Here is a 44,382-nt window from a genome sequence, read left to right as displayed (position 1 = left end):
ACTACGTCGCTGCTAAGATCTCGTATGCCGGATACGACCCTGTTTTCCTGTCCATCGCCCGCTCGGTGATCGGCGGCCTGTGTGTTTTCGGCTGGTGCCGCTGGCGCGGCATTGCGCTGTTCACGCCCGACAAGACCCTCGTCGCCGGCATTGTGGCGGGCGCGCTTTTCGGTCTCGAGTTCCTGTTTCTCTATGTCGGGCTCGAGCACACCACAGTCGTGCGCAACACCTTGCTGGTCAACACCATGCCGTTCTGGATGCTGGTCGGCGGCCATTTCCTGCTTAGCGAAAGCATCACGGCACGCAAGCTTATTGGCCTGCTGCTCGCTTTCGCCGGACTGGTCGCGGTGTTTTCCGACAAACTGAGCGCCAATGGCGGCGCAACATTGAGCGGCGATTTGCTCAGTCTCGGCGCCGGCATTCTGTGGGCCGTGACCAATATCGTCATCAAGCGGTCGAAGCTGATGGAGGCCAGCGCCGAAAAGCTACTGCTCTATCAGCTGGCCGGGGCCGCTGTCGTCGGCATTTTGGTGATGCCTTTTGCCGGGCCGCCGGTCCGCAGCTTTACCGTTCTGCCGACCTTGGCGCTGCTATTCCAGGCCGTCTACGTTGTCGCCTTCACCTATGTGCTGTGGTTCTGGCTGCTGCGGCGCTACCCTGCATCTGGACTGTCGAGCTTCACCTTCCTGTCGCCGGTGTTTGGTGTGCTGTGCGGCGCCGTGTTCTTGAACGAGCCGCTGACCGTTCGTATCTTCCTGGCACTCGCCCTGATCGCCGCCGGACTCATCATCGTCAACCGGCCGGCCCGAAAACAAAGCCCCGGATGAGCATGCGCGATATATTGAACGACCTCGAAGCTGGAAAGCAGCTCTCTGATCTGGATCCGGTGCGTCGCGCCCAGATCCAGATGAAGACGCCGCTGCCGAAGCGTTTCTACGAGACCGTCGCGGTAGCACAGGTCGAGGACGGTTTTGCCGTCCGTCTCGATGGCAAGCCCGTCCGCACGCCGGCCAAGGCGCTGCTGGCGCTGCCGACCGAAAAAGCGGCTGCTCTCGTCGCCGAGGAATTCGCCGCACAGCAGGAGACCATCGACCCGGTGACGATGCCGGTGATGCGTCTGGTCAATACGGCAATCGATGGCGTCGCCAGTGATCCCCAGGCGGTGCTGGAGGACATCCTGCGCTTCGCCTCATCCGATCTGCTCTGCTACCGCGCCGATGCGCCCCAAGGGCTAGTCGACCGGCAGAACGAGCATTGGGATCCGGTCATCGACTGGGCGCGCAGCGCGCTCGGCGCCCGGTTCCATCTCGCCGAAGGCGTGATCCATGTCGAACAGCCGCGCGAGAGTATCGCGCTGCTTGGCCAGCATCTTGCCCAACGTGCCGATCCGCTGCGTCTTGCCGCCATCCACGTCATGACGTCGCTGACCGGATCGGCGCTGCTGGCGCTGGCCGTCGACTTCGGCGAGCTCGACGGCGAGGCGGCCTGGGCTGCCGGTCACGTCGACGAGGACTGGCAGGCCGAGCAATGGGGCCATGATGCCGAGGCCGTCGCGCGCCGGGCGGCCCGCAAGCGCGACATGATGGCGGCGGTCAAGCTGCTCGAAGCTCTCAAAGGCTGACCGCACCGTCGTTTCCATTTCGCACTGCACATTAGACCAAAGTCATAATCCCAAAGACGGTCTGCCTCTGGACGGCGCTTTCTGTCATTTTTTGCACCGGTGGCTGCACCGAGTCTGCGTTGCGAGGAAACGCGGACGATGACGCGCAGCATCGAGGGCTGACGGAATCACACGGGAGGAATACGCTCATGGCAATGGCATCGACCGCCGGCAAAACAAGCCGCGGCATGACGCGCGAGGAGAAGAAGGTCATCTTCGCTTCCTCGCTCGGCACCGTTTTCGAATGGTACGATTTTTATCTCTACGGCTCGCTGGCGGTGTTCATTGGTTCGACTTTTTTCAGTCCAACCATTCCGGAAGCCACGCGCAATATCTTCGCGCTGCTGGCGTTTGCCGCTGGCTTCCTCGTGCGCCCGTTCGGCGCATTGCTGTTCGGCCGCATCGGCGACCTTGTCGGCCGTAAATATACTTTCCTTGTCACCATGACGATCATGGGCCTGTCGACCTTCCTGGTCGGCTTGCTGCCTGGCTATGCGACTTTGGGCATCGCCGCTCCGGTGATCCTGATCATCTTGCGCATGTTGCAGGGCCTGGCGCTCGGCGGCGAGTATGGCGGTGCCGCGACCTATGTCGCCGAGCACGCACCCGACGATCGCCGAGGCTACTACACGTCGTGGATACAGACGACGGCAACGCTCGGCCTGTTCCTGTCGCTGATCGTCATCCTGATCGTCCAGGGGTCGATGACCAAGGAAACCTACGCCGCCTGGGGCTGGCGCATTCCGTTCATCGTTTCCTTCCTGCTCCTCGGCATTTCGATCTGGATCCGCCTGTCGCTTTCTGAATCGCCGACCTTCCAGCGCATGAAGGACGAAGGCAAAGGCTCCAAGGCGCCGCTGTCGGAAGCCTTCGGCCAGTGGAAGAACGCAAAGATCGCGCTGCTGGCACTGCTCGGCCTCACAGCCGGCCAGGCCGTGGTCTGGTACAATGGCCAGTTCTACGCGCTGTTCTTCTTGCAGAATGTGCTCAAGGTCGATCCGCAGTCGGTCAACATCATGATCGCGATTGCTCTGGCTGTTGGCTCTATCTTCTTCGTCGTGTTCGGCTGGCTCTCCGACAAGATCGGTCGCAAGCCGATTATCATGGCCGGCCTTGCACTGGCGATCGTCTGCACCTTCCCACTGTTCAAGGCGCTGACCTGGGCAGCCAACCCGGCGCTCGCCACCGCGCAGCAGAACACCCGTGCGACGGTGACCGCAGCACCGGGAGACTGCAAGTTCCAGTTCAACCCGGTGGGGACGGCGAAGTTCACCACGTCCTGCGATATTGCCACCTCCTTTTTGACCAAGAACTCGGTGCCTTATGACATCGTGTCGACGGCGGCGCCCGGCACTGCTGCGTCGGTCAAAATCGGCAACGAGACGGTCGAGTCGTATGATGCGACTGCAGCCGGCGATCAAGCCAAGGCCAAGGACGCCGTTTTCGTCAAGGCAGTGAACATGGCGCTTCGGGACGGCGGCTATCCGCTAAAGCGGGCAGCGGCCAAGGTGCCGGATCAGAAGCTCGAGGCGTTCATTGCGGCCAATCCCGAGCTGAAGCTCGATGCAACGGCCATTCGCGCCGGCGAGAAGGCGACGGTTCCGACCGAGCAGGCGATCAAGGACAAGCTGCTGAGTGCCGATGAGGCCGCGGGAGCTCCCGAAGTCACCGTCTACACCATACCGGGCGGCGGGCCTTTCGCCATGTTTGCCGACCCGGCGGCGGTTAACTGGCCGATGACGATTGCCATCCTGTTCATCCTCGTGGTCTTCGTGACGATGGTCTACGGGCCGATTGCCGCGATCCTGGTCGAGATGTTCCCGACCCGCATCCGCTACACCGGCATGTCGCTGCCCTATCACATCGGCAATGGCTGGTTCGGCGGGCTGCTGCCGGCGACGGTGTTCGCGCTCAGCGCCTACAAGGGCGATATCTACTACGGACTCTGGTACCCAGTGGTGATCGCGGCGATGTCGCTGATCATCGGCATGATCTTTGTCAGGGATACGCTCGGAACGGACCTGCACACCAAACAGTAGCCGGCCTGTCCCGGTTCAAAGCAAAGCCCGGCGCGAGTGATCGCGCCGGGCTTGTTCAATTTATCGAGTGCAGGGAGGGGAAGGGCTTAGCTCTTCCGATCCTGGTTCGCTTCCTCGATCGCTGCTTCATGATACCAGGCACTTCCGAAATCCGTTCGGTTGCGCAAAGAAGCAAGTTCTGCCGCGAACTTAGCCTTCCCGCTTAAATTTGAGGCAGACGCGCGCGCTGCCACCGGGAACATCAGGATTTTGGCCGACTGACGAGTGGAAGTGATTTCCATTGTCGGTTTCCTTTCTTCGACAGAACCTTGCCGATTCAACCTTTCCCCAACATAGGTTCAGCAACCGAATTAGGCAACATGATTACGAAAAGATCAGTACTTGCACATTAGTTGTGCAAAATTTGCTTGTGGATGATCCGAGCGCAGCATGACTCCGGACCAGCGATTTTGGGCGGATACAACTTCACTTTTGCCGCACCGTTCGCCAGCCAGAATGGCACACGAATTGCATTTTATTCATTCGGCAGGTCGGCTGCTGGATAGGCCGGCTCGCCCCGGCGCCATCCAGGGTTCGGTGATCAAGCAACGAGAGGCTAGAATGACGAAATACAAGCTCGAGTACATTTGGCTCGATGGATACACCCCGGTTCCCAATCTTCGCGGAAAGACGCAGGTCAAGGACTATGCCGAGTTTCCGACACTCGACCAGCTTCCGCTGTGGGGCTTCGACGGTTCTTCGACCATGCAGGCCGAGGGCCACAGCTCCGACTGCGTTTTGAAGCCGGTCGCCGTCTATCCGGATCCCGCCCGCACCAATGGCGCGCTCGTCATGTGTGAGGTCATGATGCCGGACGGCGTGACGCCGCATGCGTCCAACAAGCGCGCCACCATTCTCGACGACGAGGGCGCCTGGTTCGGCTTCGAGCAGGAATATTTCTTCTACAAGGACGGCCGTCCGCTCGGCTTCCCCGAGAGTGGCTATCCGGCGCCGCAAGGCCCGTACTACACCGGCGTCGGCTACAGCAATGTCGGCTCCGTCGCCCGGCAGATCGTCGAGGAGCATCTCGACCTTTGCCTTGCCGCCGGCATCAACCATGAAGGCATCAACGCTGAGGTGGCCAAAGGCCAGTGGGAATTCCAGATCTTCGGCAAGGGCTCCAAGAAAGCCGCCGACCAGATGTGGATGGCGCGCTATTTGTTGCAGCGCCTGACCGAGAAGTACGGCATCGACATCGAGTACCACTGCAAGCCGCTCGGTGACACCGATTGGAACGGCTCCGGCATGCATGCCAACTTCTCGACCGCCTATATGCGCGAAGTCGGCGGCAAGGGCTATTTCGAGGCGCTGATGGCTGCCTTCGACAAAAACCTGATGGATCACATCGCCGTCTATGGCCCGGACAACGACAAGCGTTTGACCGGCAAGCACGAGACAGCGCCCTGGAACAGGTTCAGCTACGGCATCGCCGACCGCGGCGCTTCGATCCGCGTGCCGCATTCCTTTATCAACAACGGCTACAAGGGCTATCTCGAGGATCGCCGCCCGAACTCGCAGGGTGACCCCTACCAGATCGCTTCGCAGATATTGAAGACGATCGCCTCCGTCCCGACCAGCGCCGAGGTTTCGGCCGCGGCTTGAGAATGCGTTCACGGCGCGGACCACGGGTGTCTGCGCCGTGACTTTCTCTCCGATCGCATCGCAATAAAAAACCCCGGCGTCTCCGCCGGAGTTTTTTTTTCTATGTGACTACGAGGTTCCGGATCAGACCGAATAGTACATATCGTATTCGACCGGATGCGGGGTCATTTCGAAGCGCATCACCTCGGCCATCTTGAGCTCGATATAGCTGTCGATCTGGTCGTCGTCGAAAACGCCGCCAGCCTTAAGGAAGCCGCGGTCCTTGTCGAGGCTCTGCAGGGCTTCGCGCAGCGAGCCGCAGACGGTCGGGATCTTCTTCAATTCCTTCGGCGGCAGATCGTAGAGATCCTTGTCCATCGGCTGTCCCGGGTGGATCTTGTTCTTGATGCCGTCGAGGCCGGCCATGAGCATGGCGGCGAAGGCGAGATAGGGGTTCGCGCCCGGATCGGGGAAGCGGACCTCGACGCGCTTGGATTTCGGCGACGAGCCGAACGGAATGCGGCATGAGGCCGAGCGGTTGCGTGCCGAATAGGCGAGCAGCACCGGCGCTTCATAGCCCGGCACCAGGCGCTTGTAGGAGTTGGTCAGCGGGTTGGTGAAGGCGTTGATCGCCTTCGCATGCTTGATGATGCCACCGATGTAGAACAGGCAGCTCTCGGACAGGCCGGCATATTCGTTGCCGGCGAAAGTCGGCTTGCCTTCCTTCCAGATCGACTGGTGGACATGCATGCCCGAGCCGTTGTCGCCGAACACCGGCTTCGGCATGAAAGTGGCCGTCTTGCCGTACGCGTTGGCGACCTGGTGCACGACATATTTGTAGATCAGCATCTTGTCGGCGTTGCGGACCAGCGTGTCGAACTTGATGCCGAGCTCGTGCTGGGCGGCGGCCACTTCGTGATGGTGCTTTTCAACGCGCACGCCCATTTCTGCGAGCACGGTGAGCATTTCCGAGCGCATGTCCTGTGCCGAATCGATCGGCGGCACCGGGAAATAGCCGCCCTTGATGCGCGGCCGGTGACCGAGATTGCCGGTCTCGTAGTCGGTGTCGTCATTGGACGGCAGTTCGGTGGAGTCCAGTCTGAAGCCGGTGTTGTAGGGATCGGCCTTGTACTTGACGTCGTCGAACACAAAGAACTCGGCTTCAGGACCGACGAATATCTGGTCGCCGATGCCTTCGGCCTTCATGTAGGCCTCGGCCTTCTTGGCGGTGCCGCGCGGGTCGCGGTTGTAGGATTCTCCCGAGATCGGATCGAGAATGTCACACAGGATGACCATGGTCGACTGGGCGAAGAACGGGTCCATATGCACCGTATCCGCATCGGGCATCAGCACCATGTCGGACTCGTTGATTGCCTTCCAGCCGGCGATCGAGGAACCGTCGAACATGACGCCATCGGCAAACATGTCTTCCTCGACCTCGACGACATCCATCGTAACGTGCTGCAGTTTGCCCTTCGGATCGGTGAAGCGCAGATCAACGAACTTCACGTCGTTGTCTTTGATCTGCTTCATGATGTCTTTGGCTGTCGTCATGTCCCTGCTTCCCTATGTGATGACGTTTGAACATGGCCTTTTAACGGGAAAATTCAGACGGCGTCCATGCCGGTTTCGCCGGTGCGGATGCGCACTACTTCCTCGATGTTGGAGACGAAGATCTTGCCGTCGCCGATACGGCCGGTCTGGGCCGCCTTGCGGATGGCTTCGATCGCGGCTTCGACCGCATCGTCGCCGAGCACGACTTCGATTTTCACCTTCGGCAGGAAGTCGACGACATATTCGGCGCCGCGATAAAGCTCGGTATGGCCCTTCTGGCGGCCAAACCCTTTGGCCTCGGTAACGGTGATACCTTGCAGGCCGGCCTCCTGAAGCGCTTCCTTCACTTCGTCTAGCTTGAACGGCTTGATGATCGCTTCGATCTTTTTCATGTAAAAAGTGGCCTCCACTGCCAAAAAAGACGGGTTGTGAGCCCCGCTTGCGCCTCAATCAAGCACGAACTGTGCCAGTTGATGGGGTGCCGGGTGGGCTCACATGATTTGGATACCATGCTACGCGGGAATGTACATTCGCGTCATTCCCTGCGTCGGATGCGCCATGAACGCCGCGAGCCTACACACCGCCGGTCCCGTCGTCCGCACAAAAAATAGGCAGATCGGATATTTCATGGGCAGCCGTGGACCTGCGACTCGTCGCTCCGGGCATACCGGTGTGTTTCACAACCTTCGTAGTTTGCGTCGGACCAAAAACTGGACAATGCTTCGGCAGATGATCGCCCGCATGAGCCACGAACTTCTTTCTCCGTCCGAAATGGCCGAGGCCGACCGGCTGGCGATTGCCGCTGGTCCATTCGACGGCATCGGCCTGATGCGCAATGCCGGCGCTGCGGTTGCTGCCGTGGTACTCAGGCGCTACCCGAACGCAACGCGCGTCCACGTGCTTTGCGGCCCCGGCAACAATGGCGGCGACGGCTATGTCGTGGCCCGCATCCTTCAGGACAGCGCCGTCGACGTCTCGGTATGGACATCCGGATTGCCTAAAGGCGGCAGCGATGCAGCACTCGCCGCCTCGGACTGCAAGGTTAAGCCTCGGCCGCTGTCGGCTTTCGTTGCCGAGACGGGCTCGATCGTGGTCGACGCGCTTTACGGGGCAGGGCTATCCAAGCCGCTGTCCGGCGACGCCGCCAAGGCGATCGAGATTGCGGCGGAACTGAATTTGCCAGTTGTCGCGGTCGATCTGCCGTCGGGCGTCTCCGGTGAGAGCGGCAATGTCCTCGGCCAGGCCTTCCGCGCCCGAACCACGGTGACTTTTGCACGAAAAAAGCCAGGCCATCTTCTTTTACCGGGGCGCGAGCTGTGCGGCAAAATCGTGCTCGCTGATATCGGCATAAGCGACAGTGTTGTTGCGCAGCTTGAACCACGAACGTTCGAGAACATTCCGGCGCTCTGGCTTGGCCGCTTTCCGGTTCCGGCCGTCGACGCCCATAAGTATAGACGCGGCCATGTCTGCGTCTTTTCCGGCGGGCCGTCGGCGACGGGTGCTGCGCGGCTGTCGGCGCTTGCCGCGGCCAGGAGCGGGGCAGGGGCCGTCACCTTGCTGTCACCGGCGAACGCCATGCAGGTGAACGCGGCGCATCTGACCTCGATCATGCTGCGCAGGCTGGACACTGTCGCCGATGTGGACGAATTCGTTGATAGCCGCCGCCCATCCGCCTTCGTGCTCGGCCCCGGATTTGGCATTGGTGAGAAGACGTGCGACTTCGTCATGGCCGTGCTTGGCTGCGACAATGGGAAGGGCCGCAAAATCGAGGGACTGGTGCTCGATGCCGACGGCATCACCTCGTTTCGCGAAGAGCCTGAAATGCTGTTTGAGGCCGCGCGCAGCCCCGCCGCGCCAGCGCTGGTGATGACGCCACATGAGAGCGAATTCGCCAGGCTTTTTCCCCACATCGCCGGGGACAAGAACCTGTCCAAACTCGCCAAGGCACGCGCAGCCGCCGAACGGGCCAGCGCCACTCTCGTGTACAAGGGCGCCGACACTGTGATTGCGGCCCCTAATGGCCGGGCGGCGATCAACGGCAATGGCGCGCCTTGGCTGGCCACCGCCGGTTCGGGCGACGTGCTGTCGGGCATCATCGCCGCGCTGCTGGCGCAGGGCATGCCGGCCTTCGAAGCGGCCTGTGCGGCAGTCTGGATCCATTCCGAGGCCGGCAGCCGTTTCGGGCCGGGGCTGATCGCGGAGGACCTGCCGCTAGCGCTGGTGCCGGTGCTGCGCGAGCTTATCGAAAGTCGCAAGATGGCTGCCGAATGAATCGCCTGTTCGCGCTTCTCGTTGCGGTCGTTAGTGCCGTAGTCGTGGAGCAGCCCGTGCGCGCCGAAGCTCCGCTGACCATCATCGATGACCCGGCCGTTCTCACCGCCCTGGACGGCAAAGGCTACGGTTTCGCCGGCATTTTCGGCGCCGATGGCAAGGGCGACCTGAAGACGCTCTACGACAAGGCGCCGGCTTACCAAGCGATCGTCGAAACGGTTGCAAGCGACGTCGCGGCGTTGCGGGCCGAGATGAAGGCCGGCGGCCGGCCGCTGTACGAGGTGACCGACGGCAATGTCGGCCGTGTCATGGACATGCGCTGGCTGAAGACCGACGCAGCGCGCTTCCGCCTCGTCGGCGTGGTCAACCGGCTCGACCGGCGCGACTTCGCCGCCCTGAAAGGCGACTGGAGTTGCGGCGAAGTGCGCTTCATCTATCGCCTCGCCTACAGCTTCAAGAAGAACGGCAAGGTTTTGGCCTCGCGCCTGCCGTTCAATTTCAGTGCCGTCTACAATGCCGCGCCGGATGCCGATGGCGGTTGTGTCGGCGTCGCCGGACGCTGGGCACCACAACTCGACGAGAATGTCGATGCCGGCTGGCTGATCGGCGGGCCGCTGGAAAGAGCGGCGCTCACCTTCAAGCAGCTCGAGCTCAATGCGCAAGTTGTGCGCTTCCCCTCGGGCCAGGAGACCGAATTCGGCGGGCAGGCTGCCTATCTTATGCGGATCTTCGGCATCGACGGAGCGGCTGTCAGCGAAAAGCCGCTGGAAAACACGCCCGATACGGCACGTCTCGCCGAAGACGCTGGGCTGAAAGCAAGACTTGCCGACTATGTCCGCACCAATGTCGCGGCGGTCGATCTCGGCGTCTACCAGGTCCCCGACGAATTCCTGGCAAGGAAGGTCATCTCTTGGTCGACCTTCGGCAGTGCAAGGCAGGCCAACCACCCGTTCACGCCGCTGTTCCAACCCGCGGATTTCGCTGGTGTCGATTTCGCTGCAATGAAGCTGGTGCGCACGCCGGAGGCGCTGGTCGAGCGACTGGACAATGGCGCCTGCCAGGGTTGCCATCAGGCGGGCTCGACCGCCGGCTTCCATTTCATCGGCCTCGACGACAAGACCACCTCGCCACTCAACCACATCGAGGTCGGTATCTCACCGCATCTTCACGCCGACATCCCGCGCCGCGTCGCCTGGCTGCGCGCGACTGCCGAGGGCAAGGAACCGAACCGTTTCCGCCCGCTGTCCTTCGCGCCACCAGCGACATGGAACGATGCCGACGAAATTGCCTATTCGCCGGCCGAAATGGCGATGCCGTGTCTGATGCCACAGGATGCGGCTCGCTTCGGCGCGACGTGGCAATGCGGCGCCGGCACCGTCTGCACGCCGCTGGCAACCGCGTCCGGCGTGCGCACCAAGCTGGCGCAATGCCTGTTGCCCAAGGACAGCGAAAGCATGTTCTCCGGCCATCCGTGCCTGACCGGCTCGATCGCCAGCAACCCGGCGCAGCCTTTCAATGACCGGTATACGATCACCGGCCAGTTCGCGGCGTTTGCGCCGGGCATTTCGCGCGCCGCCTACACCTGCCGACCGCCGAAGATCGGTGTGCCGGCGGGTATCGCCTATCGCGGCTGCGACGACCGGGATCGCAGCTTTGCGGCCTTCAAGGCGGGCAAGCCGATGCCCAACGAGATTTGCGGGCTGGTCGGCGGCAAGAAATTCGACACCTGCGTGGCGACCAATAATTTCGACCAGTGCCTGGGCGGCGCCGTCAACCGCGGCAATCGTCCTGCCTGCTCGGCCGACCATTTCTGCCGCGAGGATTACATGTGCCAGTCGCTGCCGCCCGATACACCCGGTATCGGCAAGGTGAAGGGCATCGGCTTCTGCTCGCCGACTTATTTTATCTTCCAGATGCGCATCGACAATCACGCCACGCCATGGTCGGGCGCTGTCCGCGCAACGAGTGGGGCCGGCTTCGGCGCGGCGGAAGCGGAATAGCTTGCGCCGACTGGGCATTAGCCGCTGTAGTTCCAGGTGGATAGCTATCGACCGAGATAGTCGGCGATCTTCGATGTCCATTCGCCGTCGAAATGGCGGACATGTTCGGCGACGACCTCATCGCTCAGCAGGCTCGACAAGGCAGAAACCAGAACTGGTTCTATCTCTGGAGCCGAGCTAAATCCAAGAGCAGTCAAACGTTCGGACCAGGGCGGATGATCCGCGCTTTCGTTATCTGGCGCGTTCCAGGCCTTTTGCGCATATTCTTGCAGGATGGGAAGCCTCGACAGGTGACTGGCGGCCGCCAGAACTCTTTCGAGTGGTGGACGAGGCGGTACCATAGTGCCAAGCAGTTCACGTTTAAGCGGAATATACACTTGGTCATCGAAGAATACACTGGCAGCGCCAATCAGAAGCAGCGCGCGGGCCGCTTCATGTGCGTCGCCGGACATCGCTGCATGGCGATCTGCGTCAATTTCCGCCCGTCGCGACAACCGTATTTCTTCGCGCTCCAGCGTACGCGACAGCGGACCAAGCATCCAGTAGAACAGGCTGCCTGAAACGCTTTTCCCCGGTGGGGCGAAGTCGAAGATTAGATCGAAGCTCTTTTCGAGTTCGGCCAGGTTGAGCCCGCCATTTGTATCTCTATTTTTCAGATGGGCGTCCTCATGGGCCAAGATCGCTGCAAACCCCTTTTGGTCGGTCGCTGCGAGCAGCGGCAGGCCCACGGTGAGAATTGCCTTGCGACCAAGCAGGCCCAGAAACGGCCGCTCTTCACCGACGCTGGCGTTGAGATCGTCGCTCAGCACGATCGTCGTCCGGCAGGCGCGGTGTTTGCCGGCGATACTCTCCCAGACAGCCCACAATTTCGGGGCTGATTCCCGAGTAAGCCCGTCCACCTTGCTGGGTCGAAAACCGGCGAACAATGTCCCGATCAACAGAACGATGGCCAGCATCGCGGCCGGGATTGCAACAACGCCAGCTGCGATCATGGCGAGCGGGTGCCGGTCGAGGAACCGGAACCATAGGACTATTGGGCAGAACAGCGGCAGAGCAAAGAGCAGGATGGCAAACCTGCCGAAGCGCGCTCCCACATAGAGGACCAGGCGCGACATCAACCCCTCACAGCGGAATATTATCGTGCTTCTTCCACGGGTTTTGCATATCCTTGTTGCGCAGCATCCTGAGAGCGCGGGCGATGCGGCGGCGGGTCGAATGCGGCATGATCACCTCGTCGACATAGCCGCGCTCGGCAGCAACGAAGGGTGACAGGAAGCGATCCTCGTAAGCTTTTGTGTGCGCTGCAATCTTCTCTGCGTCGCCGATATCCTTGCGATAGATGATCTCGACAGCGCCCCTGGCGCCCATCACCGCAATCTGCGCCGTCGGCCAGGCATAGTTCATGTCGCCTCGCAGATGCTTTGACGCCATGACGTCATAGGCGCCGCCATAGGCCTTTCTGGTGATGACGGTGATCTTTGGCACGGTAGCTTCGGCATAGGCGAACAGGAGCTTGGCGCCGTGCTTGATCAACCCACCATATTCCTGCGCGGTGCCTGGCAGGAAGCCCGGCACGTCGACGAAGGTGACGATCGGGATCGCGAAGCAGTCGCAGAAGCGCACGAAACGCGCCGCCTTGCGGCTGGCATCCGAATCGAGCACGCCGGCCAGCACCATCGGCTGGTTGGCAACGAAGCCGACGGTGCGGCCCTCGATACGGCCGAAGCCGGTGACGATGTTTTTCGCAAAATTCTGCTGGATTTCGAAGAAGTCACCCTCATCGGCAACTTTAAGGATCAACTCTTTGATGTCGTAGGGTTTGTTGGCATTGTCGGGGATCAGCCGGTCGAGCGACAGATCGTGATCGGTGACCGATTGGTAGCATTCGATCTCGGGAATTTCCGCCGTGTTGGAGGCGGGCAGCAGGTCGACCAGCCGGCGCATCTGCAGCAATGCCTCGACGTCATTGTCGTAGGCTCCGTCGGCGATCGAGGACTTCGTCGTGTGGACGGAAGCGCCGCCAAGGCTTTCGGCGGTGACCGTCTCGTTGGTGACGGTCTTCACCACATCCGGCCCGGTGACGAACATGTAGGAGGTGTCGCGAACCATGAAGATGAAGTCGGTCATCGCCGGCGAATAGACGTCGCCGCCGGCACAAGGGCCCATGATCAGCGAAATCTGTGGGATGACGCCGGAGGCTAGAACATTGCGCTGGAAGATCTCGGCATAGCCGCCCAGCGCCGCCACACCTTCCTGGATGCGGGCGCCGCCGGCGTCGTAAAGGCCGATGATCGGCGCGCGGTTGCGCAGTGCCATCTCCTGCACCTTGACCACCTTCTCGGCGTGGGCCTCGGACAGCGAGCCGCCGAACACGGTAAAGTCCTTTGCAAAGAGGTACACTGGCCGACCGTTGACAGTGCCCCAGCCGGTAACGACGCCGTCGCCGGCGATCTTGGTCTTCTCCATGCCGAAATCGGTCGAGCGGTGCTCGACATACATGTCGAACTCCTCGAACGAGCCCTCGTCGAGAACAACGTCTATGCGTTCGCGGGCGGTCAGCTTGCCCTTCTTGTGCTGGGCGTCGATCCGGGCCTGGCCGCCGCCCATGCGGGCGATCTCGCGGCGGCGCTCGAGTTCCTTCAGCACGTCCTTCATGACCGGTCCCCGAAATGGAAAGCTGGATTGTGGTAATCATGCCTGCGGGAGAGCGCAAGCGCCGCTTCCTCATGGCTTTTGCTGCGCTGCAGCATCGGGCCCTTGCATTTCGATGGGAACTGGGCCATATGCGGCGGCATAGGCGCTTGGGCCGGGATAATCCGGCCTTCTCGATGAATGAGACTGGTTGCGTCTGTTTTCCCTCTTCCCGACAGATCGGCAAGGCGGCGAAAAAGCCCCGTGGCATGATGCCTGCGGGCACGACAGCGCAGCCGTGTGGACGATAACGTCCGCCCGCCTTGTCGTTTCATGACAATTTTCGACGGCAGGTTGCGCCCTGCCGCCATTGATGTTTGCGGCCAGGAGCCGCATGAAAGAAGAATATTTTGACCAATGAAAACACTTTGACCGGTAAGGACACTGGGACCGGTAAGGACACTGGGGAACTGAACGGTTTCGCAGCACTTGGAATTGCCGGCGCACTGCTCAAGGCCACCAATGCCGCCGGCTTTACCGATCCGAAGCCGATCCAGGCCCAGGCGATCCCGCCGCAGCTCGAAGGCCGCGACATTTTCGGCATCGCCCAGACCGGCTCGGGCAAGACGGCGGCGTTCGCGCTGCCGATCCTGTCGAAGATCATCGCACTCGGCACCAAGCGCCGGCCGAAGACGGCCCGCGCGCTGATCCTGGCACCGACGCGCGAACTCGCGGTGCAGATCGAGGAGATGATCAAGCTGCTCGCCAAGGGCGCGCATGTCTCGACCGCGCTGGTGCTTGGCGGCGTCTCGCGCTTCAGCCAGGTGAAGAAGGTTGCGCCCGGCGTGGACATCCTGATCGCAACCCCCGGCCGGTTGACAGACCTTGTGCGTGAAGGCGACCTCGTGCTTGCCGACACCAAATGGCTGGTGCTCGACGAAGGCGACCGCATGCTCGACATGGGCTTCATCAACGACGTCAAGCGCATAGCCAGGGCGACGGCGCCGGACCGTCAGACGGTGCTGTTCTCGGCAACCATGCCGGCCGAGATCGCCGAACTGGCGAAAGGCCTGCTGAAGAACCCGATCCGCGTCGAAGTCGCTCCTCACAGCACCGCGGCCGCCGAGATCGTGCAGGGTGTCGTCTTTGCCCGCACCAAGCAGAAGCGCCAGGTGCTGGCCAACATGCTTGCCGATGAGGCGATGAAGTCCGTCATCATCTTTTCGCGCACCAAGCATGGCGCCGACAGGGTGACAAAGGACCTCGAGCGCGACGGCTTCAAGGCCGCCGTCATCCACGGTAACAAATCGCAGAACGCCCGCCAGAAGGCGCTCAACGATTTCCGTGAGGGTTCGGTGCGCATTCTCGTGGCGACCGACATTGCGGCGCGCGGCATCGACGTGCCCGGCATCAGCCATGTGGTGAATTTCGACCTGCCGGACGAGGCGGAGAGCTATGTCCACCGCATCGGCCGCACCGGCCGCAACGGCATGGACGGCATCGCCGTCACGCTCTGTGACCCGTCTGAAAACAGCAAGCTGCGTCAGGTCGAGCGCATCATCCGCACCAAGCTGCCGATCGTTGCCGACCATCTCGGCAGCCCCGATCCGCAGCGCAATCCCGCCGAGAAGAACGAGCGCAGCTTCGAACCGGCCAATGATCGCAACGACCACAATGGCCGCCGCGACGGCAGGCGGCCCGGCGGCGTAAACAACGGCTTCGGCAAGAAGCGGTTCGGCGACAAGCCGGCCTTTGCGGGCGAGCGCAAGCCGGAAGGCGCCAAGCCCTTCAAGGGCAATAACAAGCGCCGCTTCGGCGGCAAGCGGCCGGCAGCGCGGGCCGCATAATTTGACCGCGTTGCAGTCGGCCAAGCCTGGCTTGGTCATTCACGATTGATGAGGGCGACCCAAGCGAAGCTTCGGTCGCCCTTTTGCTTGAGGGCCTTTGGTTCACTTCACCACCGCCTCGATCCAAATGACAATCCGCCGCGCGAGGAAAGCCGTGGTCGATGGCGACAGCGCGTCGCCGGCAATGACCTGGCGCCCCAGCGACCCGCAAACATGATCGTCGCCCCGTCACTGATCCTATTCGACCGGCGGCTTGCGGTCGAAATTCAGCGGCCGCGCATTCCAGCGGGTGACCGTGCTGATCACCCATCGGCAGAACGGCCTCGGCAGCATCCTGAGCAGCTTCAGCGTCCAGCTCAGGCGGCGTGGGAAAGTGACTTCGAAGCCGCCGTATTCGATGCCTTGCGCGATGCGGCGCGAGGCCAGATTGACCGGCATCAAGCCCGGCATCGGCAGGAAGTTCTTTTCGGTCAGCCGCGTGTCGACAAAGCCCGGATTAATCACCTGGATGCGGACGTTCATCTTGTCGAAATCGTATTTCAGCGACTCGGCCAGGATATTGACTGCCGCCTTGGTGCCGCCATAGGCGGCGGTGGTCGGCCAGCCGAAATAGGCGGTGACCGAACCGATCAGCACGACATGACCGCGCGAGCGTATGCGCATGCGTTCGATGACAGGCACCAGGCCATTGATGATGCCGAAATAATTGACCTCGAAAGACCGACGGAAATTGCGCGCCACAAGATCCTCGCCCGGCGTTGCGATATAGCTTCCAGCGTTGAACACTGCCAACACGATCGGACCGAGATCTTTCTCGATCGCTGCAACCGTCTTCGCCATACGTTTTTCGTCGGTCACGTCGCAAGGATAGGCTGCGACACGGCCCGCCATCTGCGCCGTTTCGACGATGAGCGTATCGATCGGATGGTCATCGGGCGCAGTCACCGCGACGACATAGCCCCGAGCGGCAAGATCCTTGGTCAGCGAACGGCCGATACCGCTGCTGCCGCCCGTAATCCAGGCGACGCCATGCTTCGGATTGGCCCGATAGAGTGTCATGTTGCGCCCCGCCGGCTCTTCTTAGCCTGTGCACTACCGGTGAAGAAATCGAATGAAAAGAGTGCTTTTCGGTACATGGTTGAAATGAATACCGGCCGGGCGCTCCTGGCTGCAGGAATTGCAGTGTGCGAAATGCGACTGGACCAGGCAAATTCTTGCCTTGAAACCGAAGCTTCGGGTTTCTAGGGTTTCGCCGCACCCACAAAGGAATCTCCATGCCCCGTTCTGTGATCGACGTGATCGGCAACACGCCCCTGATCCGCCTCAACAAGGCCTCGGAAGCAACCGGCTGCGAGATCCTGGGGAAGGCCGAATTCATGAATCCCGGGCAGTCGGTAAAGGACCGCGCCGGCCTGTTTATCATCCGCGATGCGGAGCAGCGCGGGCTGCTGCGGCCCGGCGGCGTCATCGTCGAGGGGACGGCTGGAAATACCGGCATCGGATTGACACTGGTTGCCAAGGCGCTCGGTTATCGCACGGTGATCGTCATTCCCGACACCCAGAGCCAGGAGAAGAAGGATACGATCAAACTGCTCGGCGCCGAGCTGATCGAAGTGCCCGCCGTGCCTTACAAGAACCCGAACAACTACGTGAAGCTGTCGGGCCGGCTGGCCGATCAGATGGCGAAGACCGAGCCGAACGGCGCGATCTGGGCCAACCAGTTCGACAATGTCGCCAACCGTGACGGCCATATCCGCACCACGGCCGAAGAAATCTGGAACCAGACTGCCGGCAAGGTGGATGGTTTCGTGTCGGCGGTCGGTTCCGGCGGCACTCTGGCAGGCGTCGGTTTCGGGCTGAAGGCCAAAAACAACCAGGTCAAGATCGCGCTGGCCGATCCGCTGGGGGCAGCGCTCTATTCCTTCTACACCAGCGGCGAGCTGAAATCCGAGGGCAGTTCGATCACCGAAGGCATCGGGCAGGGGCGGATCACCGCCAACCTCCAAGGCTTTACACCCGATTTTGCCTTCCAGATCCCCGACGAGGACGCACTGCCGATCGTATTCGACCTGATCCAGGAGGAGGGGCTTTGCGTTGGCGGTTCGACGGGCATCAACATTGCCGGCGCCATTCGCCTGGCGCGCGAGCTAGGCCCCGGCCACACCATCGTGACCATGCTTTGCGACTACGGCACGCGCTACCAGTCGAAGCTGTTCAATCCTGAATTCCTGCGCGAAAAGAAGCTGCCGGTGCCGGGCTGGATGGAGCAACAGAGCACGATTTCGGTGCCATTCGAAAGGGTTGCGTGATGGCGCACAAGACCGAAGCGCTGTTTCGTGACGACGCCTATCTGGGGACGGCCGACGCCACCGTCGTCGCAGTCAACGATCGCGGCGGCATCATTCTGGACCGGACGGTGTTTTACGCCACATCGGGCGGGCAGCCGGGCGACACCGGTAGCCTCGAACGCGCCGACGGCACCGGCATAGCGATTGCCGCTACGATCACCGGCGAAACCAAGGACGAGATCATCCATGTGCCGGCGCCGGAGCAGGCAGTTCCAAAGGTGGGCGAGCGCATGAGGCTCGCCATCGACTGGCCGCGGCGGCAGTTGCTGATGCGCATGCATTCTGCCTGCCACCTGCTTACGGTCGTCTGTCCGTTCCCGATCACCGGCGCCGCGGTTTCCGAGGACGACAGCCGTATCGATTTCGACATCCCGGACGCCGGCTTTACCAAGGAAGACGTGACGGCCAGACTGATGGAGCTGGTGCGAGCCGACCACCCGATCTTCACCCGGCTCATTTCCGACGAGGAACTGGCATCCAATCCGGGCCTGGTGAAATCCAAGAATGTGCGGCCCCCGGCCGGCACGGGAAAGATCCGATTGGTCTGCATCGGCGAGAACGCCTCGATCGACAGCCAGCCTTGCGGCGGCACCCATGTAAAGAGCACCAGCGAAATCGGCGAGATCCATATCGGCAAGATCGAGAAGAAGGGTCGCGAGAACCGGCGCTTCCGCATTCGCTTTGGTCCTATGCCACCAGCCTGATATAGGACTGCGACGGGCGGGACAGGAGAGAAAAGATGGCCGACGACAGTCCTTTCACCATCGATGCCGATTGGTTACAGAAGCGGCTCGGCGAGCCCGGCCTGACGATTGTAGACGCGTCCTGGTATCTGCCGGCGCAAAAGCGTGACGCGCGCGCCGAGTATGACGCAGCGCATATTCCAGGCGCCCGCTTCCTCGACCAGGATGCGGTTTCGGACCCCGACGCGGCTCTGCCGCACACGCTGCCGTCGCCGCAGCATTTCGCGCAATATGTCGGCGCGATGGGTATTTCGGCCGATGACACGATTGTTGTCTATGACGGGCCAGGGTTCTTTTCTGCACCGCGCGCCTGGTGGTTGTTTCGCGTCATGGGCGTGTTCCAGGTCTATATCCTCGACGGCGGCTTCGACCGTTGGAAAGCCGCCGGACGGCCGGTGACGGCGGAGCCGACGAAGATCGCGCCTTGCGTGTTTTATGCCAACTTCGATGCGGCCCGCGTCGCCAGCCTTGCCGACATGCGCCGGATCGCCGAGACGGGGGGGAGCCAGATCGCCGACGCGCGCTCGCCTGGCCGTTTTGCCGGCACCGAGCCGGAGCCGCGCCCCGGCATCCGCTCCGGCCATATGCCGGGCGCGCACAACGTGCCGTTTTCGGCGCTTTCGGAAAACGGCGAATTGTTGCCGAAGGACAGGCTACGCAAAGTGATCGAAGGAGCAGGCATCGACCTGTCGAAGCCGGTCGTCACCTCCTGCGGGTCGGGCGTCACCGCGGCAGCCATCACGCTGGCCTTGGAGACGCTTGGCCATGCCGACAACAGGCTTTATGACGGTTCATGGACCGAATGGGGCGGGCTTTCCGACACGCCCGTCGTGACGGGCAAGGACTGACGGGGATGGAAGACGGATCGCTGGAAGACATCGACGTCACCGTGACGTTTCTCGAAATGCATGTGCCGCCTGCCTATTCGCCGCCGCTGCCCTACAACCGCCAGATCGCGCTGCTCAAGACCAAAGACATTCCGCTGCATTTCTACCGCTATTTGATGGATCGGGTGGGCCGCAAATGGCACTGGGTCAATGTGCTGAGGCTGAGCGACGAGGAGCTTGCGGCGGGCATCCACCGCGAGGACCGCGACATCAGGGTGCTTTATCTGGATGGTGCGCCGGCCGGCTTCTTCGACCTCAAGCCGCATTTGCCGGAGGAAGTCGAACTCGCTTATTTCGGAATGATGAAGCACGCGACCGGGCAAGGCATCGGCCGCTGGTTCCTCGGTGCGGCGATCGCCGCAGCCTGGTCGCACGGGCCAAAGCGGGTGACCGTGCAGACCTGCACCCTCGATCACCCAGCGGCACTGCCGCTCTATCAAAAACTCGGCTTTACGCCAGTGGCGCAAAAAAAGGAGGTCGTACATCCGATGTCTTTTGCCGATCGCGCGGCCAGCGTTATGCGGCCCTGATTTTCAGGCCCGTTCATCCGAGCTTCAGCCTGTCTTTGCAACGTCCCGGGGTCTGGATCAACACTCAAAGGCGGACCCGACTTGAATGTGCTTGGCTCTTTCCATATCGCTGTCGTCTAAAAACCGCTCGTGATGGAGGATCGCACGATGGCAATACGCGTGGTAATGGCCGGCGCGACCGGCTGGGTCGGCAAGGCGCTGGTTCCGGCGATCGGGGCGCAAGGCGACATGGCGCTGGCCGGGGCTGTGTCACGCAGCGGCGCGGGGCAGGATTCCGGCCTGCTGGTTGGCATGCCGGCTAATGGTATCACCGTTTCGGCCACGCTGGCCGAGGCGCTGGAGGCGCCGTCGGACGTGCTGGTCGACTTCACCAAGCCGCATGTCGTGAAGGACCATGTGCTGCTCGCCATCGACAAGGGACGGCACACGGTGATCGGCACGTCGGGACTGGGTGCTGCCGACTATGCCGAGATCGACGCCGCGGCGCGCGCCAACGGCGTCGGCGTCGTTGCCGCCGGCAACTTTTCCATCACCGCCACGCTGATGAAGCGGTTTGCACTTATGGCGGCAAAATACGTGCCGGATGTCGAGGTCATCGATTATGCCAGTGCAAAGAAGCCCGACGCGCCCTCCGGTACCGCACGGGAGCTTGCTGAGGCGCTGGCCGACATCCGCAAGGCCTCAACGGCAAAGCCGGTCTCCGAGGTCTCTGGCGTGCCCGCTACACGCGGTGGTGCGGTCGGCGCAGGCGAGGGGGTGCAAGTGCACGCGCTTCGCCTGCCGTCCTACATCCTGTCTTGCGAGGCGCTGTTCGGCCTGCCAGACGAGCGGCTGACCATCCGCCACGACGCTGGCTCGTCCGCGGCGCCTTACGTGGCGGGCACGCTGCTCGCCATCAGACGGGTGCAGCAGATCAAAGGTCTGGTTCGTGGTCTCGACGCGCTGATGGATTGATCCATTTCGGCAGGAATCGGGTGGGAAGCTCCGTCTTGCGAGCATAATCTCCAGTCGACACACCGGAGATCATGCCATGACGCTAAAATTCAAAGCCTTGCCAACCGATGCCGTCCGGGCACTTCAGCGCGGCGGGGCGGATGCTTATGGCCTTAAGCCAGAGCGGCAGATTTCGGACGGCGACGGCGTGCCTTGCCGTCACTGCCTGAGAAACGTTGCTACGGGAGAAGCCTATCTTGTTTTGGCTTATCGGCCTTTTCCGGAGCTGCAGCCTTATGCCGAAACCGGGCCGATCTTTCTTCATGCTGAAGAATGCGAACGCGCTGTCGAGGTTGAGTTGCTTCCCGAAATGCTCGAAAGCAGCGATTACATCGTGCGCGGTTATGGCAAGGACGACCGCATCGTTTACGGCAGCGGCGGCGTAATTCCGACCGACGCCATTGCCGCACGGGCAGAGACGTTGTTCGAACGCGACGACATCGCTTACGTCCACATCCGCTCGGCGCGCAACAATTGCTATCAGTGCCGGATCGACCGCGCGTAACCGGACAGGCTGCACCGGCTTGGGGCTGTCGTACTCCCGTCGCATACCGGCGGTAGAAAGTCACTGTCGATCGATTTGCCGACCGCGGATGAACCGGCGGGAATTTTCGACAATCGAGGAAGCGGGGCTTTGGCTCCGCTTTTTTGTTGTCCGGTCATTCCGCGCGCCTCGACACTTTTCAGTTTTTCGACATAAGAAAAAACCCGTCGGACGAATCCGACGGGCACTGGAGAGGCAGATTCGGACAGCTCAGGCGGCGAGAACGGCCTTCGGCTCGACCAGCTCGTAACCGAGCGCTTCGGCCACTGCGCGATTCGTGATCTTGCCCTTGTGGACGTTCAGCCCGTTGCGCAGATGGTGGTCGTCTACCAGCGCCTTGAGGCCCTTGTCGGCGAGCTGCAGGCCATAATGCAGCGTCGCATTGTTGAGCGCGTGGGCTGAGGTGACCGGCACCGCACCCGGCATGTTGGCGACGCAATAGTGGATGACGCCGTCGACCTCATAGGTCGGCTCGGCATGGGTCGTGGCGTGCGAGGTCTCGAAACAGCCGCCCTGGTCGATGGCGACGTCGACCAGCACGGCGCCTTTCTTCATGCCCGACAGCATTTCGCGCGTCACCAGCTTGGGTGCTGCTGCCCCCGGGATCAGCACGGCGCCGACGACTATGTCAGCCGAAAAACATTCTTCCTCCAGCGCCTCGACGGTCGAGTAGCGGGTGTGGACGCGGCCGCCAAAGATATCGTCGAGCTGACGCAGGCGCGGGATCGAGCGGTCGATGATAGTGACATCGGCGCCAAGGCCGGCCGCCATCCGTGCGGCATGCAGGCCGACGACGCCGCCGCCGAGCACAGTGACCTTGCCGGGCAGCACGCCGGGCACGCCGCCAAGTAGCACACCGCGGCCACCATTGGCCTTTTGCAGCGCCGTGGCGCCCGCCTGGATCGACAGGCGGCCGGCGACTTCCGACATCGGTGCTAGGAGCGGCAGGCCGCCGCGCTCGTCGGTGACGGTCTCGTAAGCTATCGCGGTCACGCCGGAGGCCAGCAGGCCCTTGGTCTGCTCCGGATCCGGAGCAAGATGCAGATAGGTATAGAGGATCTGGCCGTCGCGGAGCTGAACCCATTCGTTGGGCTGCGGCTCCTTGACCTTCACGATCATGTCCGACTTGGCAAACACGTCGGCGGCCGTCTTGGCAATCGTGGCGCCGGCGGCACGATACGCGTTGTCGTCGGCGCCGATGCCGGCGCCAGCGCCGGTCTCGACCAGCACTTCATGGCCATGCGCGACATATTCGCGGACCGAACCGGGTGTCAGGCCGACGCGGTATTCATGGTTCTTGATTTCCCGGGGGCAACCGACGCGCATTTTTTTCTCCTGATCCGTCCCCTTTTTGGGGCTGTTCCCTGTCCAGAGATAGTGAACCACGAATCGCTCGGTAGGTGTTTGCGAATGCGCTTGCCTGAGAGGCCACTGTTCGATAATCGTTGCGCAAAACATTGGAATTGTCGCAGGAACCCGCAAAAATGCCGCTCGACAGGATTGATATCGCCATTCTCGAGACATTGCAGAAAGACGGGCGGATACCGAACGCAGCGCTCGCCGAGAAGGTTGGCCTGTCGCAGTCGGCCTGTTCGCGGCGACTGGACAATCTGGAAAAATCCGGAACCATCCGCGGCTATCATGCCCGGCTTTCCAATGCTGCACTTGGCCACCAGATGACGGCGATCGTGCATATATCGCTGTCCGGGCAATTCGAGAAGACGTTGTCGGATTTCGAGGCGGCGATAAAGCGCTGCCCGAACGTCCTGTCCTGCCATTTGATGTCGGGCGAATATGACTACATCCTGCGCATCGCGGCAAAGGATCTCGTCGACTACGAACGTATCCACAAGGAGTGGCTGTCGGCAATGCCGCATGTGACGAAGATCAATTCGTCTTTTGCCTTGCGCGAAATCGTCGATCGCACTGCCGTGGGAATGAAGCCCGAGCTCGCCTAGGCCCCGAATTCGCCTAGGTGTTGAATGCCTCGGTCACCACACGGTCCATCGGAATGTCGTGCGGCTGTGGGTAGATGGTGACGATGCGCTGCAGTTCGTAGCCGACGCCGATGACCAGCGGTTTGGAGGGCATCGCGGCAAGCGTGCGATCGAAGAAGCCGCCGCCATAACCCAGGCGAAACTGCCCGGGATCGATGCCGACAATCGGCGAAATGACGATGTCGGGCAGCACCGGATCGCCGTCAGCCGGTATCGGGATATTCCAGACGCCCTTCTCCAGCCGGTCTCCGTGGGTATAGGCGCGAAAGACAAGCGGCCGGTCTTTCTCCACGACGACGGGCAACGCCGTGCGCCCGCCCCGCGCGTTAACGGTTTCCATCCACGGGCGCAGGTCCGGCTCGCCGCGAAATGGCCAATAGAGGCTGACCATGCGGCCGGCGATGTCGCCGATCACCGCGTCGAGCCCTTCGGCAATGCGCTGCGACATGGCTGCGCGCGTGTCGGCTGAAACGGCAAGGCGGGATGCGATCAACCGCTCGCGCTCGGCCTTGCGCCAGCGCCTTACGTCGGTCCAGTCGGATAGCGGCGCTTGGAACTCCGGGTCGGGCTCGTGCATAAAACAAGGCGGCGAGGCGTACTGCGCTGAGCCTTCGTCTTCATCCCTAGCCATGCTTCACCTGCAATATACTGTTCCAACCAAGTCGTATCCTGGACGTAGGCTATATCTGGGAACGAGTCTGCAGCATGTGTATTCACGACATCAAGAGACGAGTCCCAGGCAGTTGCAGCGCAGGCATTGCTGCACTGCACAACGATACTTACATCAGCCTTGGCGAGAGGGATGAGTGAGATGAACACAGCCAACCATCACGTCGTCGTCGTAGGTGCCGGTTTCGGCGGCCTCGAGTTCACCCGCGCACTTGCCGGTGCGCCGGTGCGCATCACCATGATGGACAGGCGCAATCATCACCTTTTTCAGCCGCTGCTCTACCAGGTGGCGACGACGGCGCTGGCCACCTCCGAAGTGGCCTGGCCGATCCGCCATCTCCTGCGCAGGCGCAAGGACGTGACGACGCTGCTCGCCACCGTGACCGGAATCGACCGCGGCGGCAAGCGCGTGCTGCTGCAGGACGGCGGCACGGTCGCTTACGACACGCTGGTGCTGGCCACCGGTGCGCGGCACGCCTATTTCGGCCATGACGAATGGGAGCCGTTCGCTCCGGGCCTGAAGACGCTGGAGGACGCCACCACCATTCGACGGCGTATTCTTTTGGCTTTCGAGCAGGCCGAGCGGGAAACCGATCCCGCCAAGCGCCAGGCACTGCTGACTTTGGCGATCGTCGGCGGCGGGCCGACCGGCGTGGAACTGGCCGGCACCATTGCCGAACTGGCGCACGACACGCTGCGCGGCGAGTTCCGCAACATCGATACGCGCGAGACGCGTGTGGTGCTGATTGAGGCCGGCGACCGTATCCTCTCCAATTTCGCTCCCAAACTCTCCGATTATGCAATGAAGGCGCTCGAACGGCTCGGCGTAACCGTCGAACTCGGCCGTGCGGTTACGCGCTGCGATGTCGAGGGTGTCGTCTTCGGCGACACACATTTGCCGGCCAGGACAATCCTGTGGGCGGCGGGCGTCGCCGCTTCGCCGGCCGCCGAATGGCTCGGCGCGGCAGCGGACCGCGCGGGCAGGGTGCTTGTCGAGCCCGACCTGAGTGTGCCGGGAAACCCGGAGATTTTCGTCATCGGTGACGCAGCGCACGTCCTGCGGCCGGATGGCCGGCTGGTGCCAGGTGTCGCACCCGCCGCCAAGCAACAGGGACGGCACGTCGCCGCGACGATCAGGGCAAGGCTTGCCGGTGACGCGACACCGCGTCCTTTCAGCTACAGGCATGACGGCGATTTGGCGACGATAGGCAAACGCGCGGCGGCCATCGATTTCGGCTGGATCAAGCTTACCGGCCGGCTTGCCTGGTGGTTATGGGGCTTGGCGCATATCTACTTCCTGATCGGCTTTCGTAACCGGCTTGCGGTTTCCCTGAGCTGGCTATGGATCTACTTCACCGGTCAGCGCAGCGCGCGGCTGATCACGCAGGGCGACGACGATAAGGGCTGACTGTTCGCTGCCGGATATTCATCGGCGCGTCACCTCCTCTTGATGGAATCGGCTTCTGGACTCGGCTGGATTTCGGCGCGAAGCTTTGCTTCGGGCAGGACTTGTCACGTCGCGGAAGAAAGAGAAAACGAATGTCCCAATTGCGCCACCTCGTCTCACGCCGCGATTTCCTCGCCGGCGTAGCTGCCACCGGAGCGCTGATCATGCTGCACCCGTTCTCCGCCCGGGCTCAAGCCAATCAGGCGCACCTGAGGATCATGGAGACGACCGACATCCACGTGAACGTGCTGCCTTACGATTACTACGCCGACAAAGCCAACGACACGATGGGGCTGTCGCGAACGGCATCATTGATTGAGGCCGTGCGCAAGGAAGCAACCAACGGGATGCTGATCGATAATGGCGACCTTCTGCAAGGCAACCCGATGGGCGACTACATCGCCTACGAGAGGGGGATGAAGGACGGCGATCTGCATCCGGTCATGAAGGGCATGAACCTGCTCGGCTACGAATGCTCGACGCTGGGCAACCACGAGTTCAACTATGGCCTGTCGTTCATGGACAAGGTGCTGGCCGGTGCCAATTTCCCGTTTGTCTGCGCGAACCTGATCCGCGGCACGGAGCTCGCCGCGAACCCGCGCGACGACAAGCTTTATCTCAAGCCTTACGTCATCCTCGACAGGAAGATCAAAGACGGGTCGGGCGCCGAGCAACCGATCAGGGTCGGCATCATCGGCTTCGTGCCGCCGCAGATCATGGTCTGGGACCTGAAAAATCTCGAGGGCAGCGTCAAGACGCGCGACATCGTCGAGGCGGCCAAAGCGTGGGTGCCGCAAATGAAGGAAGAAGGCGCTGACATCGTCATTGCGCTCTCCCATTCCGGCATCGACGTGAAGCAAAGCGACATGATGGAGAATGCCTCCTTCTTCGTTGCCGGTGTCGAAGGTATCGATGCGGTGTTCACCGGCCACCAGCATCTGGTCTTCCCCGGCAAGAAGGACTTTCAATCACTGGACGCCGTCGATACGGCGAAAGGCACGTTGCAAGGCAAGCCCGCCGTCATGGCCGGCTTCTGGGGCTCGCACATGGGGCTGATCGATCTGTTGCTGGAGCGCGACGGATCGACGTGGAAAATCGTTTCGACGACCTCTGAGGCCAGGCCGATCTTTGAGCGGGTCGACAAGACGAACAAGCCGACCGTCGCGGATGACAAGCGCATCGTCGACGCGCTCAAACAGGACCACGAGGCGACGCTTGCCTATGTGCGCCGGCCGGTCGGCAAAACCTCGGCGCCGCTCTATTCCTATTTTGCGCTGGTCGCCGACGATCCGTCGGTACAGATCGTCAGCCAGGCGCAGACCTGGTACTTGAAGGACATCCTGAAGAACACCGAGTGGAAGGATATGCCGCTGCTGTCGGCAGCGGCACCGTTCAAGGCGGGAGGGCGCAACGGCGCCGACTATTACACCGACGTGCCGGTGGGCGATATCGCCATCAAGAACGTCGCCGATCTCTACCTCTATCCAAACACGGTGCGCGCCGTCGAAATCACCGGGGCAGAGGTGAAGGAATGGCTGGAAATGTCGGCCGGCACCTTCAACCGGATCGAACCGGGCAATGCCGACCAGGCGCTCATCAACACTGACTTTCCATCCTATAACTTCGACGTGATCGACGGCGTCACCTACAAGATCGATCTGTCGCAGCCACCGAAATATGATCCCAAGGGCGGGCTGGTGAATGCCGGCTCGAACCGCATCATTGACTTGATGTTCAACGGCAAAACAATTGATCCAAAACGGAAATTCGTCGTCGCCACCAACAACTACCGGGCCGGCGGCGGCGGCAATTTCCCGGAGATCAATGCCTCGAAAATCATCTACGAAGCGCCCGACACCAACCGCGACGTGATCGTGCGCTATATCGTCAGCAAAGGCACCGTCAATCCGTCGGCGGACGCCAACTGGTCGTTTGCGCCACTACCGGGAACCAGCGTCGTATTCGAGACCGGCGCCAAGGCGAAGGATTTCATTGCGCAAGTGAAGTCGCTGAAGATCGAGCCGGCGGGCGAGGGCGAAGCAGGCTTCGCAAAATACCGCATCACTCTTTGAGGATTTGAGCGTCGGCTCGAAACTGTCTCAGGGTTAAGAAAATGTCCCGATACGGCAGCCACTCCCAGGCAGGGGGACCTTGTCAGGAGGTGGTACGAAACGCCGCTTGACGGCGGGGGCGTGTGGAGACCGAGGCGAGGCCAGCAAGAATCCCAGGGCAACTAGATTAAGGCTCGCTAAAAATTCGGGGGGCCTCCCAAGCAGCGTTGGAATCGCTATGGTTGCAAGCGTCCATATGCGCTAGTTTTAGTCATGCGTTATGTCATCGTCATCACGACTGTCACCTTTTTCCTGATCTGGGACGGCATTTACAACCAAGGCCGCTACCTCGACAGGACGGTCAGGGAGGTGACCCGCATCGTGCACTATGTAACCAGCATGGTGTAGTTTCTCTTCGCTGCTACGGTTCGCAGACGCGACAAACCTGCCGATTGACGGCACGCTGCCGCTGACACAAAAGAACGCCGGTCCAACGGTCGAGGAGGCTGGGTTGATCCGGCATATCGTTTTCTTCAGCGCACGGCATAAAGCGGATGTCGAGGCAGTGCGCACGGGCCTCTTGGCGCTTGGCAAGATACCTCATTCGCGTCATTTCGAGGTGACGCTCAACACTAAGGTCGACCCGCTCTCGGATGAGATCGATGTGGTCGTCTATGCCGAGTTCGAGGACGAAGCGGCGCTCGCCGCCTACAAGGCGCATCCGCTCTATGCAGAGACGACCAGCCGGGTCAAACCGCTGCGCGAGTTGCGTTATTCGGCCGATATCGTGGCAAGTTGACCAGCCGCTGTCTCCTACGGAGCCGGCCAAGCCCTTGAACCATTTTCAGGAATGAGGCACATCGCGCGGGACATGACCGAGAACGCCCCCGCAAGCCCTCATCCGCTCGATCACCTGGTGCTGCCGACCGCGAGCCTCGATGTTGCGCGGGCGCGCTTGACCTTGCTCGGCTTTACCGTTGCGCCGACAGGTATCCACCCTTTCGGAACGGAAAACTGCTGTGTCTTTCTCACCGACGGTACCTATCTCGAGCCGCTCGCAGTCGCTGACCGGCAGGCCGTGGCAACGGCGATCGCGAACCGCAATGTCTTTGTCGCGCGTGATCGCACGTATCGCGAAGAAAACGGCGATGAAGGATTTTCTGCAGTGGCGCTGGGCACCGAAAGCGCCGCCGCGGACCACGCGCGCTACATGGAAGCCGGTCTGTCGGCGGGAGACGTGCTCAGCTTTTCGCGCGCCTTCACCGATGCGGCGGGAAAGAGCGACACCGCATCGTTCAAACTGTCTTTTGCGGCTACAGGCAAGACAACGGACGCTTTTCTCTTCGCCTGCGAGCGGATCAATGCGCCGAACGTCGACCGCACTGCGTTGCAGGCCCACGCTAATAGCGCAACCGGCATTGTCGAAGTCGTGGCAGTCACTGGCGAACCTTTCGAACAAGGCCATTTGATTTCGATCTCAGCCGGAATCGAGGTGCAGTGCGGCGGCACTGTCTATGAGCTGCCGAATGCCGTCGTGACCGTTCTGGATCCTGCAGCCTATTCGGCACGCTTCGGCATTCCTGCCGGCGCACCATCTGAACTCCGCTTTGCTGGGATCGTCTTTTCGATTAGGCACGGCGATGCCGTCGCCAAGCTGCTTGCAGCCAATTCCGTCGAACATCACATGCGCGGCGGTGATATTATCGTGCCGCCGGCGCCAGGGCAGGGCGCAGCCTTCATTTTCCGGGAGATCGCATGAACAAGCTCAATCCACTGATGCCGAACTCTTCCGTTGCGGTCGGCAAGGTCATTTTCGGCAACAGCGCGCCCCTGTCGCTGATCGCCGGTCCATGCCAGTTGGAATCGCGGCAGCACGCTTTCGACATGGCCGGTGCGCTAAAGGGCCTGACCGAAAGGCTCGGCATAGGGCTCGTCTACAAGACCAGTTACGACAAGGCCAATCGCACCTCGCTTGGCGGCACGCGCGGTGCGGGACTTGAAGCGGCAATGCCGATCTTCGACGATTTGCGCAAGAATTTTTCGCTGCCCATCCTGACCGACGTCCATACTGAGGAACAATGCGCGATCGTCGCGCCGCATGTTGATATCCTGCAGATTCCTGCCTTCCTTAGCCGGCAGACCGATTTGCTGATTGCTGCGGCAAGAACCGGCAAGGTGGTCAATGTGAAGAAGGGGCAATTCCTCGCGCCGTGGGACATGAAGAATGTCGTCGCCAAGATCATCGGCTCCGGCAACGCCAATGTCTTGGTCACCGAGCGCGGCGCTTCCTTTGGTTACAACACCCTGGTGTCCGACATGCGGGCGCTGCCGATCATGGCCGAGATCGGCGCGCCGGTGATTTTCGATGCCACCCATTCCGTGCAGCAGCCGGGTGGGCAGGGCGGTTCGTCTGGAGGTGACCGGCGCTTTGTCGAGACGCTGGCGCGCGCGGCCGTCGCGGTTGGCGTCGCCGGCGTCTTCATCGAGACGCACCAGGACCCCGACAACGCGCCTTCCGACGGTCCCAACATGGTGCCGCTGAAGGATCTTCCCGCATTGCTTGAACGGCTGATGGCGTTCGATCGCATCGCCAAAAGCGTGGGTTGAACCAGCAGTTGCGCCACAGCAGCGCGGCCAAGAAAACTTTGAAGAATTTCGAACCCGCCTGGAACCTTAGCCCGCGGCCCTCATTGTCAAAATCTAATGTCAACGACGACGAGGAGCACACCATGACGACCCAGACGGGACACACCGAAGCCATCGCCGCTTCGCGGGTTATCGGCACATCGGTCTACAATACGGAAGGCACTCATATCGGCGACATCGAGGACGTCATGCTCGACAAACTGTCGAACGGAATCATGTTTGCCGTGATCGGTTTTGGCGGATTTCTCGGCATCGGCGAGAAATACCACGCCATTCCGTGGGCGAGCCTAGACTATGATGAGAACAAGGGCGGCTATGTCGTGCCGTTCACTAAGGACCAGCTGATGGCCGCTCCTTCCTATTCGATCAATGAGCTGACCGGCGCCGACGGCGAGGCCGCACGTGACGCCTCATACAACTACTACAAGGTCGAGCCTTACTGGCACTGACCCTTACTGGCACTGACTAGTCTCCTGGAATCAAAAAGGCCCCCGGGAAATCGGGGGCCTTTCGATGTGGCGGGATGCTACTGCGCAGTCTGCAGGGCCGGCAAAGGCGACGATCCCTGCGGGGGTTGCTGATTGTCGCACGACGTCAGGAACGCAGCCGCGATCAGGAACAAACTCACAATACCGCTCAACTGGGACATGGCGAAACTCCTCCTGTTTCGCCCCGCGCGACAACAGCCATAAACCAGAAACCGGCATGCCGCGTATGACAAATGATGACAGCGCTTCGTGCTTCGTGAATCCCGTAGCGCGCGGGCAATATTTGCAAGTGCCCCGATTGCGTTTTGCGGCGCTTTGGCTAAGAGGTGCGCGACGCTTCAATCGATCAATCGGGGACATCGCAATGACGGCCATCATCGACATTGTCGGGCGTGAAATCCTGGACAGCCGCGGAAATCCGACCGTCGAGGTCGACGTCGTGCTCGAAAACGGCTCGATGGGTCGCGCCGCGGTGCCGTCCGGTGCCTCGACCGGCGCGCATGAGGCGGTCGAACTGCGCGATGGCGGCCCCCGCTATCTCGGCAAGGGCGTGCTGACAGCGGTCGAGGCGGTGAACGGCGAGCTGTTCGAGGCGATCGGCGGCATGGAGGCAGAGAATCAGATCCATATCGATCAGACCATGATCGAACTCGATGGTACGCCCAACAAGAGCCGGCTCGGCGCCAATGCCATCCTCGGCGTGTCGCTGGCAGTGGCCAAGGCCGCGGCCGAAGCGGCCGACCTGCCGCTCTACCGTTATGTCGGCGGCACCAAGGCCCATGTGCTGCCGGTGCCTATGATGAACATCATCAATGGCGGCGCGCATGCCGACAACCCGATCGATTTCCAGGAATTCATGATCCTGCCGATCGGCGCGCCGACGCTGCGCGACGGCGTGCGCTGGGGCTCGGAGATCTTTCATACGCTGCGAAAGAAGCTGAAGGGCGCCGGCCATAACACCAATGTCGGCGACGAGGGCGGCTTTGCCCCCAACCTGAAGAGCGCGCCGGCCGCGCTCGACTTCATCATGGAATCGATCGAGCAGGCTGGCTTCAAGCCCGGCGAGGAGGTTGCGCTAGGCCTCGACTGCGCGGCGACCGAATTCTTCAAGGATGGCAACTACGTCTATGAAGGCGAGAGGAAAACCCGCGACCCGAAGGCGCAGGCCAGATATCTGGCCAAGCTTGCTGCCGACTACCCGATCATCACCATTGAGGACGGCCTGGCGGAGGATGACTGGGACGGTTGGAAAATACTGACCGATCTCATCGGCAAGGAAACGCAGCTGGTTGGCGACGATCTGTTCGTCACCAACACGGCGCGGCTGCGCGACGGCATCCGCATGGGTGTCGCCAATTCGATCCTGGTCAAGGTCAACCAGATCGGCTCGCTTACCGAAACGCTCGACGCCGTCGAGACCGCGCACAAGGCCGGCTATACCGCGGTGATGTCGCACCGCTCGGGCGAGACCGAGGATTCGACCATCGCCGACCTCGCCGTTGCCACCAATTGCGGGCAGATCAAGACGGGTTCGCTGTCACGCTCGGATCGCATGGCCAAGTACAACCAGCTCATCCGCATCGAGGAGGAGCTCGGCAAGCAGGCGCGATATGCCGGCAAGTCCATCGTGAAAAGCTGATTTTCGAGAGAAAATCCGCGGCGGCGAGGGCGGGGACATTCCCGCCCTTTTTTGCTTCCTGGCTCTGAATCCAACAGTCTGTAACTGTCCATTAAGCACAATCGGGCGACAAAGGCGGCGTAGAGGATTCGGACCATGTGGACACGCCAGCACAAGCAAAGAAACACCGGCCGGCTGATCATCCCCTCGCTCTGCGTGGTGTTCCTGACTTATTTCGGCTTCCATGCCTATCATGGTGAGTTCGGCATCTATTCCAAGTATCAGCTCGAAGCCGAGACTGCCGAATTGCAGGGCAGGCTCGATGCCGTCAAGGCGCGCCGGATCGACCTCGAGCGCCGCGTTCAGCTGATGCATGAGGGCACGCTGGAGAAGGACATGCTGGACGAGCAGGCGCGCAAGGCACTTAATCTGTCCCACGCCGACGAGATCACCATCATGCTGCCGGTCGCAAGATAACCTGATCTCAGTTAATCAGCGATATTTGCAATGATTTTAATTGCTTAGATGCATGACAGCCATGCGTTTTCGGCATGGCGAAAGCCTTCCCTGCATGTTAGCCTGCCTCAAATCGGTGGGAGAACTGATCTCCCTCGCTGTCCGCCAAGAGACGCCAACAGGGAGTGATGCATGGCCACCGCCACCAGAAGAGCGCCTGCCAAATCCAAATCCGACGGCAAAACGCCGGGCCTTTCCACCCCAAAGCCTGTTGAGTTCACCAAGGACCAGGAGCTTGCCGCCTACCGGCACATGCTGCTCATCCGCCGCTTCGAGGAAAAGGCCGGCCAGCTTTACGGCATGGGCTTCATCGGCGGTTTCTGCCACCTCTACATCGGCCAGGAAGCGGTCGTTACCGGCATGAAGATGGCGCTGATCGATGGCGACCAGATGATCACCGCCTATCGCGACCATGGTCATATGCTGGCCATGGAGTTGTCGCCGCGCGGCGTCATGGCCGAACTGACCGGGCGCCGTAGCGGCCTTTCCAGGGGCAAGGGCGGCTCGATGCACATGTTCTCCAAGGAGAAGCATTTTTACGGCGGCCACGGCATCGTCGGCGCGCAAGTGTCGCTCGGCACCGGCATTGCCTTCGCCAACCGTTATCGCGGCAACAACAATGTGACGCTGACCTATTTCGGCGATGGCGCCGCGAACCAGGGCCAGGTCTACGAAAGCTTCAACATGGCCTCGCTGTGGAAGCTTCCGGTGATCTACATCATCGAGAACAACCGCTATGCCATGGGCACCTCGGTCTCGCGCTCGTCGGCCGAGACGGATTTCTCGCACCGCGGCGCCTCCTTCAAGATTCCAGGCATCCAGGTCGACGGCATGGATGTGCGCGCCGTGAAGGCCGCCGGCGACCTCGCCGCCGAATGGTGCCGCGCCGGCAATGGGCCGCTCATTCTCGAAATGCAGACCTATCGTTACCGCGGCCATTCGATGTCGGATCCGGCAAAATACCGCTCCAAGGAAGAAGTGCAGAAAATGCGCTCAGAACGTGACCCGATCGAGCAGGTCAAGGCGCGGCTGCTCGACAAAAAATGGGCAAGCGAGGACGAGCTCAAGGCCATCGACAAGGAAGTCCGCGACGTTGTCGCCGACGCCGCAGAATTTGCCCAGAACGACGCGGAGCCGGATCCGTCCGAGCTCTGGACCGATATCGTACTTTAACGAGAGGGCAAGGACATGCCGATCGAAATTCTCATGCCCGCCCTCTCGCCGACCATGGAAGAGGGTAACGTTTCCAAGTGGTTGAAGAAAGAGGGCGACAAGGTCGCGGCCGGTGACGCCATTGCCGAGATCGAGACCGACAAGGCAACGATGGAAGTCGAAGCCGTGGACGAAGGCACGCTTGCCAAGATCGTGGTCCCTGCCGGCACCGAAGGCGTCAAGGTCAACACCCTGATCGCTGTGCTGGCCGTCGATGGCGAAGACATTGACGAGGCAGGCGAAGGCATCGGCGAGGAGGCTATCAAGTCGCAAGCAGAAGCGCCCGCTGCCGCTCCGCCCCCCGCTGCCGCTCCGGCCAAGAGCGAAGCTGCAGCACCTGTTGCCGCCGCGCCCAGGTTGGAAATTGCCGCCGATCCGGACATCCCGGCCGGCACCGAAATGGTCTCGACCACGGTGCGTGAAGCCTTGCGCGATGCAATGGCTGAGGAAATGCGCCGCGACGGCGATGTCTTTGTCATGGGCGAGGAGGTCGCCGAGTATCAGGGCGCCTACAAGATCACGCAAGGCCTATTGCAGGAATTCGGTCCGCGGCGCGTGGTCGACACGCCGATCACCGAGCACGGCTTTGCCGGCGTTGGTGTTGGCGCGGCGATGGCCGGCCTGAAGCCGATCGTCGAATTCATGACCTTCAACTTCGCCATGCAGGCGATCGACCAGATCATCAATTCAGCCGCCAAGACGCTCTATATGTCCGGCGGCCAGATGGGCGCCCCGATCGTCTTTCGCGGCCCGAACGGCGCGGCTGCCCGCGTCGCCGCGCAGCATTCGCAATGTTATGCCGCCTGGTACAGCCATATTCCCGGCCTGAAGGTGGTAATGCCTTATACCGCCGCCGACGCCAAGGGTCTGCTCAAGGCGGCGATCCGCGACCCGAACCCGGTCATCTTCCTTGAGAACGAAATCCTTTACGGCCACTCCTTCGACGTGCCGAAGATGGACGATTTCGTGTTGCCGATCGGCAAGGCGCGCATTCACAAATCCGGCAAGGACGTGACCATCGTCTCGTTCGGCATCGGCATGACCTACGCGATCAAGGCCGAGGCGGAGTTGCGTGGCATGGGCATCGATGCCGAGGTCATCGACTTGCGCACCATCCGCCCGCTCGACTTCGACACGATCATCGCCTCGGTCAAGAAGACCAATCGCCTGGTGGTGGTCGAGGAAGGCTTTCCGCAGAACTCGGTCGGCGACCATATCGCCAACCAGGTCTCGCAGCGCGCCTTCGATTTCCTCGATGCACCGGTCATCACCATTGCCGGCAAGGACGTGCCGATGCCCTATGCGGCGAACCTCGAAAAGCTGGCGCTGCCCAATGTCGGCGAGGTCGTCGAGGCGGTCAAAGCCGTCACGTATCGCTGAGCAGGGCGGGAGGACAAAATGCCGATCAACATCACCATGCCGGCGCTTTCGCCCACGATGGAAGAAGGCAACCTTTCCAAGTGGCTGGTCAAGGAAGGCGACAAGGTCTCGCCGGGCGACGTGATTGCCGAAATCGAGACCGACAAGGCAACGATGGAAGTCGAAGCCGTCGACGAAGGCACGGTCGCCAAGCTGGTGGTTCCGGCGGGCACTGAAGGCGTCAAGGTCAATGCGCTGATCGCGGTGCTGGCGGCCGAGGGCGAGGATGCTGCTTCTGCCGCGAAAAGCGGTGACGGCACTGCGCCGGCAAAGGCGGAGGCTCCGAAAGCGGACGTCTCCAAAGCTGAAACACCAAAGCCCGAAGCGCCGAAGCAGAAGCCTGCCGCACCTGCACCTAAGGCGGAAGCGGCGCCGGCCGCCAACGGCCATGCCAACGGTGAGCGCATCTTCGCCTCGCCGCTGGCCCGGCGCATTGCCAGGGAAGCCGGCGTCGATGTGTCGGCGCTGACAGGCTCCGGCCCCCACGGCCGCGTGGTAAAGGCCGATGTCGATGCCGCAATTTCCAGTGGCGGCGCCAAGGCGGCACCAGCGGCAAAAACGGCGCCCGCCGGCGCTCCGGCACCTGCGGCCGCAGCACCCAAGGCGATGTCGGACGAGCAGGTGCTCAAACTGTTTGCCGAAGGCTCCTACGAGCTGGTCCCGCACGACAATATGCGCAAGACCATTGCGAGGCGGCTGGTCGAAGCCAAGACCACCATCCCGCATTTCTATCTGACGCTCGACTGCGAGCTCGACGCACTTCTAGCCCTGCGCACGCAGATCAATGCGGCCGCGCCGGTGAAGAAGACCGATAAGGGCGAAACGCCGGCCTACAAGCTGTCGGTCAACGACATGGTCATCAAGGCTCTTGCCATGGCGCTGATGGCGGTTCCGGATGCCAATGCGTCGTGGACAGAAAACGCCATGATCAAGCACAAGCACGCCGATGTCGGCGTTGCCGTATCGATCCCCGGCGGCCTGATCACCCCGATCATCCGGCGTGCTGACGAAAAGACGATGTCCGTCATCTCCAACGAGATGAAGGATCTTGCCGGCCGCGCCCGCACCCGCAAGCTGAAGCCGGAAGAATATCAGGGCGGCACCACGGCGGTGTCCAATCTCGGCATGTTCGGCATCAAGGATTTTTCTGCTGTCATCAACCCGCCGCATGCGACGATCCTGGCGGTCGGCGCCGGCGAACAGCGCGCAGTGGTCAAGAACGGCGAGATCAAGATCGCAACAATCATGTCGGTGACGCTGTCGACCGATCACCGCGCAGTCGACGGTGCGCTCGGCGCCGAGCTGCTCGTCGCCTTCAAGCGTATGATCGAAAATCCGATGGGCATGCTGGTCTAAGAGAGGGGAACAGGGCGGTGCGGAAATTCTTCACCAGCCTTTTTGCCTTCTTTCTTTCCGGTTTGGCCGGCGGATTGGTGGTGCAGTGGCTCGCCGTCGCCACCAATGCCGACGTGGAGTACATCCTCGTATTCATGATCTCGGCTCTCGTCACCATCTTCGCGACGCTCGCATTCTTCATCGCACAATTCATGTCGGACCCAGGACGGGCAACAAAACTGACCGCGATCATAGGGTTAGCATTTTTTGTGCTCATTGGAGTTGCCCTGATCGGCTGGACTTTCTCCCAGCCGCCGGGCAAACGCCAGTGGTCGAGCGATCTTCCCATCGTCGCCGGTCTCGTCCTGCCGGGCATCGCTACGGTTCTGGTCCAGTGGCTTTTTGTGCGCTGGCGATTGGGGCGCTCGCAACCAGGTTTCGGCGAGGCAGCCACATGAAGACGGTCCTCTGCTACGGCGATTCGCTGACCTGGGGCTATGACGCGGCAAACCTCGGCCGGCATCCGCTGGAAGATCGCTGGCCGAGCGTGCTGCAGGCGGCATTGGGCAGCGGCGTCGAGATCATCGCCGAAGGCCTGAATGGCCGAACCACCGCCTTTGACGATCACTTGGCCGGGGCGGACCGCAATGGTGCAAGGCTGTTGCCAACAATCCTGACGACGCATGCGCCGATCGACTTGATCATCATCATGCTCGGCGCCAACGATATGAAGCCGTGGATTCATGGTAATCCGGTCGCGGCCAAGCAAGGCGTGCAACGCCTGATCGATCTCGTGCGCGGTCACGATTACCCATTCGATTGGCCGGCGCCGCAGATCCTGATCGTCGCGCCGCCCGTAGTCAGCCGCACGGAAAACGCCGAATTCAAGGAAATGTTCGCCGGCGGCGATGACGCGTCAAAGCGGCTGGCGCCGCAATATTCCGCCCTTGCCGACGAGGCCGGCTGCGGCTTCTTCGATGCCGGCACGGTGGCCAAAACCACGCCGCTCGACGGCGTCCACCTCGACGCAGAAAACACGCGGAACGTCGGGCAAGCGCTGGCGCCGCTCGTGCGCATCATGTTGGAATTGTGAAGGAGAAAGCCGTGGCTGAGAACTACGACGTCATCATCATCGGCTCCGGCCCCGGCGGCTATGTCACTGCAGTGCGTTCGGCCCAGCTTGGCTTCAAGACGGCGATCGTCGAGCGCGAGCACCTTGGCGGCATCTGCCTCAACTGGGGCTGCATTCCGACCAAGGCGCTGCTGCGCTCCGCCGAGATCATGCACTATTCGGATCATCTGAAGGATTACGGCCTGAAGATCGATGGCAAGGTCAGCGTCGACACAGCCGCCGTCGTCGATCGCTCGCGAAAGGTCTCGCTGCGGCTCAACGGCGGCGTCGGCTTCCTGATGAAGAAGAACAAGGTCGACGTCATCTGGGGCGAAGCCAAGCTGACCAAACCTGGCGAGATCGTCGTGTCGAAATCGTCGAAGAAGCCGATGGAGCCGCAGCCACCGGCGCCCAAGGGCGTCAAGGGCGAGGGCACCTATAGCGCCAAGCACATCATCCTGGCGACCGGCGCCAGGCCGCGCGCATTGCCCGGCATCGAGCCGGACGGCAAGCTGATCTGGACCTATTTCGAGGCGATGGTGCCAAAAGAGATGCCGAAATCGTTGCTGGTGATGGGCTCTGGCGCCATCGGCATCGAGTTCGCCTCTTTCTACCGCACTATGGGCGCGGAGGTGACGGTGGTCGAACTGCTGCCAGCCGTGATGCCGGTCGAGGACGCCGAAGTTTCGAAATTCGCGCAAAAGCAATTCGAAAAGCAGGGCATGAAGATCATCCTCGAAGCCAAGGTGACCAAGGTCGAGAAGGGTGCTAGCTCGGTCACTGCGCATGTCGAGATGAGGGACGGCAAGGTCGAGAAGATCACTGCCGACCGCATGATCTCGGCCGTCGGCGTGCAAGGCAACATCGAGAATCTCGGGCTCGAGGCGCTCGGCGTGAAGACGGAACGCGGTTGTGTCGTCGTCGACGGCTACGGCAAGACCAACGTGCCCGGCATCTATGCCATCGGCGATGTCGCCGGACCGCCGATGCTCGCCCACAAGGCCGAGCACGAGGGCGTGGTGTGCGTGGAAAAGATCGCCAATTTCCCCGGCGTGCATGCCACCGACAAGCTGAAGATCCCAGGCTGCACCTATTGCAATCCGCAAGTCGCCTCGGTCGGACTGACGGAAGCCAAAGCGAAAGCCGACGGCAAGGACATCCGCGTCGGCCGCTTCCAGTTCGCCGCAAACGGCAAGGCGATTGCGCTCGGCGAGGACCAAGGCTTCGTCAAGACCATTTTCGACAAGAAGACCGGCCAGTTGCTGGGTGCCCACATGGTCGGCGCAGAAGTAACCGAACTGATCCAGGGCTTCGTCGTGGCGATGAACCTGGAGACCACCGAGGAAGAGCTGATGCACACGATCTTCCCGCACCCGACGCTGTCGGAGATGATGAAGGAGAGTGTACTCGACGCCTATGGTCGCGCACTGAATGCATGATAAATTAGTTGGGCGAGTCTCACAGGAAGACACAAAGGAACTCGACGGCAGAGCAATTCGTTTCGCAGGCATCCGATCATACAAGGAGAGGGCATATGGAAATGAACGGCGTGGGCTGGGTAGCAGCCATCATCATCGGCGGCTTGGCGGGGTGGCTCGCCGAGATGGTCATGAAGAGCAATACCGGCATCCTCATGAACATCATTCTCGGCATTGTCGGCGCAATCGTGTTGAACGCCATCTTGCAGGCCCTGAACATCGGCATCTTCGGCGTCGGCTGGATCGCCTATCTGATCACCGGCTTCATCGGCGCCTGCATTCTGATTGCGGTCGGACGACTGGTGCGCCGCTAACCTCTGTCGGCACTTGCTATGCGAAAACGGCCACCGCGGCATGCGCGATCGCGGCCTTTTTCTTTTCGCCGAAAAGTCCTAGATGACGTGGGTAGAGCAAGCGCCGGACAAGCGCTTGCCAATGAGCCGGGTTTCACATGGTCACCATCCTCGACACGATTGCCAATGCGCCGCGCCTGCGGCATCCCGAAAAGGCGCACAAGCCGGATCAGGACGTGCTGCGCAAGCCTGACTGGATCCGCGTCAAGGCGCCGATGTCGAAAGGCTACGCCGAGACGCGCGAAATCGTGAAGTCTCACAAACTGGTGACGGTTTGCGAAGAGGCCGGCTGCCCCAATATCGGCGAGTGTTGGGAAAAGAAGCACGCCACCTTCATGATCATGGGCGAGATCTGCACGCGGGCGTGCGCCTTCTGCAATGTCGCCACCGGCATACCGACCGCACTCGATCCCGATGAGCCGGCGCGTGTCGCACATGCCGTCAAGCAGATGGGCTTAAGCCATGTCGTCATCACCTCAGTCGACCGCGACGATCTGGCCGACGGCGGGGCCCAGCATTTTGCCGATGTCATCCGTGCGATCAGGGCAGCGACCCCGTCGACTACGATCGAAATCCTGACACCCGATTTCCTGCGCAAGGACGGTGCGCTGGAGATCGTCGTGGCGGCCAGGCCGGATGTTTTCAACCATAATCTCGAGACCGTGCCGTCTAACTATCTGACGGTTCGGCCGGGGGCGCGCTATTTCCACTCCATCAGGCTCTTGCAGCGGGTCAAGGAGCTTGACCCCTCGATCTTCACCAAGTCCGGCATCATGGTTGGCCTTGGCGAGGAGCGGAACGAAATCCTGCAGCTGATGGACGATCTGCGTTCGGCCAATGTCGATTTCATGACCATCGGCCAATATCTGCAGCCTTCGAAGAAACACCATCCGGTGATCCGCTTCGTCACGCCTGAGGAATTCAAGTCCTTCGAGACGATCGGCAGGACCAAGGGCTTCCTGCTGGTGGCGTCGAGCCCGCTGACGCGCTCGTCGCACCACGCCGGCGACGATTTCGCCAGGTTGCGCGCGGCGCGCGAAGCGTTTCTCAAAAAGTCCGCCTAACACCCCGGTTTTATGCCACAATTCGAAGCCCATCGCCGCGTTGCGCATACGCCGGAGCAGATGTTCGCTCTGGTCGCCGATGTCGAATCTTATCCGCAATTCCTGCCGCTTTGCGAGGCACTGACGGTTCGCTCACGCAAGGAACGCGACGGACGCACCTTGCTCATCGCCGACATGAGCATCGGCTACAAGGCGATCTGCGAGAATTTCACCACGCAGGTGCTGCTGAAGCCGGAAGAGAACGCCATCGATGTCAAATACATTGACGGCCCTTTCAAATATCTGAGCAATGTCTGGCGCTTCGACCCGGCGGACGGCAGCGGTTGCAACGTCTGCTTCTTTATCGACTACGAGTTCAAGAGCCGCATTTTGGGTGCGCTGATGGGAACCATGTTCGACCGCGCCTTCCGCATGTTCTCCGAGGCGTTCGAGAAACGGGCCGAAATCATCTACGGCGCGCCATCGGCAGCCTGATCCGCAGCGAGCGCGCGCAGACCCAGCTCAAGCGCATGCCGGACCGTCTCCCGGCGGATGAAATCACGGCCCTTGTCGGCGAACAGCTGGCATTCGCTGACTGCCGGCCGCCCAGCCACGGCAACGCCGAACCAGACCAGGCCGATAGGTTTTTCCGCAGAGCCGCCGTCCGGTCCGGCGATGCCGGTCACCGCCAGGGCGAGCCCGGCCGGCGAATGGGCCAAGGCTCCGGCCGCCATCTCCACCACAGTCTCGCGCGAGACCGCGCCGTGCGCCTCGAGCGTAGCGGCCGAGACGCCGAGCATCTCGGTCTTGGCCTGGTTGGAATAGGTGATGAAGCCGCGATCGACCACCGCGGAAGAGCCAGCGATATCGGTCAGCGCGGCGATGATCATGCCGCCGGTGCAGCTCTCGGCCGTCACCAGCATGATGCCGCGCTGCTGGCAGGCCTGAAGCAGGGCATCTGCTAGATCGCTATTGCTCATTCAGGGACATCCCCTGGAAATACAACGCTGGCGGTCGCGATGGCCGCTATGCCTTCCTCACGGCCGACGAAGCCGAGCTTCTCATTGGTTGTCGCCTTGATAGAGATGCGGTCGCGCGAAATTCGCAGCATTGCCGAAAGCGCTTCGGTCATGGCCTCGCGATGAGCGCCGACGCGCGGCGCCTCGCAGATCAGCGTGATATCGGCGTTGGCGATGCGCCCGCCGCGCGCGCGCACCAGCTTGGCCGCGTGTTCGACGAAGATGCGTGAAGCGGCCCCTTTCCATTGCGGGTCGGATGGCGGGAAATGCGTCCCGATGTCACCGGCCCCGCAGGTGGCGAGCAGGGCGTCGGTCAAGGCGTGCAGGCCGACATCCGCATCCGAATGGCCGGATAACTTCCTGTCGTGCGGAATGGCGACGCCGCACAGGGTGACATGGTCGCCGGGCTCGAACGCATGGACGTCATAGCCATTGCCGGTTCGGATGTCGGGAAAACGTGATGCGCTGGTAAGCCGCTGATCCGCCATTGCAATATCCCGTGCCCAGGTCAGTTTGACATTGTCCGGCGAGCCGGGAACGATCTTCACCGGAATATGCGCCCATTCGGCGATTGCCGCATCGTCGGTGAAATTCGCTTTGCCCAGGTGATGAGCCTTTTCGTGCGCAGCCAGTATCGGCCAGAACGGAAAGCCCTGCGGTGTCTGTGCGGCATGAAGCCCGGCCCTGGACACGGTTTCGCCGATCATGCCTTCGGCCGTTTCGCGCTTGAGCGTATCGGCAACGGGCAAGGCAGGCAGTGCTCCCTGGCGCTCGCCAATGGCGGCGATCGTGCGGTCTATCAGTTCCGCGTCGACAAACGGCCGAGCCGCATCATGGATCAGGACGCGGCCCGGCGCATGGCTTCTCAACGCCAGCAGTCCAAGGCGGACGGACTCCTGCCGTGACGTGCCGCCGGTCACAGCGACGACACGGTCGGCATTTGCGCCGGCGGCGCGACGGAAGAGCGTGCCATCATCGGCATGGATAGCAACGACGACAGGTCCAATCTTCGGATGCGTCAGAAAGGCGTCGAGCGTGCGTGCAATAACGGCGCCGCCGCCAATCTGCTGATACTGCTTCGGCCCATTGGCATGTCCGGCGCGCGCGCCGCGGCCGGCAGCAACGATGACCACGGCGACCTTGTCGTCCGCGGCTTGCTTTTCGCTCACATCTCTCATGCCGAGACGCTTAGCGCATGATCCCGAAAAGTGGTATCGCTTTCGGAAGACCTAGGGATTGATGCGGTCCGGCGGTCCTTTTTTCCCAAATGCGCCTTAATGTCACGACATTGCGCGTTGCACATTGCCGTCGTTCTGGCTAGAGAATGTGCAGCAATCGAAGGTGCTTGGTTTTTGTGCATGCCTGATGTGACCAAATTGGCTTCGCCGCTGGATGTGGGTGGCGTGAGAATCCGCAATCGCGTGTTTCTCGCGCCGATGTCGGGCATCACCGACGAGCCGTTCCGGCAGCGCGCCCATGCCCATGGCGCCGGGCTGGTTGTATCGGAAATGGTGGCGAGCGGTGAGCTCGCAAAGGGCAGGGCTGGCTCGGGCCTGCGCATCCGTCATTCCGGGCTGCCTGTCCACATGGTCCAGCTTGCCGGCCGCGAGGCGGCGCACATGGCCGAGGGCGCGCGAATCGCGGCCGGCGAGGGTGCCGACATCATCGACATCAACATGGGCTGTCCGGCCAAGAAGGTGACGGGCGGCTATGCCGGTTCAGCACTGATGCGAGACCTCGACCACGCGCTGTCGCTGATCGAAGCGGTGATCGGCGCGGTCGACGTGCCGGTCACGGTCAAAATGCGGCTCGGTTGGGACGAAGGTGCGCTCAACGCGCCGATGCTGGCGCGACGCGCCGAGCAGGCCGGGGTGAAAATGGTTACGGTGCACGGCCGCACGCGTTGCCAGTTCTATCAGGGCAAAGCCGACTGGCGTGCCATCGCACGCGTCAAGCAGGCCGTCTCGATCCCGGTGGTTGCCAATGGTGATGTCGGCTGGCCGGCAGAGGCTGCGTCGATCCTCGATCAGTCCGGCGCCGACGCGGTGATGATCGGCCGTGCGCACTATGGCGCGCCGTGGACTGCCGGCAGCATTGTAGCGGCCGCGCTGGCCGAGCCGGTATCCGGCATGCCGGACAGCCCGCAAGCGCTGAGCGACTACGTCATTGCCCATTACGAAGACATGCTGACGCTATATGGCGTGGAAAGCGGATTGCGCCAGGCGCGCAAGCATCTCGGCTGGTATCTCGACCGCCACGCCGCCACAAGCGACGACCGGCGCAAGGCCATACTCACGTCTTTCGAGCCTGGGC

At 61.7% G+C, this 44,382-nt stretch carries 43 protein-coding genes (1 of these 43 cut by a window edge); 33 read left to right on the top strand and 10 right to left on the bottom strand.

Translation table 11 applies throughout. The features are described 5' to 3' along the window. The 3 genes from NKI19_RS23345 to NKI19_RS23335 form a co-directional block, all read left to right on the top strand. Positions 1 to 827, top strand: an 827-nt coding sequence (locus NKI19_RS23345; RefSeq protein ID WP_352951240.1) for a DMT family transporter, incomplete at its 5' end; no start/stop codon positions are given. A 2-nt stretch (positions 828 to 829) separates the two neighbouring features. Further along, the gene (locus NKI19_RS23340) at positions 830 to 1,621 is read left to right on the top strand and encodes an ATP12 family chaperone protein (protein WP_352567596.1); all 792 of its coding nucleotides are present in this window, start codon (positions 830 to 832) and stop codon (positions 1,619 to 1,621) included. A gap of 188 nt (positions 1,622 to 1,809) precedes the next feature. Next, positions 1,810 to 3,699: an MFS transporter gene (locus NKI19_RS23335; protein WP_352491388.1), complete on the top strand. Its 1,890-nt coding sequence runs from the start codon at positions 1,810 to 1,812 to the stop codon at positions 3,697 to 3,699. 86 nt (positions 3,700 to 3,785) lie between these two features. Here the strand turns inward: NKI19_RS23335 and NKI19_RS23330 are convergent, their stop codons facing one another. After that, on the bottom strand, positions 3,786 to 3,980 hold the full coding sequence (locus NKI19_RS23330) for a DUF2735 domain-containing protein (RefSeq protein WP_352451032.1): 195 nt from the start codon (positions 3,978 to 3,980) through the stop codon (positions 3,786 to 3,788). Positions 3,981 to 4,299: 319 nt separating this feature from the next. Between NKI19_RS23330 and NKI19_RS23325 the strand changes: the two genes are divergently transcribed. Beyond that, positions 4,300 to 5,340, top strand: a complete 1,041-nt coding sequence (locus NKI19_RS23325) for a glutamine synthetase beta-grasp domain-containing protein (RefSeq protein WP_254817165.1) — start codon at positions 4,300 to 4,302, stop codon at positions 5,338 to 5,340. A 123-nt stretch (positions 5,341 to 5,463) separates the two neighbouring features. Here the strand turns inward: NKI19_RS23325 and glnA are convergent, their stop codons facing one another. Both glnA and NKI19_RS23315 read right to left on the bottom strand, forming a co-directional pair. Next, positions 5,464 to 6,873: a type I glutamate--ammonia ligase gene (gene glnA / locus NKI19_RS23320; RefSeq protein WP_254817166.1), complete on the bottom strand. Its 1,410-nt coding sequence runs from the start codon at positions 6,871 to 6,873 to the stop codon at positions 5,464 to 5,466. A 53-nt stretch (positions 6,874 to 6,926) separates the two neighbouring features. Further along, positions 6,927 to 7,265, bottom strand: a complete 339-nt coding sequence (locus tag NKI19_RS23315; RefSeq protein WP_019857988.1) for a P-II family nitrogen regulator — start codon at positions 7,263 to 7,265, stop codon at positions 6,927 to 6,929. Between the two features lie 349 nt (positions 7,266 to 7,614). Here NKI19_RS23315 and NKI19_RS23310 point away from each other — a divergent pair, with 349 nt between their 5' ends. Both NKI19_RS23310 and NKI19_RS23305 read left to right on the top strand, forming a co-directional pair. Continuing rightward, positions 7,615 to 9,144, top strand: coding sequence for an NAD(P)H-hydrate dehydratase (locus tag NKI19_RS23310; protein ID WP_352567597.1), 1,530 nt, complete (start codon positions 7,615 to 7,617; stop codon positions 9,142 to 9,144). Further along, positions 9,141 to 11,144, top strand: coding sequence for a hypothetical protein (locus tag NKI19_RS23305; protein WP_352491386.1), 2,004 nt, complete (start codon positions 9,141 to 9,143; stop codon positions 11,142 to 11,144). The genes NKI19_RS23310 and NKI19_RS23305 overlap by 4 nt, the downstream gene beginning before the upstream one ends. 44 nt (positions 11,145 to 11,188) lie before the next feature. On the opposite strand, the gene NKI19_RS23300 is transcribed toward NKI19_RS23305, so the two are convergent. After that, positions 11,189 to 12,259, bottom strand: a complete 1,071-nt coding sequence (locus NKI19_RS23300; protein WP_352491385.1) for a M48 family metallopeptidase — start codon at positions 12,257 to 12,259, stop codon at positions 11,189 to 11,191. Positions 12,260 to 12,266: 7 nt separating this feature from the next. After that, positions 12,267 to 13,799 (bottom strand): acyl-CoA carboxylase subunit beta, encoded by a 1,533-nt coding sequence (locus NKI19_RS23295; RefSeq protein ID WP_352567598.1) that lies wholly within the window; start codon positions 13,797 to 13,799, stop codon positions 12,267 to 12,269. 386 nt (positions 13,800 to 14,185) lie between these two features. Here NKI19_RS23295 and NKI19_RS23290 point away from each other — a divergent pair, with 386 nt between their 5' ends. After that, positions 14,186 to 15,622 carry a DEAD/DEAH box helicase gene (locus NKI19_RS23290; protein ID WP_352491383.1) on the top strand — a complete coding sequence of 479 codons (1,437 nt, stop codon included), beginning with the start codon at positions 14,186 to 14,188 and terminating at the stop codon, positions 15,620 to 15,622. Between the two features lie 237 nt (positions 15,623 to 15,859). Here the strand turns inward: NKI19_RS23290 and NKI19_RS23285 are convergent, their stop codons facing one another. After that, complete coding sequence (locus tag NKI19_RS23285; protein ID WP_352491382.1) at positions 15,860 to 16,681, bottom strand: SDR family NAD(P)-dependent oxidoreductase; 822 nt, start codon at positions 16,679 to 16,681, stop codon at positions 15,860 to 15,862. A gap of 215 nt (positions 16,682 to 16,896) precedes the next feature. Between NKI19_RS23285 and NKI19_RS23280 the strand changes: the two genes are divergently transcribed. From NKI19_RS23280 to NKI19_RS23255, 6 genes are all read left to right on the top strand, one after another. After that, complete coding sequence (locus NKI19_RS23280) at positions 16,897 to 17,931, top strand: cysteine synthase A (protein WP_352491381.1); 1,035 nt, start codon at positions 16,897 to 16,899, stop codon at positions 17,929 to 17,931. Then, on the top strand, positions 17,931 to 18,674 hold the full coding sequence (locus tag NKI19_RS23275; RefSeq protein ID WP_352491380.1) for an alanyl-tRNA editing protein: 744 nt from the start codon (positions 17,931 to 17,933) through the stop codon (positions 18,672 to 18,674). Before NKI19_RS23280 ends, NKI19_RS23275 begins: the two co-directional genes overlap by 1 nt. 35 nt (positions 18,675 to 18,709) lie before the next feature. After that, positions 18,710 to 19,561, top strand: a complete 852-nt coding sequence (gene sseA, locus NKI19_RS23270; RefSeq protein ID WP_352491379.1) for a 3-mercaptopyruvate sulfurtransferase — start codon at positions 18,710 to 18,712, stop codon at positions 19,559 to 19,561. A 5-nt stretch (positions 19,562 to 19,566) separates the two neighbouring features. Beyond that, positions 19,567 to 20,130, top strand: coding sequence for a GNAT family N-acetyltransferase (locus NKI19_RS23265; RefSeq protein WP_352491378.1), 564 nt, complete (start codon positions 19,567 to 19,569; stop codon positions 20,128 to 20,130). A gap of 147 nt (positions 20,131 to 20,277) precedes the next feature. Next, positions 20,278 to 21,084: a 4-hydroxy-tetrahydrodipicolinate reductase gene (gene dapB / locus NKI19_RS23260; protein ID WP_352491377.1), complete on the top strand. Its 807-nt coding sequence runs from the start codon at positions 20,278 to 20,280 to the stop codon at positions 21,082 to 21,084. A 76-nt stretch (positions 21,085 to 21,160) separates the two neighbouring features. Further along, on the top strand, positions 21,161 to 21,628 hold the full coding sequence (locus tag NKI19_RS23255) for a DUF1203 domain-containing protein (protein ID WP_352491376.1): 468 nt from the start codon (positions 21,161 to 21,163) through the stop codon (positions 21,626 to 21,628). Between the two features lie 249 nt (positions 21,629 to 21,877). Here the strand turns inward: NKI19_RS23255 and ald are convergent, their stop codons facing one another. Next, complete coding sequence (gene ald / locus NKI19_RS23250; RefSeq protein WP_352491375.1) at positions 21,878 to 22,993, bottom strand: alanine dehydrogenase; 1,116 nt, start codon at positions 22,991 to 22,993, stop codon at positions 21,878 to 21,880. A 158-nt stretch (positions 22,994 to 23,151) separates the two neighbouring features. Here ald and NKI19_RS23245 point away from each other — a divergent pair, with 158 nt between their 5' ends. Continuing rightward, a complete protein-coding gene (locus NKI19_RS23245; RefSeq protein ID WP_023675099.1) occupies positions 23,152 to 23,625 on the top strand; it encodes an Lrp/AsnC family transcriptional regulator in 474 nt (157 codons plus the stop codon). Between the two features lie 13 nt (positions 23,626 to 23,638). Here the strand turns inward: NKI19_RS23245 and NKI19_RS23240 are convergent, their stop codons facing one another. Further along, complete coding sequence (locus NKI19_RS23240) at positions 23,639 to 24,295, bottom strand: 5-formyltetrahydrofolate cyclo-ligase (RefSeq protein WP_352566215.1); 657 nt, start codon at positions 24,293 to 24,295, stop codon at positions 23,639 to 23,641. 180 nt (positions 24,296 to 24,475) lie between these two features. Between NKI19_RS23240 and NKI19_RS23235 the strand changes: the two genes are divergently transcribed. The 18 genes from NKI19_RS23235 to NKI19_RS23150 all read left to right on the top strand — a co-directional run bounded on the left by NKI19_RS23235 (position 24,476) and on the right by NKI19_RS23150 (position 41,545). Next, positions 24,476 to 25,741, top strand: coding sequence for an NAD(P)/FAD-dependent oxidoreductase (locus NKI19_RS23235; RefSeq protein WP_352491373.1), 1,266 nt, complete (start codon positions 24,476 to 24,478; stop codon positions 25,739 to 25,741). A gap of 131 nt (positions 25,742 to 25,872) precedes the next feature. Beyond that, on the top strand, positions 25,873 to 27,852 hold the full coding sequence (locus tag NKI19_RS23230; protein ID WP_352491372.1) for a bifunctional 2',3'-cyclic-nucleotide 2'-phosphodiesterase/3'-nucleotidase: 1,980 nt from the start codon (positions 25,873 to 25,875) through the stop codon (positions 27,850 to 27,852). 252 nt (positions 27,853 to 28,104) lie between these two features. Beyond that, complete coding sequence (locus tag NKI19_RS23225) at positions 28,105 to 28,239, top strand: hypothetical protein (RefSeq protein WP_292655342.1); 135 nt, start codon at positions 28,105 to 28,107, stop codon at positions 28,237 to 28,239. 103 nt (positions 28,240 to 28,342) lie between these two features. Continuing rightward, positions 28,343 to 28,630, top strand: coding sequence for a Dabb family protein (locus NKI19_RS23220; RefSeq protein ID WP_254817185.1), 288 nt, complete (start codon positions 28,343 to 28,345; stop codon positions 28,628 to 28,630). Positions 28,631 to 28,702: 72 nt separating this feature from the next. Beyond that, on the top strand, positions 28,703 to 29,590 hold the full coding sequence (locus NKI19_RS23215) for a VOC family protein (protein ID WP_352491371.1): 888 nt from the start codon (positions 28,703 to 28,705) through the stop codon (positions 29,588 to 29,590). Continuing rightward, positions 29,587 to 30,438 (top strand): 3-deoxy-8-phosphooctulonate synthase, encoded by an 852-nt coding sequence (gene kdsA, locus NKI19_RS23210; RefSeq protein ID WP_352491370.1) that lies wholly within the window; start codon positions 29,587 to 29,589, stop codon positions 30,436 to 30,438. Before NKI19_RS23215 ends, kdsA begins: the two co-directional genes overlap by 4 nt. Before the next feature lie 122 nt (positions 30,439 to 30,560). Beyond that, positions 30,561 to 30,926 (top strand): PRC-barrel domain-containing protein, encoded by a 366-nt coding sequence (locus NKI19_RS23205; protein WP_023675091.1) that lies wholly within the window; start codon positions 30,561 to 30,563, stop codon positions 30,924 to 30,926. 403 nt (positions 30,927 to 31,329) lie between these two features. Further along, on the top strand, positions 31,330 to 32,604 hold the full coding sequence (eno, locus tag NKI19_RS23200; protein ID WP_352491369.1) for a phosphopyruvate hydratase: 1,275 nt from the start codon (positions 31,330 to 31,332) through the stop codon (positions 32,602 to 32,604). A gap of 135 nt (positions 32,605 to 32,739) precedes the next feature. Beyond that, the gene (locus NKI19_RS23195; protein WP_292655325.1) at positions 32,740 to 33,060 is read left to right on the top strand and encodes an FtsB family cell division protein; all 321 of its coding nucleotides are present in this window, start codon (positions 32,740 to 32,742) and stop codon (positions 33,058 to 33,060) included. Between the two features lie 171 nt (positions 33,061 to 33,231). Further along, entirely contained in the window at positions 33,232 to 34,272 is a 1,041-nt protein-coding gene (pdhA, locus tag NKI19_RS23190; protein ID WP_352491368.1) for a pyruvate dehydrogenase (acetyl-transferring) E1 component subunit alpha, read from the top strand. A 15-nt stretch (positions 34,273 to 34,287) separates the two neighbouring features. Continuing rightward, complete coding sequence (locus NKI19_RS23185) at positions 34,288 to 35,691, top strand: pyruvate dehydrogenase complex E1 component subunit beta (protein WP_352491367.1); 1,404 nt, start codon at positions 34,288 to 34,290, stop codon at positions 35,689 to 35,691. 18 nt (positions 35,692 to 35,709) lie between these two features. Next, positions 35,710 to 37,086, top strand: coding sequence for a pyruvate dehydrogenase complex dihydrolipoamide acetyltransferase (locus tag NKI19_RS23180; protein ID WP_352491366.1), 1,377 nt, complete (start codon positions 35,710 to 35,712; stop codon positions 37,084 to 37,086). 17 nt (positions 37,087 to 37,103) lie between these two features. Then, a complete protein-coding gene (locus NKI19_RS23175) occupies positions 37,104 to 37,523 on the top strand; it encodes a hypothetical protein (RefSeq protein ID WP_352491365.1) in 420 nt (139 codons plus the stop codon). Beyond that, a complete protein-coding gene (locus tag NKI19_RS23170; RefSeq protein WP_352491364.1) occupies positions 37,520 to 38,158 on the top strand; it encodes an SGNH/GDSL hydrolase family protein in 639 nt (212 codons plus the stop codon). The genes NKI19_RS23175 and NKI19_RS23170 overlap by 4 nt, the downstream gene beginning before the upstream one ends. Positions 38,159 to 38,169: 11 nt before the next feature. Continuing rightward, positions 38,170 to 39,615, top strand: coding sequence for a dihydrolipoyl dehydrogenase (gene lpdA, locus NKI19_RS23165; protein ID WP_352491363.1), 1,446 nt, complete (start codon positions 38,170 to 38,172; stop codon positions 39,613 to 39,615). A gap of 95 nt (positions 39,616 to 39,710) precedes the next feature. Beyond that, complete coding sequence (locus tag NKI19_RS23160; RefSeq protein WP_292655302.1) at positions 39,711 to 39,968, top strand: GlsB/YeaQ/YmgE family stress response membrane protein; 258 nt, start codon at positions 39,711 to 39,713, stop codon at positions 39,966 to 39,968. A 137-nt stretch (positions 39,969 to 40,105) separates the two neighbouring features. Further along, entirely contained in the window at positions 40,106 to 41,071 is a 966-nt protein-coding gene (gene lipA, locus NKI19_RS23155) for a lipoyl synthase (protein WP_352491362.1), read from the top strand. A gap of 12 nt (positions 41,072 to 41,083) precedes the next feature. Next, complete coding sequence (locus NKI19_RS23150; protein ID WP_352566217.1) at positions 41,084 to 41,545, top strand: type II toxin-antitoxin system RatA family toxin; 462 nt, start codon at positions 41,084 to 41,086, stop codon at positions 41,543 to 41,545. On the opposite strand, the gene NKI19_RS23145 is transcribed toward NKI19_RS23150, so the two are convergent. Together NKI19_RS23145 and NKI19_RS23140 are read right to left on the bottom strand one after the other, a co-directional pair. Then, positions 41,521 to 42,030 carry a CinA family protein gene (locus NKI19_RS23145; protein WP_352491360.1) on the bottom strand — a complete coding sequence of 170 codons (510 nt, stop codon included), beginning with the start codon at positions 42,028 to 42,030 and terminating at the stop codon, positions 41,521 to 41,523. The two genes, NKI19_RS23150 and NKI19_RS23145, sit on opposite strands and share 25 nt — an antisense overlap. Further along, positions 42,027 to 43,247, bottom strand: coding sequence for a bifunctional 2-C-methyl-D-erythritol 4-phosphate cytidylyltransferase/2-C-methyl-D-erythritol 2,4-cyclodiphosphate synthase (locus NKI19_RS23140; RefSeq protein WP_352491359.1), 1,221 nt, complete (start codon positions 43,245 to 43,247; stop codon positions 42,027 to 42,029). The genes NKI19_RS23145 and NKI19_RS23140 overlap by 4 nt, the downstream gene beginning before the upstream one ends. Positions 43,248 to 43,427: 180 nt before the next feature. Between NKI19_RS23140 and dusB the strand changes: the two genes are divergently transcribed. Further along, positions 43,428 to 44,382, top strand: the 5' portion of a protein-coding gene (dusB, locus tag NKI19_RS23135; RefSeq protein ID WP_352491358.1) for a tRNA dihydrouridine synthase DusB. Its footprint extends 71 nt past the window's final position; 955 of the gene's 1,026 nt are visible here — the first part of the coding sequence; it begins with the start codon at positions 43,428 to 43,430; its stop codon lies beyond the right edge, outside the window.

This window comes from Mesorhizobium sp. M0751 (assembly GCF_040320265.1).
Taxonomy (GTDB): Bacteria; Pseudomonadota; Alphaproteobacteria; order Rhizobiales; family Rhizobiaceae; genus Mesorhizobium.
Note: the sequence above shows the minus strand (reverse complement) of the source record. Positions and strands in the feature narration are given on the sequence as shown.

Bases quoted from the DNA above. Each gene is read 5' to 3' on its own strand.
- NKI19_RS23310 (WP_352567597.1), top strand. From the start codon at position 7,615: ATGAGCCACGAACTTCTTTCTCCGTCCGAAATGGCCGAGGCCGACCGG.
- NKI19_RS23330 (WP_352451032.1), bottom strand. From the start codon at position 3,980: ATGGAAATCACTTCCACTCGTCAGTCGGCCAAAATCCTGATGTTCCCG.
- NKI19_RS23340 (WP_352567596.1), top strand. From the start codon at position 830: ATGCGCGATATATTGAACGACCTCGAAGCTGGAAAGCAGCTCTCTGAT.
- pdhA (WP_352491368.1), top strand. From the start codon at position 33,232: ATGGCCACCGCCACCAGAAGAGCGCCTGCCAAATCCAAATCCGACGGC.
- sseA (WP_352491379.1), top strand. From the start codon at position 18,710: ATGGCCGACGACAGTCCTTTCACCATCGATGCCGATTGGTTACAGAAG.
- NKI19_RS23185 (WP_352491367.1), top strand. From the start codon at position 34,288: ATGCCGATCGAAATTCTCATGCCCGCCCTCTCGCCGACCATGGAAGAG.
- NKI19_RS23245 (WP_023675099.1), top strand. From the start codon at position 23,152: ATGCCGCTCGACAGGATTGATATCGCCATTCTCGAGACATTGCAGAAA.
- NKI19_RS23140 (WP_352491359.1), bottom strand. From the start codon at position 43,247: ATGAGAGATGTGAGCGAAAAGCAAGCCGCGGACGACAAGGTCGCCGTG.
- NKI19_RS23285 (WP_352491382.1), bottom strand. From the start codon at position 16,681: ATGACACTCTATCGGGCCAATCCGAAGCATGGCGTCGCCTGGATTACG.
- NKI19_RS23225 (WP_292655342.1), top strand. From the start codon at position 28,105: ATGCGTTATGTCATCGTCATCACGACTGTCACCTTTTTCCTGATCTGG.
- NKI19_RS23280 (WP_352491381.1), top strand. From the start codon at position 16,897: ATGCCCCGTTCTGTGATCGACGTGATCGGCAACACGCCCCTGATCCGC.
- NKI19_RS23275 (WP_352491380.1), top strand. From the start codon at position 17,931: ATGGCGCACAAGACCGAAGCGCTGTTTCGTGACGACGCCTATCTGGGG.
- NKI19_RS23335 (WP_352491388.1), top strand. From the start codon at position 1,810: ATGGCAATGGCATCGACCGCCGGCAAAACAAGCCGCGGCATGACGCGC.
- NKI19_RS23215 (WP_352491371.1), top strand. From the start codon at position 28,703: ATGACCGAGAACGCCCCCGCAAGCCCTCATCCGCTCGATCACCTGGTG.
- eno (WP_352491369.1), top strand. From the start codon at position 31,330: ATGACGGCCATCATCGACATTGTCGGGCGTGAAATCCTGGACAGCCGC.
- NKI19_RS23295 (WP_352567598.1), bottom strand. From the start codon at position 13,799: ATGAAGGACGTGCTGAAGGAACTCGAGCGCCGCCGCGAGATCGCCCGC.
- lipA (WP_352491362.1), top strand. From the start codon at position 40,106: ATGGTCACCATCCTCGACACGATTGCCAATGCGCCGCGCCTGCGGCAT.
- NKI19_RS23195 (WP_292655325.1), top strand. From the start codon at position 32,740: ATGTGGACACGCCAGCACAAGCAAAGAAACACCGGCCGGCTGATCATC.
- NKI19_RS23180 (WP_352491366.1), top strand. From the start codon at position 35,710: ATGCCGATCAACATCACCATGCCGGCGCTTTCGCCCACGATGGAAGAA.
- NKI19_RS23325 (WP_254817165.1), top strand. From the start codon at position 4,300: ATGACGAAATACAAGCTCGAGTACATTTGGCTCGATGGATACACCCCG.
- glnA (WP_254817166.1), bottom strand. From the start codon at position 6,873: ATGACGACAGCCAAAGACATCATGAAGCAGATCAAAGACAACGACGTG.
- ald (WP_352491375.1), bottom strand. From the start codon at position 22,993: ATGCGCGTCGGTTGCCCCCGGGAAATCAAGAACCATGAATACCGCGTC.
- NKI19_RS23150 (WP_352566217.1), top strand. From the start codon at position 41,084: ATGCCACAATTCGAAGCCCATCGCCGCGTTGCGCATACGCCGGAGCAG.
- NKI19_RS23255 (WP_352491376.1), top strand. From the start codon at position 21,161: ATGACGCTAAAATTCAAAGCCTTGCCAACCGATGCCGTCCGGGCACTT.
- NKI19_RS23300 (WP_352491385.1), bottom strand. From the start codon at position 12,259: ATGTCGCGCCTGGTCCTCTATGTGGGAGCGCGCTTCGGCAGGTTTGCC.
- NKI19_RS23145 (WP_352491360.1), bottom strand. From the start codon at position 42,030: ATGAGCAATAGCGATCTAGCAGATGCCCTGCTTCAGGCCTGCCAGCAG.
- NKI19_RS23240 (WP_352566215.1), bottom strand. From the start codon at position 24,295: ATGGCTAGGGATGAAGACGAAGGCTCAGCGCAGTACGCCTCGCCGCCT.
- dapB (WP_352491377.1), top strand. From the start codon at position 20,278: ATGGCAATACGCGTGGTAATGGCCGGCGCGACCGGCTGGGTCGGCAAG.
- NKI19_RS23160 (WP_292655302.1), top strand. From the start codon at position 39,711: ATGGAAATGAACGGCGTGGGCTGGGTAGCAGCCATCATCATCGGCGGC.
- kdsA (WP_352491370.1), top strand. From the start codon at position 29,587: ATGAACAAGCTCAATCCACTGATGCCGAACTCTTCCGTTGCGGTCGGC.
- NKI19_RS23235 (WP_352491373.1), top strand. From the start codon at position 24,476: ATGAACACAGCCAACCATCACGTCGTCGTCGTAGGTGCCGGTTTCGGC.
- NKI19_RS23265 (WP_352491378.1), top strand. From the start codon at position 19,567: ATGGAAGACGGATCGCTGGAAGACATCGACGTCACCGTGACGTTTCTC.
- NKI19_RS23170 (WP_352491364.1), top strand. From the start codon at position 37,520: ATGAAGACGGTCCTCTGCTACGGCGATTCGCTGACCTGGGGCTATGAC.
- NKI19_RS23230 (WP_352491372.1), top strand. From the start codon at position 25,873: ATGTCCCAATTGCGCCACCTCGTCTCACGCCGCGATTTCCTCGCCGGC.
- NKI19_RS23205 (WP_023675091.1), top strand. From the start codon at position 30,561: ATGACGACCCAGACGGGACACACCGAAGCCATCGCCGCTTCGCGGGTT.
- NKI19_RS23315 (WP_019857988.1), bottom strand. From the start codon at position 7,265: ATGAAAAAGATCGAAGCGATCATCAAGCCGTTCAAGCTAGACGAAGTG.
- NKI19_RS23305 (WP_352491386.1), top strand. From the start codon at position 9,141: ATGAATCGCCTGTTCGCGCTTCTCGTTGCGGTCGTTAGTGCCGTAGTC.